This is a genomic window from Undibacterium parvum, assembly GCF_003955735.1.
Classification (GTDB): domain Bacteria; phylum Pseudomonadota; class Gammaproteobacteria; order Burkholderiales; family Burkholderiaceae_D; genus Undibacterium; species Undibacterium parvum.
In genome coordinates this window covers 2,417,573-2,475,243 of record NZ_CP034464.1, presented here as the reverse complement: position 1 = coordinate 2,475,243, position 57,671 = coordinate 2,417,573, and the positions used below count along the sequence as shown (strand labels likewise).

At 51.2% G+C, this 57,671-nt stretch carries 56 protein-coding genes (2 of these 56 running past the window's edge); 22 read left to right on the top strand and 34 right to left on the bottom strand.

The genetic code is table 11. The annotated features are described in order from the left end of the window. Nucleotides 1-212, top strand: partial view of a substrate-binding periplasmic protein gene (locus EJN92_RS10790; protein ID WP_126127829.1) — the 3' portion only. 631 nt of this gene lie to the left of the window's left edge; the window shows 212 of its 843 coding nt (coding positions 632-843); its start codon lies beyond the left edge, outside the window; it ends in the stop codon at nt 210-212. Nucleotides 213-264: 52 nt separating this feature from the next. Continuing rightward, complete coding sequence (locus EJN92_RS10785; protein ID WP_126127828.1) at nt 265-1,077, top strand: type 2 periplasmic-binding domain-containing protein; 813 nt, start codon at nt 265-267, stop codon at nt 1,075-1,077. Nucleotides 1,078-1,116: 39 nt separating this feature from the next. Here EJN92_RS10785 and EJN92_RS10780 read toward each other — a convergent pair whose 3' ends face one another. Then, nucleotides 1,117-1,578 carry an Lrp/AsnC family transcriptional regulator gene (locus EJN92_RS10780; RefSeq protein WP_126127827.1) on the bottom strand — a complete coding sequence of 154 codons (462 nt, stop codon included), beginning with the start codon at nt 1,576-1,578 and terminating at the stop codon, nt 1,117-1,119. A gap of 289 nt (nt 1,579-1,867) precedes the next feature. Here EJN92_RS10780 and glmS point away from each other — a divergent pair, with 289 nt between their 5' ends. Next, nucleotides 1,868-3,685 (top strand): glutamine--fructose-6-phosphate transaminase (isomerizing), encoded by a 1,818-nt coding sequence (gene glmS, locus EJN92_RS10775; RefSeq protein ID WP_126127826.1) that lies wholly within the window; start codon nt 1,868-1,870, stop codon nt 3,683-3,685. Nucleotides 3,686-3,977: 292 nt separating this feature from the next. On the opposite strand, the gene EJN92_RS10770 is transcribed toward glmS, so the two are convergent. Continuing rightward, the gene (locus EJN92_RS10770) at nt 3,978-4,163 is read right to left on the bottom strand and encodes a DUF6148 family protein (RefSeq protein WP_126127825.1); all 186 of its coding nucleotides are present in this window, start codon (nt 4,161-4,163) and stop codon (nt 3,978-3,980) included. 324 nt (nt 4,164-4,487) lie between these two features. Between EJN92_RS10770 and EJN92_RS10765 the strand changes: the two genes are divergently transcribed. The 3 genes from EJN92_RS10765 (at nt 4,488) to EJN92_RS10755 (ending at nt 6,486) form a co-directional block, all read left to right on the top strand. Then, nucleotides 4,488-4,850 carry a DUF6232 family protein gene (locus tag EJN92_RS10765; protein WP_126127824.1) on the top strand — a complete coding sequence of 121 codons (363 nt, stop codon included), beginning with the start codon at nt 4,488-4,490 and terminating at the stop codon, nt 4,848-4,850. A gap of 203 nt (nt 4,851-5,053) precedes the next feature. Beyond that, nucleotides 5,054-5,914 carry a CFI-box-CTERM domain-containing protein gene (locus tag EJN92_RS10760; RefSeq protein ID WP_126127823.1) on the top strand — a complete coding sequence of 287 codons (861 nt, stop codon included), beginning with the start codon at nt 5,054-5,056 and terminating at the stop codon, nt 5,912-5,914. Next, nucleotides 5,911-6,486, top strand: a complete 576-nt coding sequence (locus tag EJN92_RS10755) for a CFI-box-CTERM domain-containing protein (RefSeq protein WP_126127822.1) — start codon at nt 5,911-5,913, stop codon at nt 6,484-6,486. The genes EJN92_RS10760 and EJN92_RS10755 overlap by 4 nt, the downstream gene beginning before the upstream one ends. Before the next feature lie 531 nt (nt 6,487-7,017). Here EJN92_RS10755 and EJN92_RS10750 read toward each other — a convergent pair. From EJN92_RS10750 to EJN92_RS10740, 3 genes are all read right to left on the bottom strand, one after another. Next, nucleotides 7,018-7,596, bottom strand: coding sequence for a hypothetical protein (locus EJN92_RS10750; RefSeq protein ID WP_126127821.1), 579 nt, complete (start codon nt 7,594-7,596; stop codon nt 7,018-7,020). A 75-nt stretch (nt 7,597-7,671) separates the two neighbouring features. After that, a complete protein-coding gene (locus tag EJN92_RS10745; protein ID WP_227869508.1) occupies nt 7,672-9,018 on the bottom strand; it encodes a peptidylprolyl isomerase in 1,347 nt (448 codons plus the stop codon). A gap of 91 nt (nt 9,019-9,109) precedes the next feature. Next, nucleotides 9,110-10,132, bottom strand: a complete 1,023-nt coding sequence (locus EJN92_RS10740) for a phospholipase C/P1 nuclease family protein (RefSeq protein ID WP_126127819.1) — start codon at nt 10,130-10,132, stop codon at nt 9,110-9,112. A 361-nt stretch (nt 10,133-10,493) separates the two neighbouring features. On the opposite strand from EJN92_RS10740, the gene EJN92_RS21555 reads away from it, so the two are divergent. From EJN92_RS21555 to EJN92_RS10730, 3 genes are all read left to right on the top strand, one after another. Continuing rightward, nucleotides 10,494-10,631: a hypothetical protein gene (locus EJN92_RS21555; protein ID WP_170174839.1), complete on the top strand. Its 138-nt coding sequence runs from the start codon at nt 10,494-10,496 to the stop codon at nt 10,629-10,631. A gap of 337 nt (nt 10,632-10,968) precedes the next feature. Further along, the gene (locus EJN92_RS10735) at nt 10,969-11,406 is read left to right on the top strand and encodes a hypothetical protein (protein ID WP_126127818.1); all 438 of its coding nucleotides are present in this window, start codon (nt 10,969-10,971) and stop codon (nt 11,404-11,406) included. 304 nt (nt 11,407-11,710) lie between these two features. Beyond that, a complete protein-coding gene (locus EJN92_RS10730; RefSeq protein ID WP_126127817.1) occupies nt 11,711-12,289 on the top strand; it encodes an NnrU family protein in 579 nt (192 codons plus the stop codon). Between the two features lie 198 nt (nt 12,290-12,487). Here EJN92_RS10730 and phnF read toward each other — a convergent pair whose 3' ends face one another. From phnF to EJN92_RS10675, 11 genes are all read right to left on the bottom strand, one after another. After that, entirely contained in the window at nt 12,488-13,219 is a 732-nt protein-coding gene (gene phnF / locus EJN92_RS10725; RefSeq protein ID WP_157984352.1) for a phosphonate metabolism transcriptional regulator PhnF, read from the bottom strand. An 18-nt stretch (nt 13,220-13,237) separates the two neighbouring features. After that, complete coding sequence (locus tag EJN92_RS10720; protein ID WP_126127815.1) at nt 13,238-14,350, bottom strand: TIGR03364 family FAD-dependent oxidoreductase; 1,113 nt, start codon at nt 14,348-14,350, stop codon at nt 13,238-13,240. Then, complete coding sequence (gene phnX / locus EJN92_RS10715) at nt 14,347-15,195, bottom strand: phosphonoacetaldehyde hydrolase (RefSeq protein WP_126127814.1); 849 nt, start codon at nt 15,193-15,195, stop codon at nt 14,347-14,349. Before phnX ends, EJN92_RS10720 begins: the two co-directional genes overlap by 4 nt. Nucleotides 15,196-15,221: 26 nt before the next feature. After that, nucleotides 15,222-16,322, bottom strand: coding sequence for a 2-aminoethylphosphonate--pyruvate transaminase (locus EJN92_RS10710; protein ID WP_126127813.1), 1,101 nt, complete (start codon nt 16,320-16,322; stop codon nt 15,222-15,224). Nucleotides 16,323-16,365: 43 nt separating this feature from the next. Continuing rightward, nucleotides 16,366-18,087: a putative 2-aminoethylphosphonate ABC transporter permease subunit gene (locus EJN92_RS10705; RefSeq protein ID WP_227869507.1), complete on the bottom strand. Its 1,722-nt coding sequence runs from the start codon at nt 18,085-18,087 to the stop codon at nt 16,366-16,368. Between the two features lie 2 nt (nt 18,088-18,089). Next, nucleotides 18,090-19,178: a putative 2-aminoethylphosphonate ABC transporter ATP-binding protein gene (locus EJN92_RS10700; protein ID WP_194074988.1), complete on the bottom strand. Its 1,089-nt coding sequence runs from the start codon at nt 19,176-19,178 to the stop codon at nt 18,090-18,092. A gap of 2 nt (nt 19,179-19,180) precedes the next feature. Beyond that, nucleotides 19,181-19,747: a phosphonate degradation HD-domain oxygenase gene (locus EJN92_RS10695; protein ID WP_126127811.1), complete on the bottom strand. Its 567-nt coding sequence runs from the start codon at nt 19,745-19,747 to the stop codon at nt 19,181-19,183. Between the two features lie 168 nt (nt 19,748-19,915). Further along, nucleotides 19,916-20,935: a putative 2-aminoethylphosphonate ABC transporter substrate-binding protein gene (locus EJN92_RS10690; protein WP_126127810.1), complete on the bottom strand. Its 1,020-nt coding sequence runs from the start codon at nt 20,933-20,935 to the stop codon at nt 19,916-19,918. Nucleotides 20,936-21,589: 654 nt separating this feature from the next. Then, a complete protein-coding gene (locus tag EJN92_RS10685; protein WP_126127809.1) occupies nt 21,590-22,411 on the bottom strand; it encodes a hypothetical protein in 822 nt (273 codons plus the stop codon). A gap of 58 nt (nt 22,412-22,469) precedes the next feature. Next, on the bottom strand, nt 22,470-22,955 hold the full coding sequence (locus EJN92_RS10680) for a cupin domain-containing protein (protein ID WP_126127808.1): 486 nt from the start codon (nt 22,953-22,955) through the stop codon (nt 22,470-22,472). Nucleotides 22,956-23,159: 204 nt separating this feature from the next. After that, nucleotides 23,160-23,816 (bottom strand): hypothetical protein, encoded by a 657-nt coding sequence (locus tag EJN92_RS10675; protein WP_126127807.1) that lies wholly within the window; start codon nt 23,814-23,816, stop codon nt 23,160-23,162. Between the two features lie 62 nt (nt 23,817-23,878). Between EJN92_RS10675 and EJN92_RS10670 the strand changes: the two genes are divergently transcribed. Continuing rightward, nucleotides 23,879-24,886 carry an AraC family transcriptional regulator gene (locus tag EJN92_RS10670; protein WP_126127806.1) on the top strand — a complete coding sequence of 336 codons (1,008 nt, stop codon included), beginning with the start codon at nt 23,879-23,881 and terminating at the stop codon, nt 24,884-24,886. An 18-nt stretch (nt 24,887-24,904) separates the two neighbouring features. Here EJN92_RS10670 and EJN92_RS10665 read toward each other — a convergent pair whose 3' ends face one another. Continuing rightward, entirely contained in the window at nt 24,905-25,801 is an 897-nt protein-coding gene (locus EJN92_RS10665; protein WP_126127805.1) for a LysR family transcriptional regulator, read from the bottom strand. Nucleotides 25,802-25,939: 138 nt separating this feature from the next. On the opposite strand from EJN92_RS10665, the gene EJN92_RS10660 reads away from it, so the two are divergent. After that, entirely contained in the window at nt 25,940-26,626 is a 687-nt protein-coding gene (locus EJN92_RS10660; protein WP_126127804.1) for an SDR family NAD(P)-dependent oxidoreductase, read from the top strand. A 359-nt stretch (nt 26,627-26,985) separates the two neighbouring features. Beyond that, nucleotides 26,986-27,600, top strand: coding sequence for a PEP-CTERM sorting domain-containing protein (locus EJN92_RS10655; protein WP_157984351.1), 615 nt, complete (start codon nt 26,986-26,988; stop codon nt 27,598-27,600). Nucleotides 27,601-27,999: 399 nt separating this feature from the next. On the opposite strand, the gene EJN92_RS10650 is transcribed toward EJN92_RS10655, so the two are convergent. The 3 genes from EJN92_RS10650 to EJN92_RS10640 are packed head-to-tail and all read right to left on the bottom strand — an operon-like array spanning nt 28,000 to nt 30,577. Continuing rightward, the gene (locus EJN92_RS10650; RefSeq protein ID WP_126127802.1) at nt 28,000-28,431 is read right to left on the bottom strand and encodes a GNAT family N-acetyltransferase; all 432 of its coding nucleotides are present in this window, start codon (nt 28,429-28,431) and stop codon (nt 28,000-28,002) included. A 29-nt stretch (nt 28,432-28,460) separates the two neighbouring features. Continuing rightward, on the bottom strand, nt 28,461-29,825 hold the full coding sequence (locus EJN92_RS10645) for an ATP-binding protein (protein ID WP_126127801.1): 1,365 nt from the start codon (nt 29,823-29,825) through the stop codon (nt 28,461-28,463). Then, nucleotides 29,819-30,577 carry a response regulator gene (locus EJN92_RS10640; RefSeq protein WP_126127800.1) on the bottom strand — a complete coding sequence of 253 codons (759 nt, stop codon included), beginning with the start codon at nt 30,575-30,577 and terminating at the stop codon, nt 29,819-29,821. Before EJN92_RS10640 ends, EJN92_RS10645 begins: the two co-directional genes overlap by 7 nt. Before the next feature lie 209 nt (nt 30,578-30,786). On the opposite strand from EJN92_RS10640, the gene EJN92_RS10635 reads away from it, so the two are divergent. From EJN92_RS10635 to EJN92_RS10625, 3 genes are all read left to right on the top strand, one after another. Beyond that, on the top strand, nt 30,787-31,332 hold the full coding sequence (locus tag EJN92_RS10635; protein WP_126127799.1) for a DUF2147 domain-containing protein: 546 nt from the start codon (nt 30,787-30,789) through the stop codon (nt 31,330-31,332). 314 nt (nt 31,333-31,646) lie between these two features. Beyond that, nucleotides 31,647-32,321, top strand: a complete 675-nt coding sequence (locus tag EJN92_RS10630) for a response regulator (RefSeq protein ID WP_126127798.1) — start codon at nt 31,647-31,649, stop codon at nt 32,319-32,321. Then, the gene (locus EJN92_RS10625; RefSeq protein WP_126127797.1) at nt 32,318-33,748 is read left to right on the top strand and encodes a sensor histidine kinase; all 1,431 of its coding nucleotides are present in this window, start codon (nt 32,318-32,320) and stop codon (nt 33,746-33,748) included. Before EJN92_RS10630 ends, EJN92_RS10625 begins: the two co-directional genes overlap by 4 nt. A gap of 255 nt (nt 33,749-34,003) precedes the next feature. Here EJN92_RS10625 and EJN92_RS10620 read toward each other — a convergent pair whose 3' ends face one another. Then, nucleotides 34,004-34,267 carry a DUF2249 domain-containing protein gene (locus tag EJN92_RS10620; RefSeq protein WP_126127796.1) on the bottom strand — a complete coding sequence of 88 codons (264 nt, stop codon included), beginning with the start codon at nt 34,265-34,267 and terminating at the stop codon, nt 34,004-34,006. 80 nt (nt 34,268-34,347) lie between these two features. Continuing rightward, entirely contained in the window at nt 34,348-36,627 is a 2,280-nt protein-coding gene (locus tag EJN92_RS10615; protein ID WP_126127795.1) for a nitric-oxide reductase large subunit, read from the bottom strand. Between the two features lie 219 nt (nt 36,628-36,846). On the opposite strand from EJN92_RS10615, the gene EJN92_RS10610 reads away from it, so the two are divergent. Further along, nucleotides 36,847-37,314, top strand: coding sequence for an RrF2 family transcriptional regulator (locus EJN92_RS10610; protein WP_126127794.1), 468 nt, complete (start codon nt 36,847-36,849; stop codon nt 37,312-37,314). Nucleotides 37,315-37,513: 199 nt separating this feature from the next. Next, nucleotides 37,514-38,905: an oxygen-independent coproporphyrinogen III oxidase gene (hemN, locus tag EJN92_RS10605; protein WP_126127793.1), complete on the top strand. Its 1,392-nt coding sequence runs from the start codon at nt 37,514-37,516 to the stop codon at nt 38,903-38,905. A gap of 78 nt (nt 38,906-38,983) precedes the next feature. Here the strand turns inward: hemN and EJN92_RS10600 are convergent, their stop codons facing one another. Continuing rightward, nucleotides 38,984-40,186: an NnrS family protein gene (locus EJN92_RS10600; protein WP_126127792.1), complete on the bottom strand. Its 1,203-nt coding sequence runs from the start codon at nt 40,184-40,186 to the stop codon at nt 38,984-38,986. A gap of 124 nt (nt 40,187-40,310) precedes the next feature. On the opposite strand from EJN92_RS10600, the gene EJN92_RS10595 reads away from it, so the two are divergent. Beyond that, nucleotides 40,311-40,565 (top strand): heavy-metal-associated domain-containing protein, encoded by a 255-nt coding sequence (locus EJN92_RS10595; protein ID WP_126127791.1) that lies wholly within the window; start codon nt 40,311-40,313, stop codon nt 40,563-40,565. Between the two features lie 107 nt (nt 40,566-40,672). Further along, nucleotides 40,673-41,473 carry an isocitrate lyase/PEP mutase family protein gene (locus EJN92_RS10590; protein WP_126127790.1) on the top strand — a complete coding sequence of 267 codons (801 nt, stop codon included), beginning with the start codon at nt 40,673-40,675 and terminating at the stop codon, nt 41,471-41,473. Between the two features lie 64 nt (nt 41,474-41,537). Here EJN92_RS10590 and EJN92_RS10585 read toward each other — a convergent pair whose 3' ends face one another. The 3 genes from EJN92_RS10585 to EJN92_RS10575 form a co-directional block, all read right to left on the bottom strand. After that, entirely contained in the window at nt 41,538-42,653 is a 1,116-nt protein-coding gene (locus EJN92_RS10585; protein WP_126127789.1) for a glycerophosphodiester phosphodiesterase, read from the bottom strand. 102 nt (nt 42,654-42,755) lie between these two features. Continuing rightward, nucleotides 42,756-43,547: a 4,5-DOPA-extradiol-dioxygenase gene (gene ygiD / locus EJN92_RS10580; protein WP_126127788.1), complete on the bottom strand. Its 792-nt coding sequence runs from the start codon at nt 43,545-43,547 to the stop codon at nt 42,756-42,758. A gap of 100 nt (nt 43,548-43,647) precedes the next feature. After that, nucleotides 43,648-44,052: a DoxX family protein gene (locus EJN92_RS10575; RefSeq protein WP_126127787.1), complete on the bottom strand. Its 405-nt coding sequence runs from the start codon at nt 44,050-44,052 to the stop codon at nt 43,648-43,650. Between the two features lie 177 nt (nt 44,053-44,229). Here EJN92_RS10575 and EJN92_RS10570 point away from each other — a divergent pair, with 177 nt between their 5' ends. From EJN92_RS10570 to EJN92_RS10560, 3 genes are all read left to right on the top strand, one after another. Then, nucleotides 44,230-44,505 (top strand): hypothetical protein, encoded by a 276-nt coding sequence (locus tag EJN92_RS10570; RefSeq protein ID WP_126127786.1) that lies wholly within the window; start codon nt 44,230-44,232, stop codon nt 44,503-44,505. A gap of 246 nt (nt 44,506-44,751) precedes the next feature. Beyond that, nucleotides 44,752-45,846 (top strand): acyltransferase family protein, encoded by a 1,095-nt coding sequence (locus EJN92_RS10565; protein WP_126127785.1) that lies wholly within the window; start codon nt 44,752-44,754, stop codon nt 45,844-45,846. Nucleotides 45,847-45,935: 89 nt separating this feature from the next. Then, entirely contained in the window at nt 45,936-46,409 is a 474-nt protein-coding gene (locus tag EJN92_RS10560) for a low molecular weight protein-tyrosine-phosphatase (protein ID WP_126127784.1), read from the top strand. Between the two features lie 165 nt (nt 46,410-46,574). On the opposite strand, the gene prsT is transcribed toward EJN92_RS10560, so the two are convergent. From prsT to prsR, 8 genes are all read right to left on the bottom strand, one after another. Continuing rightward, nucleotides 46,575-49,367, bottom strand: a complete 2,793-nt coding sequence (gene prsT / locus EJN92_RS10555; RefSeq protein ID WP_227869802.1) for an XrtA/PEP-CTERM system TPR-repeat protein PrsT — start codon at nt 49,365-49,367, stop codon at nt 46,575-46,577. 302 nt (nt 49,368-49,669) lie between these two features. Then, complete coding sequence (locus EJN92_RS10550; protein WP_126127783.1) at nt 49,670-50,773, bottom strand: GNAT family N-acetyltransferase; 1,104 nt, start codon at nt 50,771-50,773, stop codon at nt 49,670-49,672. A gap of 30 nt (nt 50,774-50,803) precedes the next feature. Further along, nucleotides 50,804-51,844, bottom strand: coding sequence for an SDR family oxidoreductase (locus tag EJN92_RS10545; RefSeq protein WP_126127782.1), 1,041 nt, complete (start codon nt 51,842-51,844; stop codon nt 50,804-50,806). 18 nt (nt 51,845-51,862) lie between these two features. Beyond that, a complete protein-coding gene (locus EJN92_RS10540; protein ID WP_126127781.1) occupies nt 51,863-53,143 on the bottom strand; it encodes a nucleotide sugar dehydrogenase in 1,281 nt (426 codons plus the stop codon). 175 nt (nt 53,144-53,318) lie between these two features. Then, complete coding sequence (locus EJN92_RS10535) at nt 53,319-54,101, bottom strand: S1 family peptidase (protein ID WP_227869801.1); 783 nt, start codon at nt 54,099-54,101, stop codon at nt 53,319-53,321. Between the two features lie 131 nt (nt 54,102-54,232). Then, a complete protein-coding gene (locus EJN92_RS10530) occupies nt 54,233-55,471 on the bottom strand; it encodes a pyridoxal-dependent decarboxylase, exosortase A system-associated (protein WP_227869800.1) in 1,239 nt (412 codons plus the stop codon). Nucleotides 55,472-55,681: 210 nt separating this feature from the next. After that, nucleotides 55,682-57,280 carry an acyl-CoA ligase (AMP-forming), exosortase A system-associated gene (locus tag EJN92_RS10525; RefSeq protein WP_126127780.1) on the bottom strand — a complete coding sequence of 533 codons (1,599 nt, stop codon included), beginning with the start codon at nt 57,278-57,280 and terminating at the stop codon, nt 55,682-55,684. 19 nt (nt 57,281-57,299) lie between these two features. Then, nucleotides 57,300-57,671, bottom strand: partial view of a PEP-CTERM-box response regulator transcription factor gene (prsR, locus tag EJN92_RS10520; RefSeq protein WP_126127779.1) — the 3' portion only. It continues 981 nt past the right edge of the window; the window shows 372 of its 1,353 coding nt (coding positions 982-1,353); the start codon falls outside the window, past its right edge; the stop codon is at nt 57,300-57,302.

Genomic DNA, 57,671 nt, shown 5'->3' with positions numbered 1-57,671 from the left:
AAATACGTTACGAGAGCATCGATGAACTGCCTTGGGGCGACAGCGGCATGTATCTATCTAAAGCTGCTTTGAGCGAGGCCGACAAAACGACGCTCACAACCTTGCTAGAACAGGCTGCCAAGTCTGGCCAGGTCTGGAAAAGCTTCCAGCATTACTATCCCGATAATATGCTCAAAGAGAGTATGCGACCGCTGATACCTCTGCAAAAATAGCTTGCGCAAAAAAACCGATCGGGCCTGTATTACAAGGACACACTTCTTTTCTATGCATAAGAAAATTCTTATTTTGAGCTTGCTGCTTCCTTTGATCAGTGCGGCCAATTGTTCACGCCTGATCAATGTACCGGTATCGCCGACTGGCTTAAGCGTCACAACGAGTGGTGATGAGATCGGCGGTATTTATCCGGACATACTACGTCAGCTGGAAAAAACTGAGGATTGTCGTTTTCAACTTTCAGTGGTACCAAGGGCGCGGCAGGAAGTGATGTTTAAAATGGGCAAGGCTGACTTGCTTATCCCTGCCAGTAAGACTCCGCAGCGGGACGAATATGGCATCTTTATCCCCTTGGTACGCAATCGCGCCACCTTAATTTCATACAATTCAAATCGTCCCACCATCAGCTCTTTTCAAGACTTACTCGATAGCCCTGAATTACGATTAGTCTTGGTGCGAGGTTTCGATTACGGTGTGCGCTATCAAAATTTAATCATAGAAATGAGCAAACGCGAAAGACTCATACTAGAACCAGATCCCTTGTCGGTGGCGCGCACCTTAAAAACCAACAATACTTTTCTGAGCATCATGGCGCCTTCGATTTTTTACGGCGCGCTCATTGGCGATAATCGGGTGGCAGACATGCTGGATAAACTGAGATACGAAGCATTGAACGAATTACCATGGGGTGAAAGTGGCGTCTATATTTCGAAAATTTCTCTGACTGAAGCGGACCGCAAAAAATTGCGGACAGTATTAGAATCTTCCGTGAATTCAGATCTGGCGTGGAAAGGATTTCAACGCGCGTATCCCTCAGAAGTACTGAAAGAAAGCATACGATCGCTGCGCTCTACAGAAAAATAGCGCCCAGACAAGCACAATACGAGCGATAAGAGCAACACATCACGGCACATCCACCCGCGTCTCAAACTTGCTGCGCAAGGTAGAAAAAAAACTCCGCACATTGCGGATATTCGATTGCGTCGCAAACAGTCTATGCGCCAGTGCATGGTAGGCCGGCATATCCGCTACCTGTATCACCAACACAAAGTCTGGCCCCGGTGAGACCCGGTAACATTGCTGCACCGCGCTTTCATGCGCCACCAGTTGTTCAAACTCGGTCTGCCTCTCACTGGCTTGATGATCGAGCGTAATCTCAACGATCGCGGTCAGGCTGGGCCCGATTTTTTCGGCAGCCAAGATCGCCACCTGACGTGCGATCACGCCTTCATCGATCAAACGATTAACCCTACGCAAACAAGTCGGCGGCGAGGCATGCACCAGCGCCGCCAGGGCGTGATTAGTGAGGGCGGCATCCTGCTGCAACTGCTGCAATATTCTCTTATCCAAATCGTCGAGTAGCATCACGGTTCCTATAACTGCTGCTAAATTTGTAAAAATTGAAACACAGATGTAATAATTATGAAATTTAATCTAAATATTTATCTATATTTGAAATAATTAATCATATCAAGTTAGTCGTAGAATATTCAGTCATATACAAGCAAATATTGACAGGAAATTTTACACCATCTGCATTAGCATGATGCTACTTGTTTAAATTTATTCATTTCACTAGAGATAAGCGCAATACAGTTTCAGCCAGGCATCACTGCCAGGCGTATTGCCTTAACCCTGACACGGAGAATTACCTATGTGTGGCATCGTCGGCGCAGTAGCACAACGCAATATCACTCCCATCTTGCTAGAGGGTTTAAAACGTCTGGAATACCGCGGCTATGATTCTTGCGGAGTCGCTCTGCACGTGGACGGCAAACTGCAACGCTCACGCAGCACCGCGCGCGTCTCTGAGTTGCAGGCGCAGGTAGCTGAAACCGGCCTGGCCGGATTTACCGGCATCGCGCACACCCGCTGGGCCACCCACGGCGTACCGTCTTCCGCTAATGCCCATCCCCATTTTTCACGCGATCGCATCGCCCTGGTACATAACGGCATCATAGAAAACCATGAAGAGCTGCGCGCCGAATTATCCGCATTAGGCTACATCTTCGAAAGCCAGACCGATACCGAAGTGATCGCCCATCTGGTCGATCACCTGTACAGCGGCGACTTGTTCGAGACCGTACAACAAGCCGTCAAACGCCTCACCGGTGCTTTTGCGATTGCCGTGTTTTGCCAGGACGAACCGCACCGCGTAGTCGGTGCCAGACTCGGTTCGCCGCTGATCGTCGGTCTCGGTCAGGGTGAAAACTTCTTAGCTTCCGACGCAATGGCCTTAGCCGGCACCACCGACCAGATCATTTATCTGGAAGAAGGCGACGTCGTCGATCTGCAATTGCAACGCGTCTGGATCGTCGACGCCGATGGCAAGCAAGTCCAGCGCGAAGCGCGCACCGTGCACGCCCACACTGGCGCAGCCGAACTCGGCCCGTATCGCCACTACATGCAAAAAGAAATCTTCGAGCAGCCACGTGCCCTCGGCGATACGCTGGAAGGCGTCACCGCCATCATGCCTGAGCTGTTTGGCGACAAAGCCTTTGGCGTTTTCAAGCAAATCGACAATGTACTGATCCTCGCTTGCGGCACCAGTTACTACGCCGGCATGACCGCCAAATATTGGATAGAATCCATCGCCAAAATCCCGGTCAACGTCGAGATCGCCAGCGAATACCGCTACCGCGACAGCGTCCCGAATCCAAGTAGCCTAGTCGTCACCATCTCACAAAGCGGCGAAACTGCCGACACCCTGGCCGCCTTAAAACACGCCCGCAGTCTGGGTATGCCGCACAGCCTGACCATCTGCAATGTATCCACCAGCGCCATGGTGCGCGAATGCGAGTTGGCCTACATTACACGCGCCGGTGTCGAAGTCGGCGTGGCATCCACCAAAGCCTTTACCACGCAATTGGCAGCCCTGTTCTTGCTGGCATTAACTCTGGCACAAAGCAAAGGCCGCCTCAGCGACGAGCAAGAAGCCGAACACATCAAAGCCCTGCGCCATTTGCCGGTAGCGATCAGCGCGGTGCTGGCCTTAGAGCCGCAAATCATCGCCTGGTCAGAAGAATTTGCCCGCAAAGAAAACGCCCTGTTCTTAGGACGCGGCATGCATTACCCGATTGCCCTGGAAGGCGCGCTCAAGCTCAAAGAGATTTCCTACATCCACGCCGAAGCCTACCCGGCTGGTGAACTGAAACACGGCCCGCTGGCCTTAGTCACCAAAGAAATGCCGGTAGTCACCGTCGCGCCAAAAGACGGCCTGATAGAAAAACTTAAATCGAATATGCAAGAAGTGCGCGCACGCGGCGGCGAACTCTACGTCTTCGCCGATGCCGATTCACGCATCACGCCTAGCGAAGGCGTGCACGTGATACGCCTGCCAGAACACTACGGCATGCTGTCACCGATCTTGCACACAGTACCTTTGCAATTGCTGGCCTACCACACGGCACTGGCACGCGGCACGGATGTGGATAAGCCACGCAACCTGGCAAAAAGTGTGACGGTCGAGTAAGACGTTTTAAGAAAATTTTTGATTTTTTTAAATAGCACCACCCCGCTCACGCATATTCTATGCGGGTTTGCAGCCATGCTGGCCTGCAGCCCGCATGGAATATGCGCGCTGGCAGGGGGTCGTTTTTGAATTTTATATTTGCAGTAGAATCGCAATAAGCCTGATTTAAATTACGCATATTGCCGGCTTAATGTGAATTGAAATGCTGGGCTGATAAAACTCTAGCCCAGCCTACGAGCTACGTCTTGCGCTTTGAGTTAAAACTCGGAATACGTCAACGCAAGACCTACCCTTACAACTCCCGACCTACCCGGTTACTCCAGATCGTAATGCCTTCTTGAATGAAATCGAGATGCGCGCGGGTGAGTTTGCGACCGGCAATCTCATAAGACTGGCTACCGAGTACGGCAACTTCTGCCGCCAGATAAGCATCCAGCGGTGCCTGTGCCTGCGCTTGCGCGAGTGTGATTCCTGCCATGTGAACTTCTCCTTGTATGGGAGAAGTATAAGAAATTGCCTTGTCTCAAAATAAGGAGAAATCAGACGACCTGAATTGCGGTATTTAATTAAAAACAAGTGCTGTTAGTAATATTTCTATTCAGATATCGAATAAATTGCTAATATGTAAAATTGTTTCAATTTGTTACTTATAGCTAGCTTTTAGTAGCAAGAAGCAGAGCTGGCACGACATGCTTACAAATGCCGTTCTAGCTAGGCGTATGGGAAAGACTGTCATGATTGACCATCCGCAGCGCCTTTGTAGAACGATCTAATTACACATTACCTCAGAAGGTTTTTCAAAATGAACGAAGAAAAAATATATTTCGAATATGAGGACGTCAAAGTTACAAATGCACGTTTTATTTCAGGAAGCCAAACGTTTGCAATGAGCAACGTGACATCAGTGAAAGCGTTTGAAAAGAAACCAAGCAGACTGGGTGGTATTTTGGTTTTACTGGTGGGATTACTATGCCTAGGTGCGCAAGCATTTATTGGAGTTTTAATTATGCTCGCTGCGGGTTTTTTTCTATACAAGCAAAAGACAGTCTTTCACGTCATGCTAGCTACAGCCAGCGGCGAAAGCAGCGCGCTTGTAACGTATCAACGAGATTACCTAAACAAAGTTGTTGCTGCGCTTAACGAGGCAATAGTTCGCCGCGGTTAATAATAAAACCTCTACAAAAAAACCTTAGGGTCAGTTTTATCATTCATTGATACATTTTCATTTCAATATTTTGGAATGTTAGAACATCATTTTTAAAAAAATAAGAAATTGAAATAAATATGGGCTATTACGGACGACGACGAAGCTATCGGAGTTGGAGATCAAGAAGCAGAGGGTCTTCCTCAACCCCTTCAAAATACTCTATGCTATCTGCACTATTCGGAAGTGCGGTATCGGAAATTAAACAAGCATTTTTGATTATTGACGACGAAGCTATAGACGAACTATTTTCGGACTATGGTTCAATTTATGGGGATTCTGCTGAGAGATACGCGAGAAAAACATATCCTAAATGGAAAGATCAAACAACAAAACTTTCCGGACAGACAATGGAGCGCCTTGTCGAACTAGTCCCTCCATATCTAGATTCAACACAACGTTTTTCAATTTTACAAAAAGTCCTACGACATCACAAAAAATTTACTGGAACTAAAACAATAAGGATTAATGTTAAGGCGCCATCACAAGGCTTTTCGGAGTTAGAGGAAACGTTAGAGTCAATGTCTCATGATCATATGTTGGTTCACCTGCCAGCACATGTAATGAGCGCAGCAAAATGGTTATTTGACGACGATATTACTTCAGCTAGAGCAATGCTGGCTGAAGCTGAGAGTTTAGAGAATGACATGATTCGGGCTACCGCAAAACGAGAAATTGCGTTACTACAGAAAACGATTTCAACTGGACAGGTTCAAGCAGCGACATACTCTGTTGACATGCCTGCAGGACGATTAAATGTCATAGCCTATAGCCCTTCAAAATGCTTTGTTGCCACAGTCTGTTTTGGCCAAAATGCGCCAGAAACAAAGATATTGCGAAGTTGGCGAGATCAATTTCTGATTGAGCAAAAATGGGGAAGACACTTCGTGGTCTGGTATTACAACAATGGCGAAAATTTTGCCAAAATCACCTCTCGCCATCCAGTTTTAATTAGCCTGGCAAAAATTGGAATAAATATTCTTGTAAAAGCAATTAAATATAGAGCTAATCGGATTGTTAAATGAGTGATAAAAATGAATTCCCCGTGCAAGAAAAAAACAATGGAGCAGTTCAATTACATGGGAATGGCTTACGAGCAGGGTCTTTAATAGAGCAATCGCTTAGCAGATTAACTGAGAGCCAATCTACCGATTTAATGCAAAAGGCGGGTGAAGAAGCATTGCGATTAGAAGTTAAAAATCGAGAACAAAATATGGATTATGTTCTCGGAAAAAAAGTCGCAGAAGATCATATTGAAACTTTCGAGATGCTCGAAAAAAGAGGTCGAACAACAAGACAAACAGTAAGGTCTGATTTTAAAACAGGTGCAGGGAACATGCACATTGAAAGTAAGTCAGGAGCAACTTGTTTTGTCGCCTCTGCAGCATATGAAAACCCAAACCATCCCGATGTCATATTTCTACGAATATTTAGAGATAACGTTTTAAATCGATCTCCGGCCGGAAGAAAATTTATTAACTGGTACTGGAAAAATGGCCCAAAACTTGCAAAATTCGTTGAGAAATCAATTTTTCTCAGAGTGACTTCCAAAAACACAATAAAACTAATTGTGCTCTTTTTAAAAAAATACTTATAAGGCCGTAACCCGCAATAAGTAGTCAATAGCCGCAGGCGTATTGCGCCGCATGGTATTGTTCACCTACAACATACGTCGCAATGGATAGAACCGATTACGCCCTGCAATTACTCGCTTATCACACGGCCTTGGCACATGGGACGGATGTAGCTAAGCCACGCAATTTAGGAATAAGCGTGACAGTCGAGTCAACGGGCATTTTTGTTTTTTTTAAATAGCACCACCCCGCTCACGCATATTCTATGCGGGTTTGCAGCCATGCCGGCCTGCAGGCCGCATGGAATATGCGCAGTGGCAGTGGGTCGTTTTTGATTTTTTATTTGCAAGGGAATCGCAATGAGCCCGATTTGAATTTCTCATATTGCCGGCTCAATATGAATTGAAATGCTGGGCTGATAAAACTTTAGCCCAGCCTACCAGCTAAGTTAAATTTACTCGAATGCCGAAGTCTGCATGCGCACAACATGCATCTGTAAGTGCCTTGATCGCGCCTTTAAAAAATAGTCGGGGCTTATCAATTCCCGAGGTCGTCTATTTTTTCTCTGGGCTGGTCGCCAGTAGTTGCGGATGATCGCGCAGTAACTGCGCTTGCATTGCTTCTATACGTTTTATTTTTTCTTCCACTTTGCTGATGTCGGCCGCTGCGATACCCACTTCGCGGGCGCGCGCGACATCGGCTTTGAGACGCGGCACTTCTGTCTGTGCTGCGTCTATAAAGGAAGAATACAGGCGCATATTTTGGCGCGCCTCGTATTGCTGATAGGCTTTAGGGTCGGCCAATTCGTCGGCGCTGGGTAGCGTTGGTTCTGCGGTGTTATGGATCACAGGCGGGCTGCGCGGATCGCCGTTTCTGGTATCGAGCAAACTCTGGGTAGCCGACATTTCGCTGCCGGTAGGCAGCAAGGCTACCCGCTGCACTGCTGCTGGTTCTTGCTGTTGCAGGGGAAGATCGCGGGCTTTACTGTCGGCTATGCTACTCGCTGGCGCTTGCACCGGGCTGATTTGCCTGACGTTTTCCGGCGCATTGTCGGCTTCCGTCCATTGCCATACCAGCAGTGCTGCGACTATCACCGCGCTGCTGACGATCAGGATTTTTGTGCTGCGTTGCATGGGCTTTTTCTATGAATTTTTCTACTGGTTTTTTCTACGAATTTTGCTCTCGCCAGTCATTGATCTATGCGTCGCTTATCCCAGGCTCTGGCGGTTGATTTCTATCTTCGCATTTTTTAGTAATTGCTGGCGCAAGTTACTGATCTGGCGCAGCGCTTTTTCTTGCGCCAGCGCGCGTGCAGCCTGATAGCGTACGGTTTCTGATTTGGGGTCTTGATAGCCTTCCTTGCGCTGTTCAACCAATACAATTTCCCAGTATGCCTGCTCTTTAGGACCAACCGCGGCACGAAACGGTGGCGAGACCTTACCCACGTCCTGCATAAAGGCCAGCTCTTCTAGCCAGCTCATTTTTGAACGATGCATAATCAGACCCAGATCGCCGCCTTGCGCTGCATCGGCGGCCTTAGAATACTGATGCGCCAGTTGGCTAAAGTCTGCGCCTTTGGCGGCAGCATCAATCACGCTTCTGGCACTGGCTTCGTCGGCGCTACGGATGTGGCGCGCCTTAACCGAAACGATGCGTTTAAATTCTTCCTTATGCGACTGAAAATAGCTTTGCACTTCGGCCGCTGTAACTTGTGCTGCCAAGCGATTGAGGAGCTGGCTTTCGGAATCAATGTCGGCGCCTACGCCGTGCAAATTCATCAGGGCGCGTACTTCGATTTGCTCGGACAAGGCCAGCCGCAAGTCGGCCACGGCATCGGCACCAAAGCGCTGATTGGCCCATTGCTGCAGATACAGATTGCCTAGCAATAACATCGCCTGCTGCTGCATGTAATCATGGTTACGGTTAAAAAACTCCACCCGCCCCTGTACATTCTGGCGCACGAAAATATCGTAAAGACTGATACTGCTAGCTGTGGCCAGACTGCTGCGCAAGACCATCTGACGTTTGGCAGCGCTCAATTGGGACGGAGTTAACTGGTAGTCGAGCAAGACCTTGTCGCTGGGCCCGAACACCAGATCAAGTTGATCCGTCGCGAGTTTTCCGCGCTCTAGCACCAGGCTATTGAGGTTGCCTCCCGCCAGAGTTTTGATGCTTGCCTCAATCGTATCGCGGTACACGGTGCGCAAAGTACCGCTAAGCTGATCGTCGAGTGCCACTTCGGCGGCAAAGCCGACCCGATTGGCGCTGGCGGGTGTCGTATATTCGGCAAAGTCGCGGCGCGCAGTCTGCGCCAGCAAGCGATTCGCCAGCAAGGATTCGAGCACCACGGCGCGCGAAGTTTTTGGATCAGATAACTGCGCCATGTAAGCCATCACGTCCAGGGTAAACCTATGCACGGCAACGCCATTGACGCGCGCCGCCAGGCTTGGTTCATGCAAGGCCGTGGCGGTTTGCGCCAAAGAAAAAGAGGGGTAGGCGCACAGGCCAAGCACCGTCATTAAGAACAACAAGCCTTGCCGGAAAAACTGTAGCAAGTGATGTTGAAAAAAATGTCGAAACAACTGTCGAAACAATTGCCGAAACAAATGTCGAAATAACGGGGCCTGCATGCCTATCCTTTTCATCTTAGTTGGACAGACGTTCGGCGGCGCGATTCAAAACGTGCACGACCATCGCAATCGCGTGCGGTACCACCTGCTTGCCTACCCGTACCCTGTCGTTTTGATCGGTCGACGACAAGACTATGCCGCCCACGCGATACGAGTAAGTACCACCTTCAGTCAGCAAGGGACGGATGTCGGTAGCATTGGCTGCCAGCGGATTAAAGTCTGCCAGCGCGGCGTTCACCAGACTGGCGTCATTCAAATTTTGGCTATAGTAATAATCGTTGACCCATTGCTCCCAACCTGAGTGGTTTTTGGCCGAAGTAGTCCAGGTGTGATGCGGTTGCAATAAATCGGTGGAGTGCATCACAAAGCCCAGACTCTGCAGACTTGGCTTGGCCAAAAATTGCTGAAACCAGTACTGCGCCAGATTGTCGATAGGCTGAAATGGGGCTTTTTCAAAATCAGCATATTGATTAACATTAGAGTTGCCGCCGTGACGATAGTGCGCCTCGGTGATGCCATAGGTATTGTATTTGCTGCTGTCGCCGAACCAGCCCTTGAGCCCGCCTGCACCATCATCCAGGTAATCACCGACCAACCAGGCAGCGGCCAGATTATCGATGTCGCCGGCCACGGTCAGCTTGGCATAGTTGTAGCCGCCAAAAGGATTGCCATGCACGTCTGGTCCTGCGGTATGGTTTTGAAAATGCCAGTATGACGTGTACTTGACGATGCTTTGCGCTGCGCCCCAGACTGGTGCCAACTGGCAATTACCAGTGGTGGCGCCGCAGATATAGGTGTCGGCGAAATCATCGACATCGTAGGCGCCCTGCCCCATGGCGGTGGCAAATTGCTCTACCGTGTAACCGGCGCGTGCCAGACCTGCCGCCAACTTGGTGTAGTTGGTTTTGTCAGGGTTGTTTTTCATGAAGCTGACGGCATCCATCGCTATGCGACGATGGGTCTCTTGCTGAAAAGCTAAAGCGGGAAGAGCGATACAAAATGCAGATGCGAGTACTGTCAATCTTAGTGCTGATTTCATGGGGAGGTCCTTGAAATAGTGGAAGATGAATCGTCGTTTGCTAGTGCTGTGTACGAAATTTTTCGTCAGGTATTGAAACACGATTGATGATTTTTTAGGCAGCAAGGATATAGAGTGTCACATCTAATTTTTTCACTACTGTCGTCATCGGCTAGACATAAATAGCTGCTATTACTGACGACTCGACCTATCACTTCGAACCCGCTCAATATGGAACAAAACGGAACAATGCGGCTCAGCAGGGTGCGGCCAATGTAATCCGAAAACTGCCCTGAGCGGACATGATCTGCTGCGATGCAAGCACCAAAATTGAAATCGTTATTCGAAGTGGAAGCATGCCTCACCTACGACCGACCCCGCAATGGATAGCACCGATAGAGCCCTGCAATTACTCGCGTATCACACCGCCTTGGCGCGTGGGACGGATGTAGCTAAGCCACGCAATTTAGCAATAAGCCTGACGGTCGAGTCAACGGGCGTTTTTGAATTTCTTAAATAACACCACCCCGCTCACGCATATTCTATGCGGGTTTGCAGCCATGCCGGCCTGCAGTCCGCATGGAATATGCGCGCTGGCAGTGGGTCGTTTTTGATTTTTTATTTGCTAGGGAATCGCAATAAGATCGATTTAAATTTTTCATATTGCCGGCTCAATGTGAATTGAAATGCTGGGCTGATAAAACTCTAGCCCAGCCTACGGGCTTTTAACAGACAGCGCTACAATTGCTCAAGTTCTTAATGCGACATCAGTTTACTAGACAAACTGTTCGTGTAATATGCTTTGTTGCAGCGCTGCTAGATGCAAGACTTACTGACGGCGTGAAACCGATCACCTGATGCTTTCTTCTCTGAACACAGGCAAGCAAGTTGCCACTCTAAACGTCGAATATATGTCTGTTAACGATAACCTTGACCCGCCACTGAAGCGCACAGCAGTGCGGATAGCTGCTTGCATTGTACTTACCGCGCTGTTTTGCGGTCTGCTGATGGGCGCGCTCATGTACAGCGCTCCACATAACGCTTTCATTGTAGCGATGGGAGATATCTTCGTGACTGGTGGTTTCCCCACATTCGAAGGACCTGGCGGCGCGTGGCTTGCGCTCGCCGCAGGCCTGATGTGGGGATTATGCTTCATTCTCGCTGGCGCATTCCCGTATACAGCCTGGTTGATTTACCGGGCAAACAATGATTACAAAGATAGCGTAATGAAACAAAAAATGGAAACTTATTACGGAGCCTCTGCACTCAAACAGTCGAGTAAGCGCGCCGAGTAATGATGCAAGCGTGTGCCATCAGGATTTGGTGGGGCGACATTTTTCTGAACATCGCGGTGGATCAAGTAGAAGGCCGGGCTAAGGTTTTATCAGCCTGGCACTTACACGAGCCAGGACTCTAGATAGAATAGTCGCGGGCGGATTGCACTCCACCCTACACTGGCTGACGCGGCCTTAAATACCAGCAGCAAGCAATAGTTAGCATTGTTCTAAAAGATCACAAAGATCACAAAGATTACAGAGACGGCAAAAATATTTTTAATTTTCGATCAACAATGATTGCAGCACAACCAGGGCAACTAGCATGATCATACTTATTGCAGGACTCATTCTTTTTCTCGGCGTCCACTCTATCCGTATCTTCGCTGACGGCTGGCGCTCGACACAGATGCAACGCATGGGGGCCATGCCCTGGAAAGGCCTGTACGCTAGTTTGTCTGCGACAGGTTTCTTATTGATTATTTGGGGTTTCGGGCTGGCGCGGTCTAGCCCGCTGATTTTATGGACGCCGCCAAGCTGGGGCCGCCATCTGGCAGCGGCGCTGATGCTATTGGCCTTTCTATTTTTGGTTGCCGCCTATGTGCCAGGAAATCGCCTCAAGACGATGCTCGGCCACCCTATGCTGGTCGCGACTAAGACCTGGGCCTTCGCCCATTTGCTGACGAATGGGACGCTCGCTGACCTGGTACTTTTTGGATCGTTTCTGATCTGGGCGATTGCCGATTTTGCGGTATCACGCCGCCGTGACCGCTTAGCAGGCATCAGCTATCCGGCGCTCGGCATCGGCCGCGATGTGCTGGTCATCGTCATCGCGCTGGCGGCCTTTATATGGTTTTCCCTTTACGGTCACGCATGGCTGATTGGGGTGCGGCCATTCGCCTGACGGTTTTTTAAGCGCGACTGTCTAGTGAGGTAAGGATATTTAAAAAATCAGCACCGCTATCGCGCATATTCCATGCGGGTTTGCAGCCATGCCGGCCTGCAGGCCGCGTGGAATATGCGTGCTGGCGTGCTTGGTTTTTAGAATTTTTATCCTGCGGCTCAGTGGTATTTTTGACGGTCTGCGGCTACGTTGCTAGTCTCAAGCAACCGGCTCAATCACAACCTGTACCGCCGTGCTGCAAAAACGCGAAATCCCGTATTCGATGGGGACCGCATCTTCATCGACGTAGACAGTTTCAACATACAGTATCGGCAAGGCGCTGGGCTGACCGAGTTGCTGAGCCACTTCCTTACTCGGCATACGCGCCGTGACCCGGCTCATGCGACGTTGAAATTGTAAAATGCCAAATTGTTCTAAGGCGAGATGGGTGATGCCGTTTTTGGCATACAGTTCGGCTAGTCCGGCGAAGCGCGGTAATGGAAAATACTGGGTACACACGCCGATCACCTTGTCATCGACCACGTCTAGCGTCTCTACGCACAGCACGCTGGCTTGCGCTGGCAGATCGAGTAATTGGCGTAGCTCTGCACTTGCCAGTAGCGTCGACCAATGCAGCACCTGACTAACGCCAACCCGGCGCGCATTGGCGACACTGTGCGCCAGGCGGGTACGACGGCCGACTTGATAATCGATCAGGTCTTCCCGCACAAAGGTGCCTTTACCGTGCTGCACATCGACCATGCCGCGCTCTACCAGCGCTTTGATCGCTTGTCGCACCGTGTGCCGGTTAACGTTGAAGCGTTCGGCTAAAGCGGTTTCATTGGGTAAGCGATGATGTAAATGGCCGGCCAGAATATCGGCACTAAGCGCCTCTTCAATTTGCCGCCAGACGCTCACGCCTGCACTACGGATGATGTTATTTTGATTCATGCGCAATTCTGACATAGCTTAAGGAAAAAGATTGCGCCGCGCCAGCGCAAATGCAATGCTCATGCCGATACCGCTAGTGATAGCCACCGCCTGCACCGATTCTGCCACCTGTAAAACTTCATAAGGACGGGGGCCACTGGCATACACACCTTGCCAGCGCTCTCTCACCTCTAAAGGTTTTTGCAAGAGATCTTGCGCCAGCTGGAGGATGATCGTATCAATCTCAGCCTGATTGAATGGCGACACCGATTCAGCCACGGCATGCGAGTCACCGATGATCAGATCCCCGCTATCCCCGACTTGTTGCACGATCAAATGGATACCGTGTGTCAGTAGCGCAGGATGGCTTTGTGCCACTTCGCGCCGCAATGCCGCCAGGCGATCGGCGAGCGCCGGGCACTCAGTAAAAGCGCCATAATGCAGCGTCGATAAGCCTGTCATGAGAGTCGGGCCTAGGCTTATCCCCGGGTTGACGACCCGCTGCATTTGCAAGGCACACTGACGAATACCTAGCGCAGCAAATTGACTAGGATACAAAGTCTTGAAATCATGCCCAGAACACACAACCACTTCATCCGCCGCGTCTACCCCGCGACTAGTCTGTATGCGCGGCAAATCTATGCGGTTCACTTGCACCCCGTACTGGAAAATGACACCGTGGCGTACCGCTAACCAATCCGCCAACATGGCGATGGCCTGACGTGCGTCTAGCGCAATTTCGCTGCCACTGAATAATCCGCCTAGGCCATGCGCATGCTGTGCGGCGACGCCTGCTGGCCCCAGCAGTTTGCTACCGTAGTAACTGCCTCGCTCATGCTGAAAAGCCTCCAGCACGTCCAACTCTGTGCGGCTGCGTGCCACCACCAGGCTACCCTGTGCCTTGTGCCAGCATCCGCTTTCTGTCAAAAATTCCAGCCACATGCTGCGGCTTTGTTGCGCCAGTTCGAACAAGTCGCCACTGGGCTGCCCTAGCACCAACCCCAGCCCGAAATTACGCACCGAGGCACCGCTAGCGCGATCCTCACGCTCATACACCGTGACCGTATCACCGCGCAGGCTAGCGGCCCAGGCATGCGCTAGCCCGACGATGCCAGCGCCGACAATGGCGACTCTATGTTTGCACTGATTCAAGGTCGATCGCCTTGCGCCATACGCGCTTCGATCAGATCGATGACGGCGGGTAGATCGGCGATACTATCGATCACATAATGCGCACCGGCGCGTGCCAGTCGATTAGCGGCGGCATTGCGTCTTGCGGCCGTTTGATCTGCCGATAATTGATCCATCTCGGCCAAAGTCAATCCGTTTTCATTGCCGGACAGCGACAAGCCTACGGTCCACATGCCAGCGGCCAGACCTTCTTCTATGCCGGGCAGCGTGTCATCAACCTTAACGCAAGCGCGTACATCACCGATACCGAGTTCGATTAGATTGGCCAGCGCCATCCAGGGCCCAGGGCGGCCACCCGCTTTCAGATCATCAGTGGCCACCGCATGCGCTACCGTCAGACCTTGCGAGGCCGCGTGCGCCAGCAGTTTATCCATCACCACGCGCGGATAACCTGAACAGGAACCAATAGCGATATCGCGTGCTTTCAGTTGCGCCAGGACCGCTAATGTGCCGGGTATCAGATCGGAATACGCAGCGACGCGCTCGATTTGTAAGGGCAGGAAAGCGGCATACAGGGCATCGACGTCGGCGTCGCTCATGGCACGGCCATAACGCTGCTGCCAACGCTGGGCTACCCCACTTTGCTTGCCGAGTGCCTGGATGTGATCCCATTTGGCCAGCCCCATAGGAATGCGGGCTTCGTCCAAGCTTACCGTGACTTCGAAGCCGGCGAAGGCGTCGATCAGAACCTGAGTCGGTGCAAAGGAACCGTAGTCCACCAGGGTGCCAGCCCAGTCGAAAATAACGGCACGTACCGGGCCTTGGTAGTTGCGTTGGTAGCGATAGTTTGTCGTGTTGAGAGTCATGTTGGTAAGCGATAAAATAAAAAGTATTAAAGACAGATATCCATTTTTTTCAAGGCATGCGCGATCGCATCGAGCGCGATCTGCATTTCGGCCTGGCCTAGCGCACCGATACAGCCGATTCTAAAAGTCTCGGCCGAAGTCAATTTACCCGGATAAAGGATCACGCCCCGCTCTTTGGTCAATTGGTAAAACTCACTGAAATTCCAGTTCGGATGCGCCGGTGCATGCACCGTCACGATGATAGGAGCCTGCAACTCTTCAGGTAAAAAACTCTGTAATCCCTGCTCTTGCAAACCTTGAATCAGGGTCTGGCAATTGGCGCTGTAGCGCGCCAATCGCGCAACTCTGCCGCCTTCTGCATCAAACTGATCGAGCGCCACCATCAAGGCGGCCATCACATGCGTCGGTGGTGTGTAGCGCCATTGCCCAGTCTGTTCCATATACCGCCATTGTTGATACAGATCGAGCGACAGCGAATGTGCCTGGCCGCTGGCCTGTTCCAGCGCAGCAGTTTTGCAAAGTACAAAACCCATACCCGGCACACCTTCCAGGCACTTGTTGCTGGAGGCGATCACGGCATCAAAGTCTAAGTTGTTGGCCGATAAAGGCAGCGCTCCGAAAGCACTCATGGCATCAATGATCAATTTTTTACCAGCTGCCGCGACCACTTCAGAAATGGCAGTGATAGGATTGAGTATGCCTGTGCTGGTTTCGCAATAGACCACGGCGACATGCGTGATCTGCGGGTCGCTGACTAAAGCTTCGGCGACCCTGGCAGGATCGACCGCTGCGGTTTCGCCGAAATCCAATACGCTGACCTGGCGCCCGATTATTTCTGTGAGCTGGGCGATGCGTTTGCCATAGGCACCATTGACCAGACAGAGCAATTTTCCATCGCGCGGCATCAGAGTACCGATTGCTGCTTCCACCGCAAAGGTGCCTGAACCTTGCAAAGGCACGCAAGTATAGTGCTCGCCACCATCGATGAGCGCCACTAAGCGCTGACGTAAGGAGGCGGTCAGGGCATTAAAATTACTGTCCCATGAACCCCAATCGTGCAACATGGCGGTCTTGGTTGCCAGGCTGGTAGTGAGTGGACCGGGAGTAAGCAGTAGGGCATCACGCATGCTAAACCTTTAAAAAAATAGTTGTGGAATGAGAATTTAATGTTTACCGGCGAAGTTGCGACAAGTTGCGCCAAGCCTGGCCTTTATGACTGAGCCACCAGCCAGCGCCATTCATCAGTAGCGTGACCAGCAATGAACTGATGACGATCAGGGTTGCCATAGCGGCCGCGGCCGCGGTATCGCCAGCATCATCCATATTCAGGATCGCCAGCGCGGCAAGTACCGTATCTGGGGTGTACAAAAAAATGACACAGCTGACCGTCGTCATACTGGAAATGAACAAATAACGCGCCACGTCCAACACGGCGGGCAGGCTCATTGGTAAGCTCACACGCACAAACGTGTGCCACCAGGGGCGCTGCAAACTGCGCGCGACTGCCTCAATTTCGCCATCAAGCTGGCGCAATGAAGTGCTAAGTGTTAGATGGGCAGTGGTATAGAAATGGGCAATCGTGGCAAGCACCATCAAGCTCATGCTTCCATACAAAAAATGCAGAGGATTGCCAGGCGCGTTGAAAAACAGCACATAGCCTAGCCCAAGTACCAAACCTGGCACCGCCATCGGCAACAAGGCCAGGCTGCGTATGGTCGCCACCATGCTGCCTGGCACTGGTAGTTTTTCAACTAAATAGGCGCTGACAAAAATAGCTGCTGTACCAAATATTGTCACCAGCATGGCCATGCGCATACTGTTATAGAAGGCTTGCCAGCCACCGCCATCCAATTGATCGAAATCGAAATGCGACCAGGTAAAGCTCATGTCGTAAGGCCACATTTTTATAAATGCGGCGACACAGCCTACCCCGAGTAAAGCCAAGAGAAACACCGACACCAGCAAGCACAGCAGCGCTAAAATCCCATCACGCATACGATTTTCGCGCGGCTGATACACCACGGAGCGACCACTCATTTGGCCGCTACGATGGCGCGACAACCAGCGTTCAACCATAAAACTCAATACCGCCGGCAACAGCAATAAGACCCCGATGACCGCGCCTTTACTAAAATTTTGCTGACCGATGACCTGTTTATAGGCCTCTAGCGACAAGACATTCATCTGTCCACCGATGACTTTCGGGATGCCGAAATCGGTAACCACCAGCGTAAACACCACCATCGCGGCGGACACCAGCCCATAACGGGCATTGGGCAGCGTCACCGTGATAAAACGACGAAATTTACTGGCACCGAGTGTTTCTGCCGCCTCATACAAGCGGCTGTCACTGACACTCAACGCCGCCGTTAATATCAACAAAGCATGCGGAAACGTATAAAAAACTTCGCCTAACACGATACCGATAGGGCCATAAATTGTAGCGCCCGCCATCCAACTTTTTAACAAGCCCTGGTTACCAAACAAATACACCAGAGAAATCGCTGGCATTAAAGAAGGTGCCAGCATCGGTGCCAAGGCAATCAATCTAAAGACCTTGCGTCCAGCCATGCGGCTACGCGTCAAGGCGAAGGCGAAAGCCAGTGCCAACGGCAGCACTATGGCCAGCGTCGCCAGCCCCAATGCAATGCTATTGCCAGCCGCGACCCGCAGTCTTGGTTCGGCCAGTAGCGCCGCCCAATTCGCCAGTCCTATGTAGGCACCATCGCGCGCTTGCGTGCTCATACTGAACATGCTTAACAAGGGCGCAGCGATGAAGATCAGCATCAGTAAAGCGAGACCCGCAAGCAGCCAGACGGCGAGCTTTTCGTCAGCACTGCGGAACGCCGACAAACGCGGTCTGGACGATAAAATCGTAGTGATGGCAGCCATCCTCATGAGGCCACCGCAAACACACGGACTTTGTGTGCAGGAAGGCTGACAGGAACCCGGCGCCCCGGTTCTAGTGTGGCGTAGCCGGCATCATTTGGCCCGACATCGGCAAAGATAGACATGGCACGATCCACGCATAGCGATAAGCTGGCGCGTCTTAGTCCGCCATGAAAATCAACCCGGTCGACGATCGCCATCATGGAGTCTGTTCCAGCATGCCAATGGGTTTCGATTTTTACGTCTTCCGGACGGCAAAATAGACTGGCTTTATCCGCACCGGGCGGCAGCTCTACTTTGATAGGCAGGCCAGCCAGAGTAGCCACGCCATGCGCCGAACGGCATAGCGGCAACCAGTTGGCACGCCCGACGAAATCAGCGACAAAATGCGAAGCCGGATCGCGATAGATTTGCTCCGGACTACCAATCTGCTCAATCTGCCCCTTACTCATGACCACCACGGTATCGGCAATACTCATCGCCTCATCCTGATCATGCGTGACCATAATCGTGGTCACACCGAGCTTTTGTTGTAAGCGACGCAGCTCTTGACGTAGTCGTTCACGTACTTTTGCATCCAGGGCGGATAGCGGCTCGTCCAGCAGCAACAGGCTAGGCGAAGTGGCCAGCGCGCGGGCTAAGGCAACCCTTTGTTGCTGACCGCCAGAGAGCTCAGCCGGATAGCGATTTTCTATGCCATTTAAGTCTATCAAATCAAGTAATTCATTGACCCTCTGGGTCTTGTGGCTACGACTCTGACGTAATGCATAACCTATATTCTGGGCCACCGTTAAATTCGGGAATAGCGCATAGGATTGAAACACGATGCCGTAATTACGCTTGGCGGGCGGCAGATTGCCGATCTCACTGCTGCCCATAAACAAGCTACCGGAGTCCTGCACCTCCAGCCCTGCAATGATACGCAGCAGAGTGGTCTTGCCGCAGCCGGAAGGTCCTAGCAGGCAAACGAATTCGCCTTTCCGGATATTCAGATTGATATCGTGCAGCGCCTTAAATGCACCGAAATGCTTGCTGATATTCGAGATGCGCAGCCAACTGTCTGGCGCATCGTTGGGCGATAGTGCGTGATCCATATTCATGTGGCAGCGGTCTTTTCTATCAAGCTATTTAGTCGGTTCAGGTAATGCGTCAAAGGGGGAACCACCAGGCCGCATACCTTGGCGGCGTCGTCGCAGCGTCGCAATGCTATGGCTAACCCGGCTTGTGGTTGAGCGATAAAGGCGCAGGCTTGACTGTCATCCATGACCCCACCCTGCAGCGCCAGGCTCAGCTGCGATGCCTCGGATAGCTCAGCCAGGTAGCCAGGCTGGTGGTGACACAAGTAGCGCTTGGCATCCACATGCAGGCGTATCGTCTCAATCACCGCTGGCGGTAGTAGTCCACGCAAGTAAGGCACAACTCTGAACTGATGCAGGTCATCCTTACCCTCAGCCAGCTCATCATCGCTTTGCTGAAACAGCATGTGGCCAAGATCGTGCAAGAGACAGGCGATCACTAAGTTGTCGTCACCGCCAGCTTGCTCCGCCAGCCAGGCCGCCTGCAGTGCATGTTCGGTCTGGGTAATCGCTTCGCCGCCGTAAAGCTGCGTCCCCGCTTGTTCAAACAGCGCGACGATTTGATCGCTAGAAAGACGCTTAGTCATATTGATTTCAAAAAGATAGGACTTACGCAAAACCGCCCCAGCGTCGTTGTATCCGCCTTGCCGTACTAAAGTACTGTCTTCGGCGGTACGCCTAGCCGGAGCAATTTTGCGTAACTCCTAAGGAAAATAATGCGTCCGGAAAAATAGACCGGACGCCATTCTTAAAGCTTACTTAGGTTCGGATTTGCCGTCGTAACGTTTGTTCCACTCGGCTAAAATGCGGTCGCGGTTATTCGCCGACCATTTCAGATCCTGCTTGATTAGCAGTTGTTCGTAGTTAGCTGGAATAAGTGGATTATGTTTGGCAATGCCTGGGTAGGCCACGATGGCAAAATTATTTGCAAATAATTCGTTAGCAGACTTAGAGGCAGACCAATCAGCCAGTTTGCGTGCAGCCTCGAGATTTTTTGTCCCTTTCATGATGCCGGTCGCTTCCACATCCCAACCCAAGCCTTCCTTAGGGAAGATCAAATCAATTGGCGCACCGCTGTCTTTTAACTTGGCAGCGCGATATTCAAAGGCGATACCAATTGGGAATTCGCCACTAGCGGCTTGTTTGCAAGGCTTAGAACCGGAATGCGTGTACTGCGCAATATTGACATGCAACTGATCCATATAGGTCCAGCCGTCTTTCTCACCGAATTGTGTCAGCCAGCCACTCACATCAAAATAACCGGTGCCGCTGGAGGCCGGATTTGGCATGACGATCTTGCCTTTATATTCTGGCTTGAGTAAGTCTTTCCAGCTCTCTGGTTTCTTCAAACCTAACTTGCCAGCTTCGACCGTGTTGAAACAAATGGTCGCGCCCCAGACATCCATACCGACCCAACTTGGCGGTGTGCTGTCGTCGACAAAACGCTTGTTCAGCTTTTCCAGGCCTTTCGGTGCGTAGGCATGTAACATGCCCTCTTTCTCCAGCACCAGCAATGAGGTAGCGGCAACGCCCAACACCACATCGGCTTGCGGTGAAGCTTTTTCAGCTAATAATTTTGCGGTGATAATGCCGGTGGAGTCGCGCACCCAACGGATTTTTATATCCGGATATTCTGTTTCAAATTGACGCTGATACGATTTCAACTGATCGGCTTCCAGCGCGGTGTAGACCGTCAAATTAGTTTCGGCAGAGGCCGCAAGACTGACCAGGCAAAACAGTGAGGATATGGATTTCAACAATGTAGGGAATTGCATCGAATACTCCTTTGGGTAAAATGGTATCGCTGCGATACCGGAGCTTCGAATTGTAAAGAGGCATTGTGACATCATCGTGACGTCTAGATGACTTATTGCACTTGATGTCAACGAACTGTGATTACGGGATCTGGCGGCAACGCCAGCATCTTAAGTTCAACTGGCTAAAGCAAAAGACAAAAACCAAAACGCCGCTACCTCTGCGCAGAACAGACTTACGTGTTTTTGAAGCTATCCTAGTCTGCGCAAACCTTATGCTGGCGTAATTGTTTAGCTCGCTATACTAAGCCCTTCTCCCGCTAGCGGGAGAAGGGTTGGGATGAGGGTAGTTCAAATTTGCACAATGTTTGATTTTTCATCGCGTTAAGTGCATCCTTTATTTGGAAGCAAGCGTTGCTCAACCACCCTCACCCCTGCCCTCTCCCGCCAGCGGGCGAGGGAGTTTTCATTGCGGGCTGAACAGTTACATGCTGGCACTCAAAAATTCCAAGAGCAGCGCTATCACGCATATTCCATGCGGGTTCGCAGCCATGCCGGCCTGCAGAGCGCATGGAATATGCGCTCTGGCCGGGGCTGTGTTGAGATTGTTTATTTAGGCTAGATCAGCACCCATGCAGCGATGTGCAAGGGGCAATCGTCCCCCAGCTGAGCCGTTCAGGGTTTTCGGCCCTGGAACACGAAGAAGCTTTTTCCGCTGGTCTCGCGCAGTAGGAGATTGAGCCCGAGCACCCCTCCATCGCTGCCGACGTCAGCATAAGCGACACCAGTTGCTGCGCCTTGGAAAGCACAAGCGCTACCACTAAAGATGGCGGCCACCGAGTAAATGTTTTTGGCACTATCAGTCATAGGCTTCACACGGCTATAGCTAAAAACACAGGCTGGATTGGCGCTGATGAGCATGCTATTCGGATCAAGATTCGACAATGTCAGACTCATCAAGGCGTTATCCGGGGATTTGCTATTGTATTTACCCAGCAAATTCTCGACCGTAAGCGCTTTATCGTATTGACTGTCATAGTTGAGCGTGACGGTGCGCGGGTCGCTGCCATTAATGCCCACCGTCACCTGGAACTGCAGAGACTTCTGCGTGCTACCGGATTGCGGCGACATTGCGGCCGAGCCCACGCTTTCAAAGAAGCCACCCGTCTGGTGTCGATAATAGCCAGCTCCGCTGCTATTGAGATTGCCGACGACAAAATTATCACTACTAAAGCCGCTCATGAAGAGCGCTTCAGCCGGTGCGCCATTGGCAGCATTGGCGATGGCATAAGCCGAACCAAAACCATCGGCAAGCATGTCGATGGCGAGCTCGTTGCTGCTTGACTTAGCAGCCCCATGCCACAAGCCTTCCGGGTTAATTTTTACTGGGGGTGGGGGCGGAGGTGGTGGTGGCGTAACCGAACTGTCTGAAGCTCCGCCACCGCAAGCGCTCAAGAGGCAAAACGACAATGGGACTAAGAATGAAATGCGAGACATATTTGTCCTTTCAATAAAACAGGAAGCAACTTTTAGGCCTACCAGAAAAACAAAAATGCTAAAAATCCGCTAGCGGAGGTTCGCGTCTAATGGCATCAAAATCGACCACGGCTTCCTGCGCTCCGTTCATGTACAAACGTTTTTTCTGGCGTGGATAGTCGCATACATCTTGTTCTAAATTGACGCGAGCCGCTAATAAAACCAAAGGCGCGCTGCCATTATTGAAGATCGTATGCGCCACCCCATTTTTGGGAAAACCAAGAAAATCTCCAGCATCGATTGCATAGCGCAGTTCTTCAATGATCGCCTCACCATGGCCAGAGAGTACGTAGAAACATTGCTCCTCGTATATATGGCGATGATATTCCGCATACTCTCGTCCCGGCATCACCGTCATCAGGTGAAAGCCAAGATCGTTAAGACCAGTTGCGCCGCTAAGTGACTTCGAGAGTCGCATGGCTTCAGGGTTAAGTAGGTGCGCCTTGGAATGCGCGGGCATTTCCAAAATATCTACAGCTTTTAAAAGTTCTCTAGGAGTCGTCATGGCAGTTTTATATAAAATAGTGAACTAAAATTTTTATCATATTTGGCAAAAAACGCGGTATTACAGTTTTCATTTTAGTTACTATAGTTTAGCAGCCGCGCAATGCCTGCGCAGAATGCATTACGGCATGCTGCATTAAAAATGTCGCATGCCGCAGATCGAACTCATTTCAATTTAAAAGTGCGACTTATTTTGTCTTTTAATTTATTCGCCGCGCAGCAGCTTCCAGATCGACACCAGATGAAACCATAACCACAAAGGTGCAGGCAGAAAAACAGCGTACATCATGGGGTGGTGAGGGCCGATTTGCGGCAGCAGTATCAAGGCCAGCGTACTGGCGACGATTAAGATATCGGTCAGGCCAAAAATATTGGCAAACCAGGCGCGTCGATTACCCTGCACCGCACTGGCCACCGAGAATGCCGCGATCAGACCAAAGAAGCCGGCACCAATATGGGTAAAGCCATCGATGATGCCAAAAGCTTGCGGCAAGACACCGAGGCTGGCAAACATCAGGAAAGTGCCACCGAAGAAAGCCCGTATGCCCTGCAATAGCATGAGTTGGCGCTGATCCAAACTTAGTAGCAAATTGCGTATCGATGGGATCAGGAATAACAGAGCGCCAACTAAGCCTACGCCAGCAAAAATAATCGCCAAAAATGCGATCCCCGAGATGTCTTTAGGGAACAGGCTTTCGCTCGATAGCGCCAGATGCAGCACGCCTAGCCAGACCAGCATCCCGACCGCGATGCCCAGGCCTAATTTGCCGAGGGGTTTGAAAATGGACAGCGCCCACAGGGTGTAGACGATCATCAGGACGTCTAGTCCTAGCATGATGGAGGTAGCAGAGATGTTTAACATGATTATTGGCCTTAAGTGATATGATGACGGATTCAGTTTAACCACATACAACAGTCGTTTCTATGCTCAATAACACCGATAAGTTTGCAGAAACCACTAATATAGATAAATCAGGCGATGTTTTAGATGATGCCTTACGATCCCTTCGGATAGGCGGAAGTGTGCTGTTACGTGAGGCCTACGCCCCGCCCTGTGCGATTGCCATCCCTAGCTCGGATAAACTTGCTGCCTTCTTAGGCCTCAAGCAAGACACGCTGGCGGTGGCCTTTCATCTGGTTGAATTTGGCCATTGCGAGATCAAGTCAGCGTCGGGCAATCACATCACGCTCACCGCGGGCGAGATGGCCATTATGTTTGGTGGTGAGGCGCACACGCTATCGCAGGGCAAGAGCGATCAGATTGCGGACTTAGAAACGATGTTGGCTGGCGGCCCAAATATACAAAAAACCAGCGCTGCACAGGCGGGCTTGGGCGTTTCACTGTTATGCGGTGTATTTATGCTGCATCAAACCCAACTCAATCCTCTGTTTGCCGCGCTACCAGCTATCTTGCGGGTGAACTTGTCGCGCCAAACTAGTTTGCATAATTTATCCGGGATTGCCCACATCATGGCCAATGAGATAGAACGATCTGCTTTTGGTGCCGGCTTTATTGTTGAACGGCTGCTAGAAATTCTGTGTGCCGAAGCGGTGCGCGCGCATCTCGAAGTCACGCCGCAGCAAGCGGTAGGCTGGTTTCGCGGGATCAAAGATCCGGTGGTCGGGCGTGCCATCAAGGCTATCCATCAAAATCCAGCGCAAGACTGGTCGATCCCGCGTCTAGCGGGAGAAGTCGCAATGTCACCATCACGCTTCGCAGCGCGTTTTTCAGAATCGCTAGGTGAGAGCCCTATGGCCTATGTGGCAAAGTGGCGCATGAATGTGGCCTGCAGAAAACTCTCTGCCTCGCGCATAGGGGTCGATCAGGTAGCGGCTGATGTCGGTTACGAAAGCGTGGCGGCGTTTAATCGCGCCTTCAAAAAACATCTAGGTTTGCCGCCTGCCGCATGGCGCGCGCATCAGGCGGCGTAAATTACTTAGACCACCCGCTTATTCCCAAGTCGCCCTTACCACGCTGATCTCTTGCTTGATCCAGGCGATCAAGGCTTTGCTGCGCGCCGCTAGTAATTTACTGTGCGGGTATAAGATGTGCAGTGGTCGCGCTGCCAGCTCATAGTCTTCCAGCACCAGCTGTAATTGCCCACTTTGCAGATACGGCGCAACTTGATAGATGCTGAAATGACCTATCCCCAAACCGGCCACGCAGGCCTCAACCAAGGGGGCGACTTGATTAAACACCAGCCTGCCACTGACCGCTTGCGGCATATTTTTGCCTTGCTGCTGAAACATCCAATGGCCTTGTTGTTGCGTACTGCGTAGGCAGTTGTGCTCACGCAAGGCAGCCGGTGTTGTGGGCGTACCGCTGCTGGCCAGATACGCAGGTGCGGCTGCGTAGACCCGCCGTAAGTCGGCCAGATGCTGTCCCACCAGGCTAGAGTCGTGCATCTCGCCTATCCGCAGGCCGAGATCAAAACCTTCTTCAACAAGATTCACCAGCCTATCGAGCAAATGCACTTCTACGCTGAGCTTGGGATAGTGCTCGATAAAGCGGTTAATTGCAGGACAGAGGTAGCGCTGGCCAAATAATACCGGCGCAGTAATCACCAAGCGGCCCTGAGGCTCGCTTTGATCGGCCTGCAATTGGGCATCAGCCTCAGCATCGGCCGCCAATAAGCTGCGTGCGTGCAGCAGATAAAGTCGGCCTTGTTCAGTCAAAGCCACATGGCGGGTGCTGCGATTAAACAAACGCGCCCCCAGTAAGGCTTCTAAGCCAGCGAGTTGCCGCACCACACTGGGCAACGAGGTCGCCAGCGCCGTGGCAGCAGCGGTGAAACTGCCAGCGTCGGCAATCGCGACAAAGCTGCGTATCGCTTTGAGCTTATCCATAGGTTTTTTTGGGAATTTTATTACTACGTTTTTCGGAGTAGTTAATTACATTATGCATTATTTATTTCTAAAAACTTATAAGTCAGAATGTCTGCACTGCGCAATCTAGCGACGCATCTCAATTTATAGGGTAGCAAAATGAAAGCAATCGTTACTGGCGGCAACCGCGGCATAGGCCTGGAAATATCTAAAAATCTGCTTCAAAAAGGCTATGAAGTCCATGTACTCTCACGATCCGGGCTAGCCGCTGCGCAGGACGGGATCAGCAGTTGGATTACCGATGTCTCTGATTTTCTGCAGACCAGACAAATTATCGAGCGCATAGGGACACCGGACGTTTTGATTAACAACGCCGGCATCATGAACAGCAAAGCCCTCAGCGAATACAGTAGCGAAGATATTTTGCATATTCTTAACGTAAATCTGATTAGCGCGGTACGCCTGAGTGCCGAGGTGGCCGAACAAATGGCCGAGCGTGGCGGTGGCCGCATCGTCAGCATGGGTTCAATCGCCGGAGAAATCGGCCATCCAGACATTTGGTACGGCATTTCCAAAGCCGGAATGATGAACGCAATGCGCTCGCTGGCCAGAAGCTTTGGCGCCAGAGGCGTGCTTGCTAACTCGGTGGCACCCGGCCCGGTCGACACTGACATGATGAAGAACATTCCGGAAGACAGAAAAATGCGCTTGAAAGCAGCCACCATCAGTCAGCGTTTCTGCACAGCAGAGGAGGTGGCAAGCACCGTGTGCTGGCTGGCCACCGAGGCCCCCGCATTTATCAATGGCGAAGTCATAGATATGAATAACGGTGCGAATTACCGTTGAGTCGGGGGGGCAATAACAAGCGCCGCAAGTAAATTGACTCAAGCGCTACACCTAGCTATCTAATCTTCAAAAAACAGGGAGTATGGATTTAACCAAGCCGCTTGCGCATATTCTATGTGCGCAATTCACGCATACCGCAAGATACCCCCTCCTAGTATTAAATATAGAGGGCGCATCACGATAGACCGAATTCAAGTGTCGATATTTTTTACACTTACCGCTTACTTTTCCTACCCAACTGCGCTCTATAAACACTAAGTATTTGATTTTATTTTGCTTTTATATTGTTTTTATATTTGGCATGGTATTTGCTGACAATGATTTCATCAGCAAATTATTGTTTCAATCAAGGAGATAAAATGAAAATCAAACATTTAGCACAACTCGCTCTAGGATTCATCTTCAGCGCGTTTGTCACCACTAGCGCGGTGGCCGTTCCTATGACACTTGAAGGCATGGGAAAGTTAAGCGAATGGACAGATTTCGAAAGACTGCTCGGTGAAATGCCAGCAAATCCTTGGGGCACTAGCGACACCCAGCATGCTAATCGCGTCGGTATTTATGTGAGCTACGCCAATGGTCTCACCGGCTCTGCTACTTATAGCGGCGTGGCCAATAGCTGGGGTGGTTGCTGCAACATAGGTGGCGGCTTTCCTGGTTTGTCACCGGACACTGCGACTGGTTTCTTTGTCGGAACTGGTGCTTATGCCGGTCTGCATGGACTAGATAATGCGGGCTTCATCCTGCCTATGGCATGGGTCGATTTGCGCAATGAATTTACCGGCAATTTTGATATCTCATACGAAGAACAAGGCCAGTCTACCTGGCGCGCAGACAAAGGTGGCTGGGGCAGCGTGGTGATTGCCCTGTATAGCTCAGCGGCGCCAGTAACTGATGTTCCAGAGCCCGGTTCGCTGACGCTAATGGGTATCGCTTTGGTTGGTATCGCAGCGATCCGTCGACGTCGCGTCTGATGCTTATTTAGGCGACGCATTAAGACATATTAAGGGGCCTTCGGGTCCCTTTTTCATTGGGGTCTACTCTGCTATTCTCTAAAATAAATGTAAGAATTTGATGTCTGCAACTAGCTACCAGGTCAGCTATTTGTAACCATCGCCAAGACCATTATTCTTAAAAAAACAGGGAGTATAGACTTAGGCCAGTCGCTTGCGCATATTCTATGTGCGCAATTGACGCACAACTACTGATACCCCCTACTAGTACCATAATTTTCGGCAAAATTTTTGACTCGAATTTTTAATCCTAAATCCTATACAGCAGCCGCACACGGCTGCTGACTGAATTTAGAAATTGCGATCGCTTAGTGCTGCTTATTTAGTGCTGCTTATTTAGTGCGGCTTACTTCGCGTGACTTAATCAGCGCTGAGTAAGCCAGACGCCAAGGCCAGTTCTTGATTGCTGAAGATCGCCATGGCGGTATTCATTTTGCAAAAACCCAGTTTTTTGTAAAATGCCTCTTTACCGGGATTGGCGTACAAGATCACTTTTTTATGTCCGGCGGCATCGGCCAACAATTTATTCACCATGGCCTTGCCGAGCGCCTGCCCCTGATACTCGGGCAAGATAGCGATGTCGCACAAATACGCGCAATCGACGCCATCAGCCAGAGCACGGCCGGCACCGATCAGGCGCTCGCCATCGTAAATGAAGTGTTTGAACTTACTATTGGCAAACACGATCGCCAGATTCTCTGCCGATTTTTCACCCAAGGCAATTTTATACAAGGCGGAAAGCGCCTTCCAATCGACTTTACTGGCATCGTTCACCCACACTAATTCGCGCATATTGCTCCTTTTTTGATCGACTGTTTGGATTAAGCGTCTCGATTCGGCAAGCGTAACTCCGCCAGCAAACCACCGCCATCACGATTACTTAAATGCAGAGAGCCGCCCAGAGTCAGACTCAATTGCTGTGCAATCGCCAGACCTAAACCGCTACCGCCCGTGTCACGATTGCGTGAATTCTCTACCCGATAATACGGCTGCAATACCGCGTTTAGTTCAGCTACGGGAATGCCAGGCCCCCTATCCATGACAGTGATAGAAATCTGATCTGCCGCAAGCCCTTGCAAGCCTATTTCAACCTGCGTGCCGAACTTTAAAGCATTATCCAAAAGATTGCTTAGTATGCGCTTCAGCGCCAGCGGCGCACTGCGTATAGGTCTGCCCAATTGGCCGGTCACTGCGATGCTGTGACCGGCATCCTGATAGTCCGACACCAGACTACGCAGCAAGGCATCGAGATTGATGCTGCAAATTTTTTCATCTTGCCGCTGGCTACGATTATGCGCACGGGCATAGGCGATGCCTTGCTCCACCAGGCTTTGCATAGCGAGTAAATCGCGTAGCAGTTTATCTCTATGCGCTTCGTCATCAAGCATGTCCACCCTCAGGCGCATACGCGTGATCGGCGTTTGCAAATCATGCGTAACCGCTGCCAAAATCTGTATGCGTTCGCTCAAATAGGCAGAGATGCGCTGCTGCATGGCGTTGAAGGCGATCCCGGCCTTGGCTACTTCCAGCGGACCGTCAGTAGGAAACAAGTCGCCGGGTTTATCGGGCGATAAATTATCGGCAGCGGCCGCCAGTTGTGCCAGCGGACGCGTCGCCAGCCGCACTGCCAGCCAGCTAAAAGCGATCAGTATCAGTAATTGGCTCATGAGAATGACGGGTAGCCATACAGAATAAGTCATGCCACGTGACACCATTTCTATACTAACCGGGGTGCCGTCGCTGAGCTGTAAATGCAGATCCATGTGTCTGCGGGCTTCGGCATCCAGATAAAAACTAGGCGTGACCGTATATTCTTTCCCTAAGGCGATACTGACCGAATGGATCACCTCATGTGCCAGCGCGCTGTCGGCCGATTTTTCTGGCAGATGGACAGATGCAGGGCCAGCTGCGCGTAAAAAGTAGCGGTAGTTATTTCTATCTAACTTAGTCAGCCAGGCCTCTCGCTCTATCGGCGGCAAACGCTCCAGCATTGCGATGGAGCCTGCCACATCATGGCCCAAGTAATAGATCATGCTGGCTTTGCTAGCCTGTTCGCGTTCGTAGACTATCATGCCAAAACTCAGCACGTGGGCCACACACAAACCGAATAGTAAGATCAGACTGAGACGGCCAAACAGCGAGCGTGGCCACAGATAAGGCGCAAGCTGCCTCAGGCGCGTCAACATAGGGTATCCCCAGCGTGATCCGGGTGGCTGGCGGTGACTGCACAGGCCAACACATAACCTTCGTTGCGCATGGTCTTGATGTAGCGCGGCTCGCGCGCGTCGTCTTGCAAATGTACGCGCAAACGGCTGATCAGCAAATCGATGGAGCGCTCAAACAAATCGGCATCGCGGCCTTGGGTGAGATTAAGTAGCTGATCGCGGCTCAACACTCTTTGCGGATGCTCGAGTAAGACTTGCAGCAAGCGATATTCGGCACCGCTTAAACTCACCAAGGTGCCGTCTCTGTCGAGCAGATGGCGCGCCTGGGTATCGAGCCGCCAATCGCCGAACGCCAGCAGGGGCGGCGTCTTGGTGGTGCGCAGATTCGGTGGCAACATGCGGGTGCGGCGCAATACCGCACGCACTCTTGCCAACAGCTCGCGCGAGGCAAACGGCTTGCTCAGATAATCATCCGCGCCCATTTCTAGCCCGACGATTCTATCGGTTTCTTCGGCCAACGCGGTCAGCATCAAAATCGGGATATGACTGTGCTCGCCTGCGCGCAACTCGCGACACAGGCTCAGGCCGTCTTCTTGCGGCAACATCAGATCAAGCACGATCAAATCGATACCACCGAGTGCCAATGCGGCCCGCATTTGTTTGCCATTGGCAGCACTGCTCACTTTATAGCCATTTTTTTGCAGATAAATGCTCAACAGCTCGCGTATATCGAGATCGTCATCGACGACCAGTAAGTGATCTAGAGTTTCCATAGGCTCATTTATATCCGATTTAGCGCGGTAGCGAGGGGCACATTGTATCTCCATGTATCTGAGACGGTATCAGATACATGGGCTTGCAAATCTCTGCATCCAGAACACATGCCAGATACAAGCAAGCGGTGTAATACCAGCATGCCGCAGCCAGTGTCCCAAATAAAGACTAAAGGCGGCAAACCCTCATCAATTTATGGAGTCTCACCATGTCTAGAAAAAATTTGTTAGCGAGCGCGCTGTTGTGCGCCTCACTAGTCTCACTCTTCGCAATCAGCACAGCGCAAGCCGCGACTACAGCCGAGGGCAAAACCCGCGCACAAGTATTAGAAGAATTGAAGCAGGCACAGGCCGATGGCAGCTACTACTGCAACGACAGCGATCGCCAATGGGAATGCAATGCCATCGCTGCGCGGCAACAACTGGCATTGCAGAAAGCACCGCAACTGGGGCACTGGTTGAGCCAGAGCGGCCTATTGGAAATCGAGATCGCCGCCTGCGGCCAGAGCTTATGCGGCACCGTCATCAAAGAGCTGGGGCAAAACACCAGCAGTACCTCGGCCTTGGGTTTACAAGTTTTATCCGGTATTAAGCCAGTCTCATCCCAACAGTGGCAAGGTCGCATTTACAACCGCGGCAATGGCCTCACATACGAATGTCTGATGAGCCTGGCCAGCCCCACAGAATTACACATACTTGCCTACCAGGATACCCCGGCCAACGGCAAAGAACAGATCTGGAACCGAGTCGACTAATCTACCAGCAGCAAACAACGACTAACCAGAGCAAAGCAGCTGAGCTAATCTTCCCATCGCGTATCACCAGCGCGCATATTCCATGCGGGTTTCCAGCCATGTTGGCCGCTGGCCTGCATGGCTATTGCGCACTGGGCCTGCCGTATTGCACATTTTGGCGCATTTGCAAAAACGCCAAATATGCGTATTATAAAAAACCACAAGAAAAATTATCTGCGAGCGAAGACGTTAGCGCGTGTTTTATGCGCTGGCGTTAGCGCGAAAGCCAGAGAAGTTTTACCTATTTTTATAGTAACAAAAGGCGGAGACAAGGAATGCGTATTTTATTGGTGGAAGACCATCTGGAACTATCGCGCTGGCTGGCGAAGGCCTTGGAAGACGCCCATCTGACGGTGGAATGTGCGATGAATGGCGCCGATGCCGATGCCTTATTGCACACTCAGGAATACGCGCTGGTGATACTCGATCTGACCCTGCCAAAAATGGATGGTCTGGATGTGCTCAAGCGTCTGCGGGCGCGTGGCAGCAAGACACCGGTCTTGATTTTAACCGCGCGCGGTGGCCTCAATGAAAAAGTTCAGGGCCTCAATTTAGGGGCCGACGACTATCTGGCCAAACCGTTTGAACTGGCCGAATTGGAAGCGCGCGTCAAGGCCCTGCTACGCCGTTCGCAAGGTAACGAGGCAGTTACTCTGGTCTGCGGCGAGCTTAGTTTTGATACGGTAGCGCGCCAATTTTTCTACTCTGAAAATCTGATGTCGCTGACACCGCGCGAGCATGCGGTGCTGGAAGCCCTGATCACGCGGCGCGGTCAGGCGGTCTCCAAAGAAAAACTCTTTAATGAAGTGTTTGCACTGGATGACGATGCCAATCTGGATGCCATAGAAATCTACATCCATCGCTTGCGCAAGAAGTTAGAACAAGTCAGTTCCGGCGCGGTGGCGATCACCACCTTACGCGGTATCGGTTATTTGCTGGAAGCCCGATGACGGCAAAGCGGGACGCGGTCGGCAGTCTGCGCGGCCAGTTCTTACGCTGGTTGCTGATACCGTTGGTGGCACTGGTGGCAGCCAATGCTTTTTCGGTGTACCGCAATGCGCTGGATGCCGCTGATCTGGCTTACGACCGCTCCCTATTGTCGACCGCCCGCGCCTTGGCAGAACGGGTTTCCATCCTCGATGGTAAGACCGTGGTCAACGTGCCGTATGTGGCTTTAGATAGTTTCGAGACCGATACTTTGGGGCGACTGTACTACAAGGTCAGCGGCGTGAATGGCGAATTTGTGTCCGGTTTTGAAGACTTGCCTGGCTTGCCGAAAAACGTCCCGCGCTCGGATATTTATCCGGCCCTGGTACATTTCTTTCACGCCGATTATCAGGGCCAGGCGGTGCGCATCGCGGCCCTGCATCAACCGGTGTATGACGATCAGATGCGCGGCATTGCCCTGATCGAGGTGGCCGAAACGGTGGACGCCAGGCGCGGCCTGTCGCGCACCATACTGATCGATACCTTGCTACGCCAGGCCGCATTACTGGTCGCGGTGGCGCTACTGGTGTGGGTGGCGCTACGCTTTGTCTTGCATCCTTTGATGGAATTGAAATCAGTAGTAGAAGAGCGCGAACCTACCGATTTGTCAGATTTCGACGCCAGCCTGGTACACAAAGAAATCCGCCCCCTGGTCAATGCCATGAATGGTTATATGGCCAGACTGCAGACACTCATCAGTAGCCAGAAACGCTTCATCGCGGACGCTTCGCATCAGCTACGCACCCCACTGACCGTACTCAAGACGCAGGCCGAATTAGCCTTGCGCGAAAACGATCCGCTAGCGATGCGCCAGATCGTCCAGAGTATTGCCGGCACCACCGATGCGACGGTCCATCTGGCCAACCGCTTACTGACACTGGCGCGCACTGGCCACGGCATCGCCGAGGCCGAAATGAGCCCGCTATCGCTACGTGAAGTGCTGCATCAAGTGTGCGTAGAACTGGCCTTGCCCGCGGTAAAAAAGCACATCGATCTCTCGCTCGATGCAGAGCAAGATGTGCGCATTTATGGTCACAGCCTGCTGTTGCATGAAATGCTAAGTAATCTGCTAGACAATGCGCTGCGCTACACACCAGAACATGGCCAGATCGCGATTCGTCTGAGCGTCGTCAATCTGGCGCTGGCAGACGGCGCCGCCTACGCGCAATTGGTGATGGAGGACAGCGGCCCTGGCATCCCCGTGGCTGAACGTGAAAAAGTGTTTGAGCCCTTCTACCGCGCCTTAGCCGCTGGCGACAGCAACCCAGGCGGCACCGGTCTGGGTCTCTCGATAGTGCGCGACATCCTGAATCTACATCAGGGCCAGATACGCCTAAGCGAAGGCGCCAACGGCAAGGGCTTGCGGCTAGAACTGTTGTTGCCAGTGTGATGAGTTTGAGCGCTTCAATTCTTGAGCGGGTTAATCGCTCGCGCTGAACTCTGCTTATGGAATTTCACCAGCACCCACGCCACGGCGCATATTCCATGCGGCTTTGCGGGCAACTAGGCTGGAGACCCGCATGGAATATGCGCGCTGGCAGGGTGCTATGTTGGAATTTGTTTAGACGAAGAAATTGGGCACGACTCAAACTGGCTTAGAGTTCCAGCGCATGCTTGCATGCGCTGGAAAGCTGCTTGAATATACTTAGCCCGCCATCAGAAAATCAATGACGATTTCGCCAGGTGCGCGTGACACATAGGTCATCTTGATACCCTTACCAAAACGCTGCTCAAGCTGTGCGAGTAGCGGTAAGGGATCGTGGTCATTGCAAAAACGCATGGTCTCGCCGGCCTGCAGCGCATCGAGTGCCCCAAAAATGGCGGCATGCCGAAAACGTTTGGCGACGCCGCGGGCGTCGAACGAATAGCATCCATAGGCGACTACCGGCGTAGAACAATTGTGGCTCATATTGAAACTCCTTGTTTGCGGATGAATTGGGTAGAGTGCTGCGTTGGATTTGTCCAACGCAGCATGGGTAAAACCTGGCCTTAGACGCGTTTTGCGCTGGCTGCAAAACTTGGGGCTACTTGACTGGTTTTTTTGGCGATCAGTAAACGTAGCGCAAACAAGGCGAGGAACAGCGTACCAGTGGCGAATACCACGTCTCCAGGCACCCGCATCCAGACCAGAGTTTCCATCAATGTCGAGTGCACGATTTCCGGCGAGCGCGCAAACCACATGCCCTTAGTGATACTGGCCCAGGCCTGGTAGATGCCGGCAGGTACCAGTGAGATAAACACCATCATCGCCAAACCAATATTGAGTGACCAAAACATCGGTGCCAATAGCTTATCTGACCATGCGGCGCGGTCCGACAGGCCGCGCAGACAAAACAGTAGTAAACCTATACCCAACATGCCGTACACCCCAAACAGGGCAGCGTGACCGTGGGCGGCTGTCATGTTTAAGCCTTGCATGTAATACAGAGCAATCGGCGTATTGATAGTGAAGCCAAGTAAGCCAGCACCGACCACGTTCCAGAATCCCACAGAGATAAAGCAAAGGATCGACCATTTATATGCCTGCACCCATGCTGCGGCTTTCGAGCGTTGATAGTTCTTGTATGCTTCAACCCCTATCATTGCCAACGGTACCACTTCCAACGCCGAGAACATCGCGCCTATGGCAATGACGAAAGTTGGCGTACCGGTAAAGTAAATGTGATGCAAGGTACCCAAGATGCCGCCAAACAGAAACACGATGGTTTCGAGCACGATGGCACTGTTGGCGGTACTGGCGCGTATCAGGCCAAGACGGGTGAACAAGAGCGCAATCACGGCAGTGGCAAACACTTCAAAGAAGCCTTCCACCCACAAATGCACCAACCACCAACGCCAGTATTCGATCATGGAATAGTGCGTATGTGGACCCCAGGTTAAGGAGGTGGCATAGAAGCCACCGATACATAAGGCTGCCAGGAAAACCATGGCGATCAGGCCGCGACTCTCTGAAGGCGTTTTTAAGGCGGGCATCAATCCACGTCCGAGTAAAGTTACCCAAAACAGCAAACCGATGAACAGCAAGATCTGCCAGATGCGACCCATGCTGGTAAATTCCAAACCTTGGTTACCGATCCAAAAACTGTAGTCATTACCCAAGTGTTGTAAGGTGCCGAGCCAGCCAGATGCGGTGGATCCGACCACGATAAACAACAAAGCATAAAACAACACATCGACACCGAGTTTTTGGTATTTTGGTTCATGCCCAGAAATCGCCGGGGCAATATACAGACCAGTGGCCAGCCAAGCGGTGGCGATCCATAATACGGCAAATTGCGTATGTATGGTGCGGCTGACGGTAAATGGCAATATCTGTGCCAAAGGAAAACCGAAGAAACTCTGACCTTCGACCGCATAGTGCGCAGTAATCACGCCCATAGCAACTTGCGCCAAAATCAGGCCTATCACGACGTAGAAATATTTCTTGGTGGCCCTCATCGAAGGGGTAGGCTTAAGATCGAACAGGGGATCAGTTTTAGGCGGGGTAGGATCAGACTCTTCCTTACTGACCGAGTGGAAAAAGATCATGCCAGCGATCGCTGCAATCATAAATATGATACTGGCGATAGACCAGATACCGGCGCCGGTGGTCGGGGTATTGCCGACCAGTGGCTCATGCGGCCAATTGCTGGTGTAACTAATTGCAGTCTCACCCGGTCTGTCGGTGGCAGCCGACCATGCCGACCAAAATATAAACGCAGGCAAGGCTTGCAAATCTTGCGGATCTGGCAGCGAACCAGAGTTCATTGCATATTGCTCACGCAGTTTATTGAGTGATGGATCATCGCCAAACAGGCCTACGTAATGCTTGACCACTTGCGCAACTGCTTCCGCACGCGCGGGTGACAGTGTGACGTTGCCACTTTTGGCGTCATAGGTATTGCTGCGCATTTCGATTTTTAATCTGGCATCAAGTTCGGCCTGCTGGCCTAGGCTCAGTTGCTCAAATTCCTTAGCATATTCTTGCTGTGCCCACACCGCGCGCAAGGCCAGCGCTTCACGATGCAACCAATCGGCCGACCAGTCTGGCGCGACATAACTACCATGTCCCCATACTGAACCGAGCTGCTGGCCGCCGGCGGCTAGCCAGGCTTCCTGGCCACGCTGTACCTGGCCTTCTGAAAATATGACAAGGCCCTTGGTGCTGACCACTTGTTTGGGAATAGGTGGTGCCTTCAGGTAAATTTCTGTACCGACCCAGCCTAACACTGAGAATGAGAGTACACAGATGACGGCGAGCCAGGTCCAGAGTTTGCGCGTTGCATGCATGGCGTGGTTTCCTTATTTGAAAAGTTGAAATACCAGCGAAACACTGTACGCTGATAAAGATGGATTCTATCTACATCATTTATAAGATGCAAGTGAAATACATCTTAAATCTCAAAAGCTCTGCTTTTTTTTTATAAACATATATACTATGTACTTGATAATATTGTTTGCGCGCTTTGCAAAAAGCTCAAGAACGCCATCACTAAGAGCTTGCTAACGATGAGATTAACCGCCTATACCGATTACACACTGCGCACCTTGATGCATCTGGCGAGCAATCAAGATCGATTGGTGACGATACAAGATATCGCCGATCTGCATGCAATATCAAAAAATCATTTGATGAAAGTTGCGCACCAACTTGGTTTATCCGGCATGGTCGATACAGTGCGCGGGCGCAATGGTGGCTTGAGATTAAGTAAGGACCCCAGGCAAATCAATATTGGCGAAGTGGTACGTAATACCGAAAGCGATTTTTTTATGGCGGAATGTTTCGATCATGCCGACACCTGTTGCGCCTACGCTCCAGCCTGCGCCTTAAAAGGCGTATTAAGTAAGGCCACTGCTGCTTATCTCGCGATACTCGACGAGGTAACTCTAGCCGATTTGATTACACCAAAAATAAGAAACATAGGCATGAGTGCCAAAGCGAGTCCAATACGTCTGCATACCAAAACAAAATCATAACTACCGGAAAAGCGGTTTTGCGCAGAGATAAGTCACTATTTTGCCGTGAATAACTTGACGAAACACAAGAAGTTTTCTGTTTGATTATCCAGAAAAAAAACCCTAGGTAAAATATGCTTCTTGTAAACTTGCCTTCCTTGCCGCAGATGACGCCACGGTCGCAGTCTCAATACTGAAAAACGAATTAATAGGTAAGCCCATGAATACTTTGCCCGACATAGAATTTTCCGAAGAATTGATACGCCGCTTTGACAAGCTAGGCCCGCGTTACACTTCGTATCCGACTGCGGATAGGTTCCATACTGAGTTCAGCGAAAATTCGTATATCAGCTATTTGGAACAACGCGCCAGCGATACGCGCAAGAATCCACCCTTGTCGATCTACATTCACGTGCCATTTTGTGAATCGCTGTGCTATTTTTGCGCATGCAATAAGATCATCACCAAAGACCACAGTCGCACCACCGAGTACTTGCGTTATCTGGCCAAAGAAATGGCCTTGGTGGCAGCCAAGATAGGCCCGGACCGGCGTACCGCTCAGCTGCACTTTGGCGGCGGCACGCCTACTTTTCTAAATCCAGATGAGTTGCGCGAGTTGATGGCGCTGATACGCAGCCATTTTGAGATCTTGCCCGATGCAGAACTGGGGATAGAGATAGATCCGCGTACGGTCAGTGATGATACTTTGGCCTTGCTGGCCGAGTTGGGCTTTAACCGCACCAGTTTTGGGGTGCAGGATTTTGATCCTGCCGTACAGCAAGCGGTGAACCGAATTCAGCCTTACGAGATGGTGGAGAAAGCGGTCACTGCCAGCCGTAAAGCGGGTTTTGAATCGATCAATGCCGATCTGATTTATGGTCTGCCTAAGCAATCCATGGGAAGTTTTAACCGCACACTAGATCAGGTCATAGCACTTTCACCGGATCGCATTGCACTCTACAATTACGCCCATCTGCCTAGCCGTTTCAAGGCGCAGCGCCAGATTATCGAAAGCGAACTGCCTAGCGCGGAAGAGCGTCTGCAGATATTTTTAATGTCGGTGCGCAGATTGCTCGATGCGGGCTACATTTACATAGGCTTGGATCATTTTTCAAAACCAGAAGACGAACTGAATAAAGCGCGTTTGGACAAGAGCTTGCATAGAAATTTCCAGGGCTATACCACGCGTGCCGATTGCGATCTAATCGGTTTTGGCGTGTCTGCCATCGGTAAAGTCGGGCATTCGTATAGCCAATCGGTGCGTACCATCAAAGCGTATTACGAGCATCTGGATGCAGATCAGTTACCGATAGAAAAAGGTTTTTCTCTCAGTGCTGACGATGTCTTACGACGTCAAGTTATCATGGAATTGATGTGCAGCGGCCCGGTAGATTTTGCGGCGATTAACCAGGCGCATGGTATCGATTTCCTCACTTATTTTGCGGATGAACTAACGCAATTGCAGCAGTACGAAGAGGCTGAACTGATTAAGGTCGATCAGCACAGCATCATAGTCACCGCCAAGGGACGGATGTTTGTGCGTGCCGTCGGTATGGTGTTTGATAAATACCTGGCTCAGCAAACCGGTGCGAAATATTCTAAATTAATCTAATTTCTTGCAGCTAGTTTCCAGCATGTAGTTAATAAATGCCAAGCACTGATGCTTGGCATTTATTTTTCCGCTTACTCCTTAGCCTTCCCGGCCATCTACACGCACACTCAATAAATACGGCGTGTAGGCAAACAAAAACAGTAAGAAAGCAGCGCACCAACAAAACATCGCCAACACCAAACTAGCCTGATACAGCGCTGGTGTAAGCAGCGAGGCAGCGACCCTAGCCAGCGCTGCAGTTTGTATCAGCAGATACAAGGCCAACTCTAGGCACCCAGTCTTGAGCGGGCGCCCGGTGTGACCCAGTGTAGTGCGTGTCATCATACCGAGGATCAAGCCGGCCATGGAGCCTACCGTTAATGCATGCCACGCCGCGCTCGCGGGTATCAAATCGAGTGCAGCGAGCGCCAGCAAAAAAAATCCCACGGGTATCCAGGCGTAAGAGATTTGGAGTATCCAGACTATCGGTGCTCCCAAAGTACGATGCGGTTGCCATAAGGCCAGTCGCGCCATTACGATGCAAGCTGCACCTGCGCACAGTAGCGCCAGCAACGGTGCTGGCGCGGCTGCGACCCACGCCAAACTGGCCAGCAGTAGCGCAGCCACCGCACTACGGTTAAGCCATGGATGCACGATAGCCAGCACGCCCGGCACGCCGTTTTGGGTGAACATCGGTATTACGCGCGCACCGATAACCGATTCCATGATGACGATGAGCAAGATAGCGGCATGCACCGTCGTTGCGGGTGCTAGCACAATCAAACCCAGCACGCCAGCATGAAAGACTGCGTTTGCCAGGCTTAACAAGCCCAGCAAAACGATCAAAAACATATTGCGCATATTCCCAGATTGCTGCAGCACGCGATATAGAGGCCATGCCGCCAAAGGAAGAAATGCTAAGTCCAGCACTGCCGCCCAAGTTGGCACGGCCAACAGCATCGCCAGCCGTCCTATTAACCAGCAGCCGGCCAGTAACGCCAGATGGCGCTTGCTCGGGGTCGCCAAGCCTGTCCAATTCCGCCCTGCCGTGTACAAGAATCCTATGATGACGGCAATTGCCATCCCAAACACCATTTCGTGCATATGCCAGGCGACATTGACTTGCGGCCAGCGATTTAGCCAACCTAGATAGTGTGCGATCCACAACGGCAGGCTAAGCGCGGCAAAGGCGGCGGCCAATAAATAGAAGGGGCGAAACCCCAAGGCCCAGACTGGATGCTGTGCTTGCCAAATGGCGCTATTGCTTTTCCTTACTGCGGGATTTACCGAGATAGAGTTCATGTTCGTGCTCACTTTTAAAGATACATACAATATATATCTTTAATCAAAATTGTGCTACTCTTATGTGCATGCCCAGTCGTGACGGGATTCGACATAGGCAATTACACACGAGGACGAGAACTATATGCAAACAGAAATAATCAAAGTAGCAGGAATAAAAGATCAGGCCGATGCCGAAATCATCCAGCAGAGCTTACGTGCCTTACCAGGTGTAGCGGAGGTGCGCGTGACCTCCGCTAGCGGCCGGGCAACTGTGCGCTACCAAGAAGAACTTGCTAGCAGCGTACAATTGCGCGCTAGCTTGATACAACTAGGTTTCGAGGTCGATGCGGCAGCTGGCAAAAGCCACAGTGGCTGTTGTGGCGCTTGTGGTGGCTAAGTCGCTAAGCGCGCAAGCCCAGACCAAGATCAGAGTCCGAAAACGGCTAGAACAAACCACGGGTTTATTCTACGATGGCGCTACGATTATTTTGAAAGCGCCGTAACATGAATCTCAGTCAATTTTCTACATTCCGTGATCTACACTTCACGGACTCGCCCTTGCTGTTACCGAATGCTTGGGATGCCGCCAGCGCTATTTTATTTCAGCAAGCGGGCGCACGCGCCATCGCCACCTCGAGCGCAGCGCTGGCCTGGTCCCTGGGTTATGCCGATGGCGGCGCCTTGCCATCAGACGAATTATTGGCAGCGTTAAAGCGCATGCAGCGGGTATTACAAGTCCCTTTGACTCTCGATTTGGAAGATGGTTACAGCGATAATCCAGCCGAAGTTGCGGCACTGGTGCTAGCCATCGCACGCTGTGGTGTGGCCGGTATTAATCTAGAAGATGCTGCTAAGCCCAGCACACTACTGCAGGAAAAGCTTGTCGCTATTCGTGCCGCGCTTGGTGATACACCGCTGTTTATCAATGCGCGTACCGACGTCTATTTACGCCAATTGGCGCAAGGCGATGCGGCTCTGGCTATGTGTAGAGAACGTTTGCTGGAGTACCGCGCGGCCGGCGCTGACGCCGCATTTATTCCAGGGATGAGCCGTCTTCAAGATGTCGCCAGCATCGCAGCTGATATTGAGATGCCTTTGAATCTGATGACACTGCCAGACATGCCAGCAATCTCAGATCTGTTTGCTGCTGGTGCCTGTCGTTTTAGCGTAGGACCGGCACTGTTCCAGGCTAGTTACGGACGCGCCCAATTGCTGACCCAGAAATTTCTGCAGGAACAGGCGACAGCGGATTTATTTATTGACGCACTGCCGTATGAGTTGATGAACGCCAGTTTTCTGAACTAATAACTGAAGCTGAGCCTGGCATTGATGCGCTACCAGACTCAGCAAAATTCTAAATTTCAGAAAGTTATTTTTTCCCGAGATAGGCATCCATCGCAGCACGTCCTATCGAGGGATCATCGGTGAAGAAACCATCGATCCCAGCTTCCAAAAAGATCTTTAACTCGGCGGCCAGATCGCCACGTTCGGTAAGCGAAGCGACATTACCCTTACGCAGATTAGCCGGCAAAAATGGATTTTCAGGACGGAAGGTATACGGATGCAAAACCAGATTGGCGGCATGTGCGTTCTTTACCAAACTAGTTGGCACGCCCAGATTATTTTGCGCATCACGCGGAATGATCATCTCTTTGGATGGGCCTACGCCGTTGGCATAGGTCGCCACTTCTAGCAGGCCGGCGGCACTGGCGATGTCGGCATAGCTACGGCTATCTCCGGCCAGTCGAAAATCTTCCGGCTGGCCAGATCCAGACAAAAGTTGAACGATGGGCAGATCCGTCATCTTGCGGATTTCTTTCAGATTACTGACTTCAAATGATTGAATAAATACCGGTGCGGTTTTGCCACGGTAGCCGTTCGCATGCAGGATATCGATCAGGCGTTTTTCTAAAGGCAGATTAATAGACTTGAAATAACTAGGATGTTTGGTTTCTGGATAAATACCTATGGTACGGCCAGTTTCTATGCTCTTGGCTTTGGCCAGATCGATCACTTCTTGCAAGGTCGGGATCTCGAATTGGCCGTCAAATTTGGCGTTCTCAGGACGATTCGCAGGGATGCGTTCTTTGGCACGCAAGGTTTTTAATTCGGCCAACGTAAAGTCTTCGGTAAACCATCCGGTGACGCTGACGTTATCAATTTTTTTGGTTTGTTTGCGGGCGGCAAATTCTGGCTTCTCTGCGACATTGGTGGTCCCAGAAATCTCGTTTTCGTGGCGTGCGACTAATACGCCATCCTTGGTACTCACCAAATCGGGTTCGATGACATCGGCACCGATTTCTATCGCCTTGGTGTAGGACGCGATCGTGTGTTCGGGACGCAAGGCAGAAGCGCCTCTATGGCCGATGACGACTTTTGCAGGCAATGGAGTCGGTTGAATGTCAGAGCTAGCGCCACCACAGGCACTTAACAAGAGATTCGCGGAAAGCAGTGCAGCGCCAGGGACTAAGGAGAATTTGTACATGATCGTAAAATAGGGAATTGAAGATGCACAAATAATAATAGCCGAGCATGACAGCGGCATGACCACTACATGAGTGCTAGTGAAGTCACGCTGGTTAATCCATCAGCCCTCGCCCAGCATCAGCGATAGCATGCTGATAGAACCAAGCTCGATCTGATCACAGAATATCTGTATCGGCTCCGCCTCGATACGCGCACCCAACACATACAGCAAGGGCAAAAAATGTTCTGAAGTTGGCACCGCCAAGGTGGCGTCCGCCCCGAACGCCGTGTAATCGATCACCTGTTCAAACTGCCCGGCTAGTATCGCCTCACGGATCGCATCATTAAATCTATGTGCCCAGTCATATCCTGTCGAGCGCATATCCAGCTGCCTCAGATTGTGCACCACGTTGCCGCTAGCGATAATTAGCACGCCTTCATCGCGCAATGCACTCAGCCGCTGGCCGAGTGCAAAATGCGCGGCAGCTGACAGCCGCATATCCAAGCTTAATTGCAGTACCGGGATGCTGGCATCCGGATAAATTTTTGCCAGCACCGACCAACTGCCATGATCCAAGCCCCAATCCTGATCCAGCTGTACTGGCGCATCCGTAAATGGCGTGAGTAATTCGGCGATGCGTGCCGCCAAATCAGGATCGCCGGGTGCCGGGTAACGCATATCAAACAGCGCTTGCGGAAAACCACCAAAATCATGGATCGTTTTGGGCTTGCTCATCGCCGTCACTGCCGTGCCATCGGTGAGCCAGTGCGCCGAGATCGCCAGTATCGCCTTGGGCCGGGGCAGACTTAGTCCTAAATTTTCCCAAACACGGGTGCAGGCATTATCCTCAAGTGCGTTCATAGGGCTACCGTGGCCAATAAAGAGTACCGGCATGCGTTTGCTGCTATTCATACTTTGCTCCTGCTAGATCTGCGTTTTTCAAAATTGATCAATCAAGCAGGCCGCCCCTAAAGGCGGGCTCCGCTTAATTTTGGACGTTAATTGTGGCTGATTATGCTCTGGTTTTTCCCAGGCTCAAGGCGCCACTGCCGTGGATAATTACAAACAACAGTCCACCAGCCATAGAGATGTTTTTCATAAAATGTATCATCTGGTTTTGCGCCTGATCGGCCGCTGCGCCCCAAAAGTTATGGAAAATGAAGGCCGCAGCGACGGTAAAGAACAACATGGCAACTGCCGCCCAACGTGCTTTCCAGCCGATGATCAGCATGATACCTCCGCCTAGCTCTACAATAATGGCAGCGATTGCGCCCAGACTAGCGAATGGCAAGCCCTTACTGGCAATATAGCCGACCGTGCCTTCAAAACCGGTAATTTTTGATATGCCAGATAAGACAAAGATGCTGGCGATCAGGATACGACCAAGCAAAGGGCCGAAAGAAGTAAGTGCGTTCATGGAGAAATCCTTTAGGTTGAGTGATGATGAAGAGAGTGTATATGTTCCATAATCAATACAGAAGACCATAAAATGGCAATCATTATTCCATTAACGGCAGAATTGACTCATCGCCTTACACGCATTTCTCATAGACTCTCTTGAGTAAAAGGGCAATAACAGTATGAACAAAATAACATGAACAATACGCCTGAAAATACCTATCGCAGTGTTAATTGCGAATTCCACGACGTGCTCGAAGCCTTGGCCACGCGGCGGCAGCGCTGCGTGCTGGTGTATCTGGCAGAAGATGGCAGTACCCAGACTTGTGAGGCGCTGATCACCGATGTTTACGCCAAAGCGGGTGCCGATTATCTCCGCCTGGATAATGCTAGCGAGCTGCGCCTGGATCGCTTGCTGCAGGTAGATGGCGAGCGTCCTGAGCAATTTGAACTTCGCTTTCCCAATCGGTAAGCACCTGCCCGCTCACGCATAGCCCATGCGGCCTAGCGGCTAGGGTGCCGGGAGAACCGCATGGAATATGCGCACTGGCAGGGGTGTTGGGCGGATAATTTTCTGCGCATCTGGAATGCTGCGCTTCACTGCACAAACGCGATTTAGTTTGTTCACCAGAGTTTTCATCGGATAATGTCTGCCTTAGTTTGACGCGGCCAAGAACGCCTCAAGATTGATCTGCATTTTTTGCAACAGGAATTTTTAATGAAGTTATCGAGCGTCACGTCGGGAAAAAACAATAATTACAATCTGATCCGCATACTCGCAGCGCTGGCGGTACTGGCCGGTCACAGTTTTGCTTTGCTCAAGCAGCCAGAACCCTTGGGCCAGGAGCTTGGTATCAGCTTAGGTTCGATCGCGGTCGATTTGTTTTTTATTGCCAGCGGCTTTTTAGTGACCGGCAGTTTGTTGCAAAGGCAAAGTCTGCGTGAGTATCTGCTGGCCAGGGCCTCGCGCATCTATCCTGCGTTGCTGATAGTTGTGCTACTGAGCGTTTTTGTGTTGGGCGCAGTTTTTACCAGTTTGCCTTTGGCAAGCTACTATAGCCACCCACAGATTTACTATTATCTGCATAAATGTCTAACTCTGGTGACGGGTGCCGCCTATTACCTGCCTGGGGTGTTTGAAAATAATCCCTACAAGGGCGCGGTCAATGGCTCACTGTGGACGATGGTGTACGAAGTAAAGATGTATATTTTTTTGGGGATTTTTTGGGCTGTTTGCCATGTTTGGAAGAACCAGGGTTTGCTACTGTTTCGTCGCTTGATCGTATTACTAGCCACAGGTGCTGGCATCTTTAGCCTCGTGCATTTTTTCTCTGGCGCTGAGCATTGCCCCGCTGACGGATTATTTTTCATGTTTTTCTCTGGTGCCGCCTATGCAGTTTTGAAGGACAGAGTAATGCTAAGTGCACGCGTATTCTGGCCGCTGTGTCTTGCCTTACTAGGCTCTTCAATGCTGAGTCAACAGGCGTTTTTTCTGGTGTATCAAGTCAGTCTCGCTTATATCCTGTTCTATCTGGCCTATGTGCCGGCGGGCCGCATTCGAAAATACAATGCACTAGGTGATTATTCTTACGGAGTCTATATTTACGCCTTCCCGGTGCAGCAATCTGTGATCGCCTTGTTTCCGGGAATATCGGTCGCGCTGCTCACGCTGCTGTCGGTCTCCGTGACGTTAATGCTGGCCGTATTGTCTTGGTATCTGTTGGAGCAACCTGCGCTAGCTATAAAAGGCCGGTTTATCGCAAACAACAAACCAACAAAAAGTTTAAACCTCGATCCCGCGCCACCCGTCTAGTCAACTAACTCACGATGTCAGCGCTTAATTTATGATACTATTGAGGCAACATTTTTGCCTTGATTTTTAATTCATCTGGATTTAAGCATATGACCGATACGCCAGCCGTTTCAATTTTGTTTGTCTGCATGGGCAATATTTGCCGATCTCCGACCGCCGAAGGCGTGTTCCGAGCCCAGGCGCAAGCGGCCGGGCTGAGGCTAGAGATCGATTCGGCCGGTACCCATGCGTATCACGTCGGTGCCGCACCGGATACCCGCTCGCAGCAGTTCGCCAGACAGCGCGGTTACGATTTATCCCAGCAAAAGGCGCGTCTGGTATGCGCCCATGATTTTGAGAAATTTGATTATGTGCTGGCTATGGATAGAGATAATCTGGCGCTGTTGCAAGCGGCTTGTCCCTCCGCATATCGCCACAAAATCGGCTTATTCATGCAGTACGCGAATAATTTTGAAACCGACGAAGTGCCCGATCCGTATTCCGGCGGCAGCAGCGGCTTTGACCTGGTGCTCGATTACATAGAAGACGCCAGCGCAGGTCTACTGGCGCATTTGCAAAAATAGAGCAGTTTCACTCAGACAGTTCGCCCCTCCATTTTTCCTGCAATAGGGCGATATCGAGAAAATTCGAACTAAGACCAAGGCTAGAACTCCCACGCCAATAAAAAAGGGCATTCTTAGCTAAGAATGCCCTACTCTGCTTGCGGCAATGCTCGCCAGGCTTAACGCTTAAGTCGCAGCGTTTTTCTTCAACAAGGCCTTGACTTCATCCATTTTGGCAAAAGGTTTTTTGCTGGCGGCGATGAATTCCAGTTCTTTTTGCGCCTTGGTTTTATCGCCCGATTTGAGCAGCGCCATGGCGTAGTGATAGCGTACATCGAGCACTTCAGGCATACCGGTGCTGGCTTTTTCCAGTAGCGGCAGGCCGCGTGCCAGATCGCCTTTCTCTACCAGTATCCAGCCCAGCGTATCCATCACCACTGGGGTGTTTTCAGCCAATTTATTGGCTTTTTCGGCGTATTCCAGAGCGCGCGGATCTTTCTCTTCGCCGTAGGCCCAAGCCAGATTATTCAAGACCATGACGCTCTCAGGCGCAGTTTTTAAGATCAGTTGTAGTTGCTCTATATACGCCAACTTACTTTTTTGCTTAGGCATATTGTAGTTGGCCAGATACATGCGCGTCTCATTATCAGTAGGATGATCCTTGAGCCATTTATTGATGCGCAAATCTGCATCTTTGGCTTTGCCATCGGCCACCATTGCACCGTGAAGCTTAATGACTAGGTTACCGTTCTGGTTGAGTTTATAGGCCTTCTCGTAGGCTAGTAAGGCAGCCGTTGCTTTTTTCTGCTGCATTAATACATCGCCTTCCATGATGAAACCAGCCGGTGATTTTTCATGATCTTTCTGAATCTGACGGCTTAATGTCAACACCTCATCGAGATTGCCTTTTTTAGCCAAGAGCGAGCCTAATGCCAATTGCGCCTCGAAATAATGCGGATCGATACCCAAGGTTTTTTTCAAGGCATCAATGGCGGCTGCGTTGTCATTCAAGGCCATATGCGCGCCGGCCACCTTGTATTGATTTGCTGCCGATCCGGGCAACATCGCAGCCAGTTTTTGATAGCTATCTAAGGCACCGGCTTTGTCGCCCAGGCCTAGCTTGGTCATCGCCAGTAATTCCATAAAATCTGGCTCGCTAGGGTGGCTGGCCTGGGCTTTTTTGGCCAGATCGAGCGCCTTGTCTTTTTCGCCTAATGACATCAAATATTGCGTTTGCATTTGCACTATGCCAGGATTATCTGGATGCTCGGTGGTGCCTAGCACTAGCCATTTTTTAGCTTCTGCTTCTTTCTTTTCTGTGATCGCCAGATTGGCCAGCGCCACAATGACTTGCAGATTTTTCTTGTCTTTCTCTAATACCGTCTCCAAGCGTTTTCTGGCGGCCTCAGGTTTTTTATCTTGATAATCCATGCGTGCCAGGTTTAGCACAGACGGGAAATAATTTGCTTGCAGGCTTAAGGCTTTTTCAAAACTGGCGCGCGCTTTTACCGGGTCTTTTTTCTCCAGATAAATCGCGCCTTTGAGGTTTTGTATGACTGGATTGCCAGCCTGCTCTTTCTCCGCCGCGTTGGCCGCTGCCAGTGCTTTATCGGTTTCTTTCATGCGCATATGGGTCATGATCAACAGCACCCCAGCGTTACTCGATTTAGCATCGAGCTCTTTGGCTTTTTCCAGCTCGGCGATAGCACTACCATTGTCTCCCGTACTCAGCTTACTCAGGCCCAGCGCGGTGTGATATTCAACCGATTTAGGTGCCAAGGCACTGGCTTTTTCAAAAGACTCGGTGGCCTTGTTGAAGTTTTTTTGCTGCATATAGGATTCGCCGGCCAGTGCAAATAACTGGCTATCCTGTTTTTGCGTGAGTAGTAGCGGCTCGATCAAGGCCAGTGCCGCTTTGCTGTCGCCGCCCTTCATCACACTGCTAATCAAGAGCTTTTGGGCGTACAGATTATTCGGATTTTTCTCTAGGTACTTGCGCAAAAACCTTTCGGCTTGTGGATACGCGCCCATCGCCATTTGTACCGAACCAGACAAAAGTAAGCCGGGCAGATAGTCTGGCGCCATTTTTTGGACTTGCTGCAGAGATTCCCAGGCAGCGGTGTATTTTTCCTGACTGAAATCGAGTAAAGCCTGAGTGTAAAAAACCAGTACTGCATTGCCACCAATTTTTTTCGCGGCAGAGATATCTTTCTGCGCCTCTTCAAATTTTTTCAGACCGATTTCTATTTCAGCCTTTGCCACAAAGGCGGCGCCATTTTCGGTCTCGGCTTTGGCGGCATCATCAAACGCGGTCAGAGCTTCAGGAAATTTGCTTTGCGCCCTCAATAAATTGGCCTTAAACATCAGCACGCGACTATTTTTTGGGTTTTTACTGACTGCGATATCGGCATACTTATGCGCCCCATCCATATCGCCTTCGCTGATGGCCAGCGAGGCCAGGCCGATCAAGGCATCGGGATAGTTCGGATCTATTTTCAAGACTTGTTCGAAGGCGTCTTTCATTTCTGGTTTTTTGCCCAGAGCCATGTATGCATTGCCGCGCAGACTCATGAAGGCGGGATCAGTTTTAGCGCGTGGGTCTTGCGCGGTATCATCGAGTACTTGTTGCGCCTTGCCCAGCATCAGCTTGGCTTTTGAAAGCCCCTGCAAAGCAGTGGCGGGGCTGACGCCCAGGCTGACTGCCTTTTGTAATTCTTTTTCTGCCGACAGCGCGTCGCCCGTTTCCAGATAGATAGTACCGAGTAAAAAGCGTGCGTCTTTATTGTTCGCGTCTTGTTGCAAGGCGTTCTTGAGTTGAATGATGGCAGCCTTATTGTCACCTTTTTGCTGATATTGCTTAGCATCAGCCAAAAACTTATCGGTACTCTGAGCCTTATTACAGGCGCTTAAACTCAGCGCCAATATCAGGGTGCTGGTAAGCAGGGCGATAGACGAATATTTTTTATTGCTGTTCGACATAGTTAATCCTTGTTGACTCACATAAAGACGGGCTAAACCACAGAAATTCTTATTCAAACACTACGTTTTTCAAGATTACACCACTTTTCACTGGCATCCACATTGCCAGAAAATTAAACTTTCACCGCCTGCGAAAAAGCTGTGATTTGTTGCAAAATTTCATCTTTGTTGATTTCCAAAATCAGCTCGTCCTTACTCCGCATTTTCCTTTTTCCGATTAAGCAAAGCCCAGCACGCATATTCCATGCGGGTCTCCAGCCTATCTGGCCGCAAAGCCGCATGGAATATGCGCGTTAGCGGCATCATGTTTTAAAAATGGCCGCCGCCCGCTGCAACTGACGTTTGAGTTGCTGGCGCCCTAGATGCCAGGCTGCCGCCAACACAGAAGCCGGGCTGCGCAAGTTGTAGGCGCGCAGACCCCAGCGTTCGCGCCTATCCGACATCCAATCCTGTTTATACGCATCGTCACCGGTCAGGTAGTCGACTTCGCTCACTCTATCAACGTCGATCACCTGCTGCATCATGTGGCAGGTAAGCAGAGAACCGATAGAGAGTTGTGCATGACGTTCATCGTAGGCAAGTTTATAAATCAAGGCGCTAGCTTGATGCACGATCCACAGTTGGGCCGCGACCGGCTGTCCATCCAGATAGGCCAGGCCCAGGCGCAGGCTGCCTTGCTGGGCGCACAGCAGCATCAGCGCTGCAATGAATTCAGGTTGGGCTTCAGAGGGCTTCCAGCTGGCGCGATAGACTTGTTCATATGCGGCCTGCGCCGTGACTAATTGCGCTGGCGTTTGCACCAGCTTGAACTGCAAATTGTGATTTTTACTGGCTTGCTTTTGCTTCTTTTTCAGGGTGTTCTTCAGGCGCGATGGCAGGCTCTCGAAATACTCAGGAAAACTGCGGCCGTTGAGTTTGAGATACCAATTTCCAAAACAAAAATAACGCTGCACTGCCATCCCCGCAGCACGGCAGGCGATCTCCATCGTGGGTAATTGCCTGGCCTCCAGCGCCAGCGGATGCAGATCGAGACTGCCCCAACGCGGCACTTCCTGCGCAATGTGATGAAGCAAAAAATTCAGTTCGTCTTGGGTCGCCGCTGGCTCAGAGGCGCGGATCAGGCTGAACAGTGAGCTATAGTAATTAGAGGCGGCGAGTAAAGCCGGTGCCTGGAAAACGCTGCGCTGGTGGGAGTTAAAGCACAGCGGCAGCAACAACAAGGGCTGGCCATTTTTCTCCAAGCCATACAGGCGCAAGCTGTGTTCCGCCCCCAGTGAATGTGCATGCAGAGTCTGCAACCACGCGTAGCTGGAAAAGAAATTCGATGCCGATTCCGCCTCCGACATCAAAGTTCGATATGCCTCAGGCAGACTATCTAACTGCATGAAAACGCGCACTGCACGCATCAAAAAACCTCTGACTGTCGCTGCATGAGCTTATTCAGTCTGGTTCAGTAAATTCTGCTTATACCATTGCATGGCTTCATGCAGACCCTGGTCTACCCTATGCGTGGGCTGATAACCGAGCAGCTTCCTGGCTTTACTGATATCGGCCTGAGAATGCCGGATGTCGCCATTTCTAAATTGTGCGTAAGTGGCATGATGCTGTGCCAGATGCGGAAAATCGGCGATCAATAAGGCTTTCATCATTTGATACAGCTGATTGAGGCTGGTGCTATCGTTGAGTGCCACGTTATAAACCTGGTTGCCGGCTTCAGGATTGTCACTCAGTGCAGCCAGCAGATTGGCTTGTACGACGTTGGCGATAAAACAGAAATCACGCGTGGTTTCACCATCGCCATTGACGCGTAGAGTCTGGTTTTTAATCAAGGCCGCGACCCATTGCGGTATCACTGCCGCGTACGCACCATTTGGATCTTGGCGCGGACCAAACACATTGAAATAACGCAGACCGATAGTATCGAGACCGTAGCAACGCGCAAACACGTCGGCATATAGTTCATTGACGTATTTGGTGACTGCATAAGGTGACAAAGGCTTGCCTATCACCGCTTCGACCTTGGGTAGACCAGGGTGATCGCCATAAGTGGAACTCGATGCCGCGTACACAAAGCGTTTTACCTTGGCATCGCGCGCAGCGGTGATGATGTTGAGGTAGCCAGTGACGTTATTCGCATTGGTCAGGATAGGATCTTCCAGCGAGCGCGGGACTGAGCCTAGCGCAGCATGATGCAAGACGTAATCGACACCCTGACAGGCCAGCTGGCAATCTTTAAAGTTGGTGATGTCACCGACTATCATCTGAAAATTCTTGAATAAGTCTGGCCCCACCAGAGCCTGCACCTGATCCAGATTATGCTGATAGCCAGTCGAAAAATTATCCAGCCCCCGCACTTTCTGATTGAGCTTGAGTAAAGTTTCCAGTAGATTTGAACCAATGAAACCAGCCACGCCGGTGATTAACCAGGTGGCTTGATGCGTGTGTAGCGCTTGCTGTACATCTTCAAATTTAGTCATGTTTAATACGGGTGAAAATTACAGACGCCAGACAGTAAATCCCGCCGCGCGCAGGGCGGCTTGATCATATTTGGATTTGATGTCGACGAAGCAGGCATCGGCACTTGACTTAGCCTGGTAGTCGGACAAGGGACGCGCCATCAATTCTGCATGCGAAACCGCGGCAATCGTCACCGTGGCGAGTGGTAAATCTTCCCATGATTCTAGCTTCAGACCATATTCATGCTCGGCCTCGGCGCTATCGGCCAGCGGATCGTAGATGTGCACATCGACGCCGTAAGATTGCAGCTCAAAAATCATATCTGCCACTTTAGAATTGCGTAAATCCGGGCAATTTTCTTTGAAAGTAAGTCCCATCACATTGACCACGCAACCCTTCACATGATGGCCGGCCTTGATGATTTCCTTGACGACTTTTTCAGCGATAAACTTGGCCATGCCGTCGTTAATTCTACGACCGGCTAAGATCACTTGCGGATGGTAACCCAGCATGTCGGCCTTGTGGGTCAGGTAATACGGATCGACACCGATGCAATGGCCGCCTACCAAACCAGGACGGAAGTTCAGGAAATTCCATTTGGTACCGGCCGCCTGCAATACTTCCAGCGTATCGATGCCTATCATATCGAAAATAATCGCCAATTCGTTCATCAGCGCGATATTCAAATCACGCTGGGTGTTTTCTATGACCTTGGCGGCTTCGGCCACCTTGATGCTGGTGGCTCTATGCACGCCTGCGCGGATGATGGTTTCGTACAGCTTGGCGATTTTATCTAGGGTGTCGGCATCATCGCCAGAGACGATTTTTAAGATGCTGGTTAAAGTATGTTCTTTGTCGCCGGGATTAATCCGCTCGGGTGAAAACCCGACATGAAAATCTTCTTTCCATTTCAAGCCAGAGTGTTTTTCCAATACCGGGATGCAGACTTCTTCAGTCGCGCCCGGGTACACGGTCGACTCGTAGATCACGATGGCGCCGCGCTTCATGTGCTTGCCTACGGTAACGCTGGCACCGATGAGCGGAGTGAAATCTGGATTATGTGCCAGATCGACTGGCGTCGGCACCGCGATCACCACGTAATCGGCTTGCCCCAGAGTGCTGGGATCGGTACTGACGCTGAGGTGGCGCGCCGCTTCTAACTCGGGCGTAGACAGTTCGCCGGTCGGGTCGATAAATTTTTGGTAACTGGCAATTTTTTTTGCCGATAGATCAAAGCCTATCGTCGTCATTTTTTTACCGAACTCTACTGCCAGCGGCATGCCCACATATCCCAGTCCCACCACGCCTACGATAGTCATAAAATCCTCATCTGAATAAAATTAAAATAAACCGACATCATTTTCGATATCGCGGGCCTGGCTTTACATCTTTTTAGGACTTACGCTAAATTGTCCCAGCTAGGCGTAGCGTCGAAGACAGTACTTTAGTACGGCAAGACGGATACAACAACGCTGGGGCGGTTTTGCGTAAGGCCTACTTTTTTTGCAGTAATTCTTGGACATAATTAACCGGTATCGCATAAGTGATGCCACTAGGATTGGTAATCGCGGTTTCCTTGAGTCCTTTGACAAACACCATATTGATCACGCCGATGACGCGTCCGGTTTCTGTCTCGTAGACCGGGCTGCCGCTATTGCCCGGATAGGCGGTGGCATCGAGCTGAAATACAGAATACGGTGTACGTCGCAGTTGTGCCACCACTTTAGGGTCGAGCCGACGTGAATCTTGTGCAGGCTTGACGATAGGCGTAATCGCCGCGACCGTGCCCTTATGCGTGGCGCGGTGAAAACCCAGACTGATCGCCAGCGGAAATCCGGTAAACGCGATCGCCTGGCCTTCAACCACACTGTCGGCCTCGCCTAACTCTAATGCCGGTAAAGGGCTGCCGGTGACTCTCAGTCTCGCCAGATCATGTTCTTCATCAATCGCGATGATGGTAGCGCTTCTAAATTCTGTACCCTCGCCTTTGGCGACCAGGATACCCAGACTAGGTTCGGTGCCGTTGTCAGTGCTCACTTTTAAGGAGCCGTTGACCACGTGGGCGTTGGTAATAACTGTTAAACCATCGCCCACCACAAAGCCAGTGCCGGAAAAACTAACGGCCGGTGCGCGGGTTTTCTCAAAGGTGGCGATCGCCACGATAGAAGGTTTGATATTTTTGACTAGGGATGGGAAATCTACCGCGTATCCGGCTTGCGCAAAGGATAGCATCAGGGTCGTACATAAAACATACTTCAGAAGCGATGAATTATTCATGGTGTAGGGAATAAATTTCCGTTAAAAAAGACCTGTTTTAGTAGCAGCACCCAGACTTTGCAGTGTAATGAACTTTGGTATTTTTTGCATCATATTTAGGACTTAGCCGTGGCTTCCAGCACATTGCCGCGCTAAACCAGAACCTCCAGCGCAGCTCTATGACTTAAAAATTGGCTAGGGCTGGCGCTTAATCCATAGGCACCGGACTGGAATACCACCAGCAAGTCGCCGACTTCGGCCACAGGCAGTAGCATTTGATCGGCCAAAATATCCAAAGGTGTACACAGCGGGCCGACCACGTTGACCAATTCCTTATTCTCTGCAGCCATTTTATTGCCGATCGCGACTGGATAATTCTTGCGTATGACTTGACCCAAATTACCGGAGGCAGCCAGGTGGTGATGCATGCCGCCATCGGTCACTAAAAAAATTTGTCCGCGCGAGACTTTTTTATCGATCACTTTGGCGACATAAATGCCGGCCTCGCCGACTAAATATCGACCAAGTTCTAACACCACCGCGGCCGCCGGCAGCTCGTTTGCCAAGCGTTGCATCCATAGTTGCAAATGGTCGGCAATGCTATGCAATTCAAGTGCGGTTTCACCAGGGAAATACGGGATACCAAAGCCGCCCCCGATATTGAGCAAACGCAAAGGACGCGGCGCATATTCCGCCAGTTTCAAGGCCAGTTGAAAGGTGTTCGCATGCGCCTCTATGATGGCTTGCGCCTTCAGATTTTGTGAGCCACAAAAAATTTGCAAGCCGTAAAAATCCATGTTCAGTGTGCCTATGCGTTGCAATAGTTGCGGCGCTTGCTCGGCATCGACACCGAAGGGCTTAGAACCGCCGCTCATCTTCATCCCAGACGACTTCAATTCGAAATCTGGATTGATACGCAGGACTACTTTGGGACGCATGCCCAGCGCGATCGCAATGTGGTTCAGACGTTCTAATTCTGAAGAAGATTCGAGATGGATCAGCACTTGCGCCGCCACGGCCTGACTCAACTCGGCATCGGTTTTGCCAGGCCCGGCGAAACTGATGTGTTCGGTTGGCATACCAGTATCCAACGCACACTTTAGTTCGCCGCCAGAAGCGACATCAAGGCCATCGACCAGGCCAGCCATGTGCTGCACTAGCGCCGACATAGGATTGGCCTTAATCGAATAATGCAGCTGCAGACCACCCGGGAGGATTTGACGTAGCTGCACAATACGCGCATCCAGCAATGCTCTATCGAAAGCATAGAACGGCGTACTGCCTACCCGCAGCGCCAGCCGTGTCAAAGGGATACCAGCGACTTGCAAGCAGCCGTCCTGGACTGCAAACTGCGTGAGTGGCGCATGCTGTGGTTTATTCATAGTGGGCATGCGCTATCCGTGGCGGCTGAGGTGAGATTGCTGAGGTGAGATTGCTGAACTGAGAGACTGAACTAAGAGACCGAACTAAGAAGCGATAAGGCAGCAGGCTCAAGCCGCAATCCCCATGCGGCTTTGCGGGCAGATAGGCTGGAAAGGCGCATGGATACTGCGCCAGCGGCCTGCCTGTTGTTAAATTTGCTTGGGCGTAGTTGTGCATCCTCATGCCTGCTCGCTAGCAATAAAAATATTCTGAAACTGCGCTTGCAGGGATTTTCTGTCTATTTTTCCATTCGCATTGCGCGGTAAATTTTCTGCCACGATCTGTATATGCGCCGGCTGCATATAGCCTGGTAATTTTTGCTGGCAATGCTGTCTGATCGCCTCCGCCTGCAAGCTCTGTTGGGCATTTTGCTTGAGCACCAGCACGATCGCCTGCCCCAATTGCGGGTGTGGCACACCGACCGCGGCCAGTTCATTCAAAGCAAGATAGTCAGCCACCACCTCTTCGACTTCGCTAGGGCTGATGCGGTAACCAGAAACCTTGATCATGTCATCTTCGCGACCGATAAAATACAGGTAACCTTGTTCATCCATGCGTACCGTATCGCCCGACCAAACCGCGATTTCTGGCAAAGGCAGGCCAGCCAAACGTGGCGGCAGGGGGCGGAATCGTTCCACCGTTTTCTCTACATCGTTCCAGTAACCCAAAGCCACCAGCGCGCCACGATGCACCAATTCTCCAGCTTCATTAGCAGCGCATACCTGGCCCTGTTGATTCATCACGATTAACTCTGCCCCGGGTATCGCCTTACCTATCGAGTCTGGTCGGGCATCCAGCTCTTCAGGATCGAGGTAACTAGAACGAAAGGCCTCGGTGAGGCCGTACATTAGATAGATTTTCGCAGACGGAAACAGCGCCCGCAAAGCCTCTAGGGTAGTTTTAGGCATGGCACCACCCGAATTAGTCAGGTAGCGCAAAGCACTGACAGCCGGCCATTTTTGCTGCGCCAACAGTAGCCATAGCGGCGGCACTGCGGCTAGTCCGGTAATATTTTCGCTTGCGACTGCGCGCACTATGTCTTGCGGCATCAGATAATTCATCAAAACCACGCAGGCACCGACGCTCAATGCGGTCGTTACCTGACTCAATCCGTAATCAAAACTGAGCGGTAAAACGGCGAGTATGCGGTCGCTGCTTTGATTGTGAAGGTAGCCGGCAACACTCGCCGCACCCGCCAATAAATTGCGATGCGACAGCACCACGCCTTTGGGTTTGCCGGTACTGCCCGAGGTATATAAGATGGCCGCCATATCGACATCAATACAAGGCGCGGCAGCCGGTGCCAGCTCAGCTGCGGCCAATGCCTGCGTCCAAGTCAAGCACTGGATAGTGGCAGCTAGCTTTAACTGGTCGACGGTTTCGGTATCGAGCACGATGACGCTGTGTAAGTCGGGGCAGGCCGCCAATACCTGAGTCAGGCTACGCAAACGCTGCGCCGAAGTGACTAAAATTTTTACATTGCAGTCGGCCAGGATATACGCCACTTGCTCGGCTTTCAGGAGTGGATTGACAGGAACAAAGGCGGCACTCGCAGCAGAGGCGGCGAACATGGCGATTACCGCTTCCGGCCGTTTCTCCAGATAAATTGCGATGCGCTCAGAGCGCGCTATTCCTTGATTTAGATAGCCGCTGGCCAGTTGCTTGACCTGGCGCAGCAGGCTGGCGTAATCGGTGTCCTTAGATTGATAACGCAAGGCTGGCGCCTGCGGTGTTTTTGCGCAGCTATCCGTTAACAGTGTATGAAATAAATCTGGCATTTTTGGTCTTGGCAAGCGCCTATTTTATGGCGTGCCGGTTCATCAAATCGTATAGGGTGGGACGGCTAATACCGAGCAATTCGGCTGCCTTGACCATATTCCCATCTACCCTGGCCAGCGCTTTAAGTACGGCTTTATGCTCGGCTTCATCGCGGATCTGGCGCAAATTGATCGCCTCTTCTTCTACCGGCAACGTTGACAAACCCAGATCATCAGCGGTAATTTGCGGCCCGTCTGCCATGATGACTGCGCGTTTGATACAGTTTTCCATCTCGCGTACATTGCCCGGCCAGCTATGGCTTTCGATTAAGGCCATCGCCTCTTTATTGAAGCTGAGGCCAGAACGGCCCTCTTTGGCATTGAATTTATTTTTAAAATGATGCGCCAGCAA

Coding starts and splice junctions, on each gene's coding strand:
- EJN92_RS10785 (WP_126127828.1), top strand. CDS start 265: ATGCATAAGAAAATTCTTATTTTGAGCTTGCTGCTTCCTTTGATCAGT.
- EJN92_RS10780 (WP_126127827.1), bottom strand. CDS start 1,578: ATGCTACTCGACGATTTGGATAAGAGAATATTGCAGCAGTTGCAGCAG.
- glmS (WP_126127826.1), top strand. CDS start 1,868: ATGTGTGGCATCGTCGGCGCAGTAGCACAACGCAATATCACTCCCATC.
- EJN92_RS10770 (WP_126127825.1), bottom strand. CDS start 4,163: ATGGCAGGAATCACACTCGCGCAAGCGCAGGCACAGGCACCGCTGGAT.
- EJN92_RS10765 (WP_126127824.1), top strand. CDS start 4,488: ATGAACGAAGAAAAAATATATTTCGAATATGAGGACGTCAAAGTTACA.
- EJN92_RS10760 (WP_126127823.1), top strand. CDS start 5,054: ATGCTATCTGCACTATTCGGAAGTGCGGTATCGGAAATTAAACAAGCA.
- EJN92_RS10755 (WP_126127822.1), top strand. CDS start 5,911: ATGAGTGATAAAAATGAATTCCCCGTGCAAGAAAAAAACAATGGAGCA.
- EJN92_RS10750 (WP_126127821.1), bottom strand. CDS start 7,596: ATGCAACGCAGCACAAAAATCCTGATCGTCAGCAGCGCGGTGATAGTC.
- EJN92_RS10740 (WP_126127819.1), bottom strand. CDS start 10,132: ATGAAATCAGCACTAAGATTGACAGTACTCGCATCTGCATTTTGTATC.
- EJN92_RS21555 (WP_170174839.1), top strand. CDS start 10,494: ATGGATAGCACCGATAGAGCCCTGCAATTACTCGCGTATCACACCGCC.
- EJN92_RS10735 (WP_126127818.1), top strand. CDS start 10,969: ATGCTTTCTTCTCTGAACACAGGCAAGCAAGTTGCCACTCTAAACGTC.
- EJN92_RS10730 (WP_126127817.1), top strand. CDS start 11,711: ATGATCATACTTATTGCAGGACTCATTCTTTTTCTCGGCGTCCACTCT.
- phnF (WP_157984352.1), bottom strand. CDS start 13,219: ATGAATCAAAATAACATCATCCGTAGTGCAGGCGTGAGCGTCTGGCGG.
- phnX (WP_126127814.1), bottom strand. CDS start 15,195: ATGACTCTCAACACGACAAACTATCGCTACCAACGCAACTACCAAGGC.
- EJN92_RS10710 (WP_126127813.1), bottom strand. CDS start 16,322: ATGCGTGATGCCCTACTGCTTACTCCCGGTCCACTCACTACCAGCCTG.
- EJN92_RS10705 (WP_227869507.1), bottom strand. CDS start 18,087: ATGGCTGCCATCACTACGATTTTATCGTCCAGACCGCGTTTGTCGGCG.
- EJN92_RS10700 (WP_194074988.1), bottom strand. CDS start 19,178: ATGGATCACGCACTATCGCCCAACGATGCGCCAGACAGTTGGCTGCGC.
- EJN92_RS10695 (WP_126127811.1), bottom strand. CDS start 19,747: ATGACTAAGCGTCTTTCTAGCGATCAAATCGTCGCGCTGTTTGAACAA.
- EJN92_RS10690 (WP_126127810.1), bottom strand. CDS start 20,935: ATGCAATTCCCTACATTGTTGAAATCCATATCCTCACTGTTTTGCCTG.
- EJN92_RS10685 (WP_126127809.1), bottom strand. CDS start 22,411: ATGTCTCGCATTTCATTCTTAGTCCCATTGTCGTTTTGCCTCTTGAGC.
- EJN92_RS10680 (WP_126127808.1), bottom strand. CDS start 22,955: ATGACGACTCCTAGAGAACTTTTAAAAGCTGTAGATATTTTGGAAATG.
- EJN92_RS10675 (WP_126127807.1), bottom strand. CDS start 23,816: ATGTTAAACATCTCTGCTACCTCCATCATGCTAGGACTAGACGTCCTG.
- EJN92_RS10670 (WP_126127806.1), top strand. CDS start 23,879: ATGCTCAATAACACCGATAAGTTTGCAGAAACCACTAATATAGATAAA.
- EJN92_RS10665 (WP_126127805.1), bottom strand. CDS start 25,801: ATGGATAAGCTCAAAGCGATACGCAGCTTTGTCGCGATTGCCGACGCT.
- EJN92_RS10660 (WP_126127804.1), top strand. CDS start 25,940: ATGAAAGCAATCGTTACTGGCGGCAACCGCGGCATAGGCCTGGAAATA.
- EJN92_RS10655 (WP_157984351.1), top strand. CDS start 26,986: ATGAAAATCAAACATTTAGCACAACTCGCTCTAGGATTCATCTTCAGC.
- EJN92_RS10650 (WP_126127802.1), bottom strand. CDS start 28,431: ATGCGCGAATTAGTGTGGGTGAACGATGCCAGTAAAGTCGATTGGAAG.
- EJN92_RS10645 (WP_126127801.1), bottom strand. CDS start 29,825: ATGTTGACGCGCCTGAGGCAGCTTGCGCCTTATCTGTGGCCACGCTCG.
- EJN92_RS10640 (WP_126127800.1), bottom strand. CDS start 30,577: ATGGAAACTCTAGATCACTTACTGGTCGTCGATGACGATCTCGATATA.
- EJN92_RS10635 (WP_126127799.1), top strand. CDS start 30,787: ATGTCTAGAAAAAATTTGTTAGCGAGCGCGCTGTTGTGCGCCTCACTA.
- EJN92_RS10630 (WP_126127798.1), top strand. CDS start 31,647: ATGCGTATTTTATTGGTGGAAGACCATCTGGAACTATCGCGCTGGCTG.
- EJN92_RS10625 (WP_126127797.1), top strand. CDS start 32,318: ATGACGGCAAAGCGGGACGCGGTCGGCAGTCTGCGCGGCCAGTTCTTA.
- EJN92_RS10620 (WP_126127796.1), bottom strand. CDS start 34,267: ATGAGCCACAATTGTTCTACGCCGGTAGTCGCCTATGGATGCTATTCG.
- EJN92_RS10615 (WP_126127795.1), bottom strand. CDS start 36,627: ATGCATGCAACGCGCAAACTCTGGACCTGGCTCGCCGTCATCTGTGTA.
- EJN92_RS10610 (WP_126127794.1), top strand. CDS start 36,847: ATGAGATTAACCGCCTATACCGATTACACACTGCGCACCTTGATGCAT.
- hemN (WP_126127793.1), top strand. CDS start 37,514: ATGAATACTTTGCCCGACATAGAATTTTCCGAAGAATTGATACGCCGC.
- EJN92_RS10600 (WP_126127792.1), bottom strand. CDS start 40,186: ATGAACTCTATCTCGGTAAATCCCGCAGTAAGGAAAAGCAATAGCGCC.
- EJN92_RS10595 (WP_126127791.1), top strand. CDS start 40,311: ATGCAAACAGAAATAATCAAAGTAGCAGGAATAAAAGATCAGGCCGAT.
- EJN92_RS10590 (WP_126127790.1), top strand. CDS start 40,673: ATGAATCTCAGTCAATTTTCTACATTCCGTGATCTACACTTCACGGAC.
- EJN92_RS10585 (WP_126127789.1), bottom strand. CDS start 42,653: ATGTACAAATTCTCCTTAGTCCCTGGCGCTGCACTGCTTTCCGCGAAT.
- ygiD (WP_126127788.1), bottom strand. CDS start 43,547: ATGAATAGCAGCAAACGCATGCCGGTACTCTTTATTGGCCACGGTAGC.
- EJN92_RS10575 (WP_126127787.1), bottom strand. CDS start 44,052: ATGAACGCACTTACTTCTTTCGGCCCTTTGCTTGGTCGTATCCTGATC.
- EJN92_RS10570 (WP_126127786.1), top strand. CDS start 44,230: ATGAACAATACGCCTGAAAATACCTATCGCAGTGTTAATTGCGAATTC.
- EJN92_RS10565 (WP_126127785.1), top strand. CDS start 44,752: ATGAAGTTATCGAGCGTCACGTCGGGAAAAAACAATAATTACAATCTG.
- EJN92_RS10560 (WP_126127784.1), top strand. CDS start 45,936: ATGACCGATACGCCAGCCGTTTCAATTTTGTTTGTCTGCATGGGCAAT.
- prsT (WP_227869802.1), bottom strand. CDS start 49,367: ATGTCGAACAGCAATAAAAAATATTCGTCTATCGCCCTGCTTACCAGC.
- EJN92_RS10550 (WP_126127783.1), bottom strand. CDS start 50,773: ATGCGTGCAGTGCGCGTTTTCATGCAGTTAGATAGTCTGCCTGAGGCA.
- EJN92_RS10545 (WP_126127782.1), bottom strand. CDS start 51,844: ATGACTAAATTTGAAGATGTACAGCAAGCGCTACACACGCATCAAGCC.
- EJN92_RS10540 (WP_126127781.1), bottom strand. CDS start 53,143: ATGACTATCGTAGGCGTGGTGGGACTGGGATATGTGGGCATGCCGCTG.
- EJN92_RS10535 (WP_227869801.1), bottom strand. CDS start 54,101: ATGAATAATTCATCGCTTCTGAAGTATGTTTTATGTACGACCCTGATG.
- EJN92_RS10530 (WP_227869800.1), bottom strand. CDS start 55,471: ATGCCCACTATGAATAAACCACAGCATGCGCCACTCACGCAGTTTGCA.
- EJN92_RS10525 (WP_126127780.1), bottom strand. CDS start 57,280: ATGCCAGATTTATTTCATACACTGTTAACGGATAGCTGCGCAAAAACA.